The sequence below is a fragment of the Bacillus sp. EE-W1 genome, from assembly GCF_009760835.1.
In the GTDB taxonomy this organism is placed as follows: domain Bacteria; phylum Bacillota; class Bacilli; order Bacillales; family Bacillaceae_G; genus Bacillus_A; species Bacillus_A wiedmannii.
Map to the genome: position 1 here is coordinate 58812 of NZ_WIPE01000073.1, position 57671 is coordinate 116482.

At 35.1% G+C, this 57671-nt stretch carries 59 protein-coding genes; 15 read left to right on the top strand and 44 right to left on the bottom strand.

Annotation, left to right across the window (positions count from 1 at the left end; translation table 11 throughout):
* From GFJ36_RS29835 to GFJ36_RS18750, 8 genes are all read right to left on the bottom strand, one after another.
* A partial coding sequence (locus GFJ36_RS29835; protein ID WP_242016023.1) for a peptide ABC transporter substrate-binding protein occupies positions 1-780 on the bottom strand: 780 nt, incomplete at its 3' end.
* A gap of 348 nt (positions 781-1128) precedes the next feature.
* On the bottom strand, positions 1129-2391 hold the full coding sequence (locus GFJ36_RS18720) for a dicarboxylate/amino acid:cation symporter (protein WP_088608903.1): 1263 nt from the start codon (positions 2389-2391) through the stop codon (positions 1129-1131).
* 205 nt (positions 2392-2596) lie between these two features.
* Positions 2597-3634 carry an LCP family protein gene (locus tag GFJ36_RS18725; RefSeq protein WP_097889906.1) on the bottom strand — a complete coding sequence of 346 codons (1038 nt, stop codon included), beginning with the start codon at positions 3632-3634 and terminating at the stop codon, positions 2597-2599.
* Between the two features lie 17 nt (positions 3635-3651).
* Complete coding sequence (locus GFJ36_RS18730) at positions 3652-4650, bottom strand: anti-sigma factor (RefSeq protein ID WP_157349710.1); 999 nt, start codon at positions 4648-4650, stop codon at positions 3652-3654.
* A 12-nt stretch (positions 4651-4662) separates the two neighbouring features.
* On the bottom strand, positions 4663-5196 hold the full coding sequence (locus GFJ36_RS18735) for a sigma-70 family RNA polymerase sigma factor (RefSeq protein ID WP_000864733.1): 534 nt from the start codon (positions 5194-5196) through the stop codon (positions 4663-4665).
* A 127-nt stretch (positions 5197-5323) separates the two neighbouring features.
* A complete protein-coding gene (locus GFJ36_RS18740; RefSeq protein ID WP_048544029.1) occupies positions 5324-5695 on the bottom strand; it encodes a VOC family protein in 372 nt (123 codons plus the stop codon).
* Between the two features lie 50 nt (positions 5696-5745).
* Complete coding sequence (locus tag GFJ36_RS18745) at positions 5746-6552, bottom strand: ABC transporter permease subunit (protein WP_087982135.1); 807 nt, start codon at positions 6550-6552, stop codon at positions 5746-5748.
* On the bottom strand, positions 6545-7438 hold the full coding sequence (locus GFJ36_RS18750) for an ABC transporter ATP-binding protein (protein WP_087982133.1): 894 nt from the start codon (positions 7436-7438) through the stop codon (positions 6545-6547). The genes GFJ36_RS18745 and GFJ36_RS18750 overlap by 8 nt, the downstream gene beginning before the upstream one ends.
* A 137-nt stretch (positions 7439-7575) precedes the next feature.
* Between GFJ36_RS18750 and GFJ36_RS18755 the strand changes: the two genes are divergently transcribed.
* Positions 7576-8196 carry a TetR/AcrR family transcriptional regulator gene (locus GFJ36_RS18755; protein ID WP_116300162.1) on the top strand — a complete coding sequence of 207 codons (621 nt, stop codon included), beginning with the start codon at positions 7576-7578 and terminating at the stop codon, positions 8194-8196.
* 93 nt (positions 8197-8289) lie between these two features.
* On the opposite strand, the gene GFJ36_RS18760 is transcribed toward GFJ36_RS18755, so the two are convergent.
* The gene (locus GFJ36_RS18760) at positions 8290-9258 is read right to left on the bottom strand and encodes a helix-turn-helix transcriptional regulator (RefSeq protein ID WP_087982131.1); all 969 of its coding nucleotides are present in this window, start codon (positions 9256-9258) and stop codon (positions 8290-8292) included.
* A 59-nt stretch (positions 9259-9317) separates the two neighbouring features.
* Between GFJ36_RS18760 and GFJ36_RS18765 the strand changes: the two genes are divergently transcribed.
* Positions 9318-9761 (top strand): VOC family protein, encoded by a 444-nt coding sequence (locus GFJ36_RS18765; RefSeq protein WP_087982129.1) that lies wholly within the window; start codon positions 9318-9320, stop codon positions 9759-9761.
* Positions 9762-9817: 56 nt separating this feature from the next.
* Here the strand turns inward: GFJ36_RS18765 and GFJ36_RS18770 are convergent, their stop codons facing one another.
* From GFJ36_RS18770 to GFJ36_RS18805, 8 genes are all read right to left on the bottom strand, one after another.
* A complete protein-coding gene (locus GFJ36_RS18770) occupies positions 9818-10849 on the bottom strand; it encodes an oxidoreductase (protein ID WP_087982127.1) in 1032 nt (343 codons plus the stop codon).
* Positions 10850-11077: 228 nt separating this feature from the next.
* Positions 11078-13501 (bottom strand): DNA topoisomerase IV subunit A, encoded by a 2424-nt coding sequence (gene parC, locus GFJ36_RS18775; RefSeq protein ID WP_060487386.1) that lies wholly within the window; start codon positions 13499-13501, stop codon positions 11078-11080.
* A gap of 1 nt (position 13502) precedes the next feature.
* The gene (gene parE / locus GFJ36_RS18780) at positions 13503-15467 is read right to left on the bottom strand and encodes a DNA topoisomerase IV subunit B (protein WP_001062189.1); all 1965 of its coding nucleotides are present in this window, start codon (positions 15465-15467) and stop codon (positions 13503-13505) included.
* 374 nt (positions 15468-15841) lie between these two features.
* The gene (locus GFJ36_RS18785; RefSeq protein ID WP_048565897.1) at positions 15842-16255 is read right to left on the bottom strand and encodes a CoA-binding protein; all 414 of its coding nucleotides are present in this window, start codon (positions 16253-16255) and stop codon (positions 15842-15844) included.
* A 79-nt stretch (positions 16256-16334) separates the two neighbouring features.
* The gene (locus tag GFJ36_RS18790; RefSeq protein ID WP_046957742.1) at positions 16335-17576 is read right to left on the bottom strand and encodes a S1C family serine protease; all 1242 of its coding nucleotides are present in this window, start codon (positions 17574-17576) and stop codon (positions 16335-16337) included.
* Between the two features lie 201 nt (positions 17577-17777).
* Positions 17778-18455 carry a response regulator transcription factor gene (locus GFJ36_RS18795; RefSeq protein WP_001044675.1) on the bottom strand — a complete coding sequence of 226 codons (678 nt, stop codon included), beginning with the start codon at positions 18453-18455 and terminating at the stop codon, positions 17778-17780.
* A gap of 18 nt (positions 18456-18473) precedes the next feature.
* A complete protein-coding gene (nrdG, locus tag GFJ36_RS18800; protein ID WP_000867068.1) occupies positions 18474-18926 on the bottom strand; it encodes an anaerobic ribonucleoside-triphosphate reductase activating protein in 453 nt (150 codons plus the stop codon).
* Positions 18923-20779 carry an anaerobic ribonucleoside triphosphate reductase gene (locus GFJ36_RS18805; RefSeq protein ID WP_087982126.1) on the bottom strand — a complete coding sequence of 619 codons (1857 nt, stop codon included), beginning with the start codon at positions 20777-20779 and terminating at the stop codon, positions 18923-18925. The genes nrdG and GFJ36_RS18805 overlap by 4 nt, the downstream gene beginning before the upstream one ends.
* A 225-nt stretch (positions 20780-21004) precedes the next feature.
* Between GFJ36_RS18805 and plsY the strand changes: the two genes are divergently transcribed.
* On the top strand, positions 21005-21601 hold the full coding sequence (plsY, locus tag GFJ36_RS18810; RefSeq protein WP_000237189.1) for a glycerol-3-phosphate 1-O-acyltransferase PlsY: 597 nt from the start codon (positions 21005-21007) through the stop codon (positions 21599-21601).
* Between the two features lie 108 nt (positions 21602-21709).
* The gene (locus GFJ36_RS18815; RefSeq protein WP_001054448.1) at positions 21710-22000 is read left to right on the top strand and encodes a HesB/YadR/YfhF family protein; all 291 of its coding nucleotides are present in this window, start codon (positions 21710-21712) and stop codon (positions 21998-22000) included.
* 26 nt (positions 22001-22026) lie between these two features.
* On the opposite strand, the gene GFJ36_RS18820 is transcribed toward GFJ36_RS18815, so the two are convergent.
* Positions 22027-22446 carry an acyl-CoA thioesterase gene (locus GFJ36_RS18820; RefSeq protein WP_157349711.1) on the bottom strand — a complete coding sequence of 140 codons (420 nt, stop codon included), beginning with the start codon at positions 22444-22446 and terminating at the stop codon, positions 22027-22029.
* A 109-nt stretch (positions 22447-22555) separates the two neighbouring features.
* On the opposite strand from GFJ36_RS18820, the gene GFJ36_RS18825 reads away from it, so the two are divergent.
* A complete protein-coding gene (locus tag GFJ36_RS18825; protein WP_046957740.1) occupies positions 22556-23848 on the top strand; it encodes a glycoside hydrolase family 18 protein in 1293 nt (430 codons plus the stop codon).
* A 68-nt stretch (positions 23849-23916) separates the two neighbouring features.
* Here the strand turns inward: GFJ36_RS18825 and sspN are convergent, their stop codons facing one another.
* The 4 genes from sspN to GFJ36_RS18845 all read right to left on the bottom strand — a co-directional run bounded on the left by sspN (position 23917) and on the right by GFJ36_RS18845 (position 26018).
* Complete coding sequence (gene sspN, locus GFJ36_RS18830) at positions 23917-24051, bottom strand: acid-soluble spore protein SspN (RefSeq protein WP_000527987.1); 135 nt, start codon at positions 24049-24051, stop codon at positions 23917-23919.
* A 43-nt stretch (positions 24052-24094) separates the two neighbouring features.
* Positions 24095-24238 carry an FbpB family small basic protein gene (locus tag GFJ36_RS18835; protein WP_001254698.1) on the bottom strand — a complete coding sequence of 48 codons (144 nt, stop codon included), beginning with the start codon at positions 24236-24238 and terminating at the stop codon, positions 24095-24097.
* 141 nt (positions 24239-24379) lie between these two features.
* Positions 24380-25327 (bottom strand): 3'-5' exonuclease, encoded by a 948-nt coding sequence (locus GFJ36_RS18840; protein WP_087982124.1) that lies wholly within the window; start codon positions 25325-25327, stop codon positions 24380-24382.
* A 115-nt stretch (positions 25328-25442) separates the two neighbouring features.
* On the bottom strand, positions 25443-26018 hold the full coding sequence (locus GFJ36_RS18845; protein ID WP_000269060.1) for a TlpA family protein disulfide reductase: 576 nt from the start codon (positions 26016-26018) through the stop codon (positions 25443-25445).
* Between the two features lie 251 nt (positions 26019-26269).
* On the opposite strand from GFJ36_RS18845, the gene GFJ36_RS18850 reads away from it, so the two are divergent.
* Positions 26270-26527, top strand: coding sequence for a hypothetical protein (locus tag GFJ36_RS18850; RefSeq protein ID WP_098146498.1), 258 nt, complete (start codon positions 26270-26272; stop codon positions 26525-26527).
* 23 nt (positions 26528-26550) lie between these two features.
* Here the strand turns inward: GFJ36_RS18850 and GFJ36_RS18855 are convergent, their stop codons facing one another.
* Both GFJ36_RS18855 and acnA read right to left on the bottom strand, forming a co-directional pair.
* Entirely contained in the window at positions 26551-28200 is a 1650-nt protein-coding gene (locus GFJ36_RS18855) for an ABC transporter ATP-binding protein (RefSeq protein ID WP_157349712.1), read from the bottom strand.
* A gap of 116 nt (positions 28201-28316) precedes the next feature.
* Positions 28317-31040, bottom strand: a complete 2724-nt coding sequence (acnA, locus tag GFJ36_RS18860) for an aconitate hydratase AcnA (RefSeq protein WP_048544062.1) — start codon at positions 31038-31040, stop codon at positions 28317-28319.
* A 291-nt stretch (positions 31041-31331) separates the two neighbouring features.
* Between acnA and sspO the strand changes: the two genes are divergently transcribed.
* Positions 31332-31481: an acid-soluble spore protein SspO gene (gene sspO / locus GFJ36_RS18865; RefSeq protein ID WP_000518053.1), complete on the top strand. Its 150-nt coding sequence runs from the start codon at positions 31332-31334 to the stop codon at positions 31479-31481.
* A gap of 40 nt (positions 31482-31521) precedes the next feature.
* Here the strand turns inward: sspO and pdaB are convergent, their stop codons facing one another.
* Positions 31522-32247 (bottom strand): polysaccharide deacetylase family sporulation protein PdaB, encoded by a 726-nt coding sequence (pdaB, locus tag GFJ36_RS18870; protein WP_142287562.1) that lies wholly within the window; start codon positions 32245-32247, stop codon positions 31522-31524.
* Between the two features lie 46 nt (positions 32248-32293).
* The gene (locus GFJ36_RS18875) at positions 32294-32557 is read right to left on the bottom strand and encodes a hypothetical protein (protein ID WP_001146295.1); all 264 of its coding nucleotides are present in this window, start codon (positions 32555-32557) and stop codon (positions 32294-32296) included.
* Positions 32558-32678: 121 nt separating this feature from the next.
* On the opposite strand from GFJ36_RS18875, the gene GFJ36_RS18880 reads away from it, so the two are divergent.
* Positions 32679-32801 carry a small acid-soluble spore protein P gene (locus GFJ36_RS18880; RefSeq protein ID WP_000517651.1) on the top strand — a complete coding sequence of 41 codons (123 nt, stop codon included), beginning with the start codon at positions 32679-32681 and terminating at the stop codon, positions 32799-32801.
* Positions 32802-32925: 124 nt separating this feature from the next.
* A complete protein-coding gene (locus GFJ36_RS18885) occupies positions 32926-33312 on the top strand; it encodes an Hsp20/alpha crystallin family protein (RefSeq protein WP_048544065.1) in 387 nt (128 codons plus the stop codon).
* Between the two features lie 92 nt (positions 33313-33404).
* Here the strand turns inward: GFJ36_RS18885 and GFJ36_RS18890 are convergent, their stop codons facing one another.
* Positions 33405-34643, bottom strand: coding sequence for an MDR family MFS transporter (locus GFJ36_RS18890; RefSeq protein WP_060487392.1), 1239 nt, complete (start codon positions 34641-34643; stop codon positions 33405-33407).
* 67 nt (positions 34644-34710) lie between these two features.
* Entirely contained in the window at positions 34711-35118 is a 408-nt protein-coding gene (locus GFJ36_RS18895) for a hypothetical protein (protein ID WP_137035270.1), read from the bottom strand.
* A gap of 134 nt (positions 35119-35252) precedes the next feature.
* Here GFJ36_RS18895 and GFJ36_RS18900 point away from each other — a divergent pair, with 134 nt between their 5' ends.
* Entirely contained in the window at positions 35253-36455 is a 1203-nt protein-coding gene (locus GFJ36_RS18900) for an alanyl-tRNA editing protein (protein ID WP_157349713.1), read from the top strand.
* 44 nt (positions 36456-36499) lie between these two features.
* On the opposite strand, the gene GFJ36_RS18905 is transcribed toward GFJ36_RS18900, so the two are convergent.
* Complete coding sequence (locus tag GFJ36_RS18905; RefSeq protein WP_157349714.1) at positions 36500-36943, bottom strand: NUDIX hydrolase; 444 nt, start codon at positions 36941-36943, stop codon at positions 36500-36502.
* 104 nt (positions 36944-37047) lie between these two features.
* Between GFJ36_RS18905 and GFJ36_RS18910 the strand changes: the two genes are divergently transcribed.
* Positions 37048-37614, top strand: a complete 567-nt coding sequence (locus tag GFJ36_RS18910) for a DUF6434 domain-containing protein (protein WP_098146496.1) — start codon at positions 37048-37050, stop codon at positions 37612-37614.
* A 23-nt stretch (positions 37615-37637) separates the two neighbouring features.
* Here GFJ36_RS18910 and GFJ36_RS18915 read toward each other — a convergent pair whose 3' ends face one another.
* From GFJ36_RS18915 to GFJ36_RS18940, 6 genes are all read right to left on the bottom strand, one after another.
* The gene (locus tag GFJ36_RS18915; protein ID WP_098146495.1) at positions 37638-38729 is read right to left on the bottom strand and encodes an acetyl-CoA C-acyltransferase; all 1092 of its coding nucleotides are present in this window, start codon (positions 38727-38729) and stop codon (positions 37638-37640) included.
* Positions 38722-40185 (bottom strand): acyl-CoA synthetase, encoded by a 1464-nt coding sequence (locus tag GFJ36_RS18920; protein WP_157349715.1) that lies wholly within the window; start codon positions 40183-40185, stop codon positions 38722-38724. Before GFJ36_RS18920 ends, GFJ36_RS18915 begins: the two co-directional genes overlap by 8 nt.
* A gap of 65 nt (positions 40186-40250) precedes the next feature.
* A complete protein-coding gene (locus tag GFJ36_RS18925) occupies positions 40251-40826 on the bottom strand; it encodes a biotin transporter BioY (RefSeq protein ID WP_001093321.1) in 576 nt (191 codons plus the stop codon).
* Positions 40827-40949: 123 nt separating this feature from the next.
* A complete protein-coding gene (locus tag GFJ36_RS18930) occupies positions 40950-42563 on the bottom strand; it encodes a long-chain fatty acid--CoA ligase (RefSeq protein WP_088064196.1) in 1614 nt (537 codons plus the stop codon).
* A gap of 166 nt (positions 42564-42729) precedes the next feature.
* On the bottom strand, positions 42730-43518 hold the full coding sequence (locus GFJ36_RS18935) for a helix-turn-helix domain-containing protein (protein ID WP_157349716.1): 789 nt from the start codon (positions 43516-43518) through the stop codon (positions 42730-42732).
* 452 nt (positions 43519-43970) lie between these two features.
* Entirely contained in the window at positions 43971-44174 is a 204-nt protein-coding gene (locus tag GFJ36_RS18940) for a hypothetical protein (RefSeq protein ID WP_048544090.1), read from the bottom strand.
* Between the two features lie 152 nt (positions 44175-44326).
* On the opposite strand from GFJ36_RS18940, the gene GFJ36_RS18945 reads away from it, so the two are divergent.
* Both GFJ36_RS18945 and GFJ36_RS18950 read left to right on the top strand, forming a co-directional pair.
* Complete coding sequence (locus GFJ36_RS18945) at positions 44327-45139, top strand: GNAT family N-acetyltransferase (protein ID WP_087982102.1); 813 nt, start codon at positions 44327-44329, stop codon at positions 45137-45139.
* 171 nt (positions 45140-45310) lie between these two features.
* Entirely contained in the window at positions 45311-45523 is a 213-nt protein-coding gene (locus GFJ36_RS18950) for a CsbD family protein (RefSeq protein WP_016077378.1), read from the top strand.
* Positions 45524-45738: 215 nt separating this feature from the next.
* Here GFJ36_RS18950 and GFJ36_RS18955 read toward each other — a convergent pair whose 3' ends face one another.
* The 4 genes from GFJ36_RS18955 to GFJ36_RS18970 form a co-directional block, all read right to left on the bottom strand.
* Positions 45739-47217 (bottom strand): DUF4822 domain-containing protein, encoded by a 1479-nt coding sequence (locus GFJ36_RS18955; RefSeq protein ID WP_157349717.1) that lies wholly within the window; start codon positions 47215-47217, stop codon positions 45739-45741.
* Between the two features lie 453 nt (positions 47218-47670).
* Positions 47671-47922, bottom strand: a complete 252-nt coding sequence (locus tag GFJ36_RS18960) for a DUF2164 domain-containing protein (protein WP_001994665.1) — start codon at positions 47920-47922, stop codon at positions 47671-47673.
* A gap of 17 nt (positions 47923-47939) precedes the next feature.
* On the bottom strand, positions 47940-48392 hold the full coding sequence (locus tag GFJ36_RS18965; RefSeq protein WP_098857919.1) for a peptidoglycan recognition protein family protein: 453 nt from the start codon (positions 48390-48392) through the stop codon (positions 47940-47942).
* Between the two features lie 15 nt (positions 48393-48407).
* A complete protein-coding gene (locus GFJ36_RS18970; RefSeq protein WP_088064202.1) occupies positions 48408-49211 on the bottom strand; it encodes a protein phosphatase 2C domain-containing protein in 804 nt (267 codons plus the stop codon).
* Positions 49212-49355: 144 nt separating this feature from the next.
* Between GFJ36_RS18970 and GFJ36_RS18975 the strand changes: the two genes are divergently transcribed.
* Positions 49356-50165, top strand: a complete 810-nt coding sequence (locus GFJ36_RS18975; RefSeq protein WP_000251342.1) for a YitT family protein — start codon at positions 49356-49358, stop codon at positions 50163-50165.
* A gap of 20 nt (positions 50166-50185) precedes the next feature.
* On the opposite strand, the gene GFJ36_RS18980 is transcribed toward GFJ36_RS18975, so the two are convergent.
* Positions 50186-50557, bottom strand: a complete 372-nt coding sequence (locus tag GFJ36_RS18980; RefSeq protein WP_157349718.1) for a VOC family protein — start codon at positions 50555-50557, stop codon at positions 50186-50188.
* A gap of 237 nt (positions 50558-50794) precedes the next feature.
* Between GFJ36_RS18980 and GFJ36_RS18985 the strand changes: the two genes are divergently transcribed.
* Positions 50795-52327 carry a BA3702 family sensor histidine kinase gene (locus GFJ36_RS18985; protein ID WP_106383391.1) on the top strand — a complete coding sequence of 511 codons (1533 nt, stop codon included), beginning with the start codon at positions 50795-50797 and terminating at the stop codon, positions 52325-52327.
* A 44-nt stretch (positions 52328-52371) separates the two neighbouring features.
* Here the strand turns inward: GFJ36_RS18985 and GFJ36_RS18990 are convergent, their stop codons facing one another.
* From GFJ36_RS18990 to GFJ36_RS19005, 4 genes are all read right to left on the bottom strand, one after another.
* Positions 52372-52980 (bottom strand): alpha/beta hydrolase, encoded by a 609-nt coding sequence (locus GFJ36_RS18990; protein ID WP_088064204.1) that lies wholly within the window; start codon positions 52978-52980, stop codon positions 52372-52374.
* Positions 52981-52999: 19 nt separating this feature from the next.
* Entirely contained in the window at positions 53000-53944 is a 945-nt protein-coding gene (locus GFJ36_RS18995; protein ID WP_098082511.1) for a ring-cleaving dioxygenase, read from the bottom strand.
* 341 nt (positions 53945-54285) lie between these two features.
* Positions 54286-55764, bottom strand: a complete 1479-nt coding sequence (putP, locus tag GFJ36_RS19000; protein WP_048544125.1) for a sodium/proline symporter PutP — start codon at positions 55762-55764, stop codon at positions 54286-54288.
* Between the two features lie 313 nt (positions 55765-56077).
* Complete coding sequence (locus GFJ36_RS19005) at positions 56078-57646, bottom strand: FMN-binding glutamate synthase family protein (protein ID WP_098082512.1); 1569 nt, start codon at positions 57644-57646, stop codon at positions 56078-56080.
* Between the last annotated feature and the right edge of the window lie 25 nt (positions 57647-57671).

A 57671-nucleotide genomic window follows, 5' to 3' on the forward strand; every position in this document is an offset into this window, starting at 1 on the left:
TAGTTTTACAGTCTTTTTATCCCAATATTGATCATTTTTCTTTAGTTTCCATCCTTGCTCATGCTTCCAATCAGTAAGAACGAACGGTCCATTATAGACTGTTGTATCAGACTCTAAACCGTATTTATCTCCTTTTTCCTTCACGAACTTCTCATTTAATGGATAGTACGATGGAAATGCTACTAAGTTTAAGAAGTATGGTACTGCTTGTTCTAATTCAACTTCTAAAGTAAGGTCATCTACTGCTTTTACTCCTAGTTCCGTTACAGGTTTTTCACCTTTATTAACCGCTTCTGCATTTTTGACTGGGAATGCAATAAATGCATACTCAGCAGCTGTTTTTGGATCTAATAAACGTTGCCATGCAAATACGAAATCTTTTGCTGTTACTGGATCACCATTTGACCATTTTGCATCTTTACGTAATTTGAATGTATATTTTTTACCATCCTCACTCTTCGTGCTTGATTCTGCCGCAGCTGGGATTGGTTTATTATCTTTATCTAAACGGTATAAACCTTCCATTGTGTTCCCCAAAATTTGAGAACCTAATGTATCTGTATTTTTAGAAGTATCCATCGTTGGAATTTCATTTGTTTCAGTACGATTTAATACTTGTTTCGCTGCTAATTTTTCTTCTGATTTGCTATCTCCGCCAGAGCTAGAGTTTGTGCTTGTCTTCTTATCTCCACCTGATGTAGAACATGCTGTTAATGCCATACTCATTGCTAAAACTGGTGCTACAACCGCTGTTAGTTTTTTCATTTTTTTCTTTTTCACTTTCTGTACCCTCCCTAATTCTTAACGCTCTCATTTAAGAATTTTCCGATAATTCTGTTTTTCTTTATATATTTATCAGAAGATTCTTATTAACTATTATTCTACTAATTTTTTGAGTTTTGTAAAGTGTTATTATTGAAAATTTTTAAAAAATTATTTTTTTACAGTAATATTCATAAAAATTCCATAATCTTTTAAAACACTATACCTCATTGAATTCTATGTATTGATTTAATAGTCTTTATATCCCTTCGCTATAAAACACTTGTAAATTATTGTTAATAAATAATGTATATCGTAACAAACCTCTTTTCTACAAAAATAAAAAAGTCAGCTTTGCTGACTTTTTTATCCGGCCATTTTCTTTTTTTTCATTTCCTCTATTACTCTCGTATACTTCTCTTCATCAAATTCATTTTCACTTTTTGCAACAACTACAGTCGCAATACCGTTACCAATTAAATTGACGATAGCACGTGCCTCTGACATGAAACGATCTACACCAAGTAATAGTGCTAACCCTTCTAATGGAATAACATTCATTGCTGACAAAGTAGAGGCTAATACAATAAATCCCCCGCCTGTTACTGCCGCTGCTCCTTTAGATGTAACTAATAAAATAGCTATTATAGTTAATTGTTGACCTAGTGAAAGATCGACGTGAAAGACTTGAGCTAAAAATATAGTAGCCATAGATAAGTAAATTGTCGTTCCATCTAAATTAAAAGAGTACCCAGTCGGAATGACTAAACCTACTACCGGCTTCGAACATCCGAAGTCTTCCATCTTTGTCATCATTCGCGGCAATACTGATTCTGATGATGATGTCCCGAGAACAATGAGTAATTCTTCTTTAATGTGAGCTAAATATTTCCACAAACTAAATTTGTACAGTTTACAAATAAAATTTAAAACAATAAAAACAAATAATGCCATTGTTGCATATACACAAATCATTAATTTACCAAGTGGTATGAGCGTGCTTAAACCATATTTACCAATTGTAAACGCCATCCCGCCGAATGCTCCAACCGGCGCTAACTTCATAACAATAGATAAAATATTAAAAAATACTTTTGATAATCTTTCAAAAAAGTCAATAACCGGTTGTCCATTTTTCCCGAGCATTGTTAACCCTGCACCGAATAAAATGGAGAAAAACAGAACTTGTAAAATATCACCTTTTGCAAATGCTTCAAACATGTTAGACGGTACAATATGTAAAAAGAAATCCATCCACTTCATTTCTTGCCCGCTTTGTACATATTGTGAAACATCTCCGCCCTTTAGTTTCGAAGGATCTAATCCATCTCCGGGACGTACAACATTCGCTATGATGATACCAATAATTAAAGCCGCTGTTGTAACAATTTCAAAATATAATAGTGCCTTACCACCAACACGACCTACCTTTTTCATACTTCCCATACTTGCAATACCAAGCACAATCGTTAAAAAGATTATCGGTGCAATAACCATTTTAATCATATTGATGAATGTTTCACCAATTGGCTTCATCTCTTGTCCAACACTAGGCCAAATTGCCCCTACTGCAATACCACAAATAATTGCCACAATAACTTGGAATGTTAAATTCTTTACAATTCTCATTTTTAATACTCCCCTGTTTCGTTCATTTCTCCCATACGATTTCAATAATTGCTAATGATGTATTTTATGTAATAGCCCCCCTGCTATTTAACTTAAACCACATAATTATGTTACACTATTATCAATAATTTGAAAATAGTATATAATATTTGAATTTAAATGCCATACTATTAAACGTAATAAAAAAGCAGACATTATGCCTGCTTTAATTCTCCTCAATCTGCTTTTCACTTAATCCTAGATGTGTTCTAAGCGTATTACTCAAACTCTGTAGATCTTTTTTATTAGGGTTATAATAATATACACGTTGCCCATTTGGACCGTTAGGTAAATATAAATCATCTCCGCCTAATTGAATCTTTTCAACTGAACCATTTAAACCGTATTTATAAAAAGATAAAATATCATCCAGTACTAAATTTGTTTTAAAATCGCCGTCAATCGCCTCAACTATTTTTTCTAGCTTCGTAATCGAGCCTACACTTTTTAATTTACTTAACATCGCTTCAATAACAAGTTGTTGGCGCTGACCTCTCATTGCATCACTATCAATATGACGCGTTCTTGCCAGTGCAAGTGCTTCTTCCCCTGTTAATTTTTGTAGTCCTTTTTTCAAATGGATTGCGTCAGGTTCATCTTTACTATTTTGCTCCGTAAATTCAACTGGGACATTTACTTCAATTCCATCTAATCCATCAACAATTTTAGTAAATGAATTAAAATTAAACTTCACAAAATAATCAACAGGCACTTGTAACAACTTTTCTACTGCTTCCACTGAAGCTTGCGGTCCTCCATCTTTACCATTTTTAACGAAACCACTTCCATATGCATGCGTTATTTTATCTTTTTTCTTTTCAACTGGAACATATGTATATGTATCACGTGGTATGCTCGTTAATTTCACTGTCTTATCATCTTTATTAAAAGTAGCTAACAGTAGTGCATCTGTATGGAAAGCACCATTATACTCCTTTTGTCGTTCTTGATTTTCATCAATTCCCATAATTAAAAGTGAAACATTGTTTGCAATTGGCTTTACAGTTTCCTCACGTAAATGTGATTTTTCACCACGCGCTAAATTTAAACTAGACTTTTGTACGAGATTAGAAGTTTTCATATATACATAAGTACCATATCCAACTCCGCCAAATAGTAATACTGCTAACAAGACACTTATTATCGTTGTCTTTTTATATTTTCTTTTATTTTTCTTTTCTCTTGAAGAAGAGGTATTCTCCATATCGTTCCCTCCGTTTTCTATTCATCTAATATATTTTTCAATTTTTCATAATTAGTACTATCCTTTTGAAATACATTCTCTTTCAACACTTTGTTTATTTGTATCCATTCAGTTGTAATCGAATATTGAATCATACCTTCGTGGAAACTAAGGAACTTTAGCATAATCCCCGTATTTTTCTCTACAACCATTTCAAATTTCCCTCTTAAATCTTCAGATGTACTTACAGGCATTTCTATGTTTATTGTCCCTTCTATTTTGTAGCAATCAAGTCCAAGATACTTCGTTTCTTTATAATTCCAATCTTTATATCGGATTAATAGCTCAGCAAATTCTGATTGCATACTATACTTCGCAAATCCCACATATTCGTCATCATATCGTTTCTTTTCACCTGATTTTCTCAATAATCTTTCCGTAGGATTTAATTTTAATAGTTCATAGTTTCTTTCCTTCGGGCTCCATTTTGTCTCTCTATATGTATACTTCTCATCATCAAATTCTTTTTTCTTGCCCTCGTTATATATAATTGTTCGTTTTTTCGTTAGCTTATCTTCTTTCGAAGAGATACCTCTTTGTCGCTCCGTATCAATCGCATATTTGTATGTTGTAGCGATTCTTGATGAACTAGAATATTCCTCAAATTGTCCTGAAATATTTTTAAAATGATCAATGGAATCCAGCATCTTTTCATGAATCTTTTCTTTATCTGGATAGTTTACGTTCGATTTTATTTCTTCTTCATTTTCATAATCAGAAAACGCCTTTTTCTTTACATATTCAAATACCCCACCATTTTGAGCAAAAATTTGATCAGAAAACTCCGACATAGACACAATGGACAGTGTTAGAACCGCAGCACTTATAGCCATCATATAAACTTTGTAACCTTTCTTTTTTACCGGAAGATTATGTAGTGTACGATTAATCTTTTCATTTAACTCTGGTGGTACTATAACATTCTCTTCTTTTATTCTCTTTTTTATTTTCTCATCAAATAATTTTTCATTATCCATCCTATACACCTCCTATTCCATCTTTAATCGCTTTTGCAATTGTTCCCTCGCGCGTGACAATCTCGATTTCACTGTTCCTTTTGGCACTTCTAAAAGCTTCGCTATACTTTCTTGATTCATATCTTCATAATAAAAAAGCACCGTAACCGCTCTTAACTCTTCATGTAATGATTGAATCGCATTACACAAATCTATATCTTCATACTGATCACAAGCACTCATATTGTAATCATTTTCTTCTATTACCATTATCTTTTTGTAGGATCTAATAATATTGTTACACTCATTTATCAAAATTCGAATTAACCACGTTTGAAAAAACTCTTCTTTCTTTAATTTTTTTATATTTTCATAGGCTTTTAAAATTGTTGCCTGTATCGCATCCTCTATATTTGTCTCATCACGTAACATAGCCTTTGCAATACGATACATCTTCATTTTTTCTGTATGTATAAGCGCCATAAACGCTTCATGATCACCTTTTTTCGCTAAGGAAACATCGGTTTCTTCTTTTACAATCATTTTATATAAAGGGATTACTTTCACAATTGCTCCTCCTGTTTCATCCTCACTTCAAATTTAACTTTACATGTATTAGACGGATGAGCCTAGAAAAAGGTTCATTTTTTTGAATATTTCCATAAAAAAAGATAAACATTCTTCATGTTTACCTTTACTCAGATGTAATCCTAAGGAAATATCCATCTGGATCGACAACTTTAAATCCCCGCATCTCCCACGGATAAGTTTGAATTTCTTCTTGTATTGTGCATCGCTTCTCTTTACAACGTTCATATACTTCTTCAATCCGATTGACAACAATAATTAGTTCAAAGCCATTCCCCTTCATGTCTTTTCGATTGTAAAAATAGTGATTTTCACTCAATGTTGAATCAGTAGCTAGTAACAGAGAAAACTGATCGTGATTAAAACGTGCTGCATGCATACTTCTTTTATACAACTGTAAACCAATTACTTCTTCATAAAACAATAATGACTTCTCAATATCATTTACATATAGCTTAACCCGGAACAAATGATTCATTCGTTTCCTCCTCATCAAAAAAAGCCCACTCTATCAGTGGACTTTCTACTTTATAACGGTAAATCCCTTTTCCTAAACACTACAATTGCTACTATGAAAATACAAAGTGCTCCAGCAGTTAAACCTATACTCACTGGCCATATATTATATGTTCCCTCAGCAATTTCTTTCGGACGAAATAGCGTAAATAATGATATATTTCTCATCCACTCTAACTTATCGCTTAATTTACCTACCATGTCCGTTACGAAAAATAAAATAGTTAAACTTGCTGAGTAGCTAAGTGCCTTTCTTTCGTCATTACATATACAAGAAAAGAAAAATGAATACGCACTAACGACTAAAAATATTAACCCACCGACTATATTTATCTTCAGGAATAATTCTTTATTTAAGTTATTATCTTGCAGAAACCACTCTGCACCTACTATACCCGCTATATACGTAACAGTTACTATGATTAGTAACCCTAATACGAGAATAGCCGCTTGCGTGATTGCAATTTGCACTCTAGATACAGGTGTTGTTAGCAAGTATGCCATCGCTCCTTTATCTACATGACGAGCAATTAAATGCGTTGCAACTGTTACACAAAAAATTGTTAATATGATAATAAACAATAGACTATAATATTCGCCAGCTAAAAAATCCATTACGTTTTGAATCGGACTTTCCATTCCAACAATTTTTTTCACACTATCAGGCATAGCACTTATTAATTCATTTAACCCTTTCGCTGATACCATTGAAGGGAAGATCCAAATTAATAACCATAAATATAGAGCTGCACCAGTTGCATAACTCAAAATACTTTTTTGTGTTTCTTTCAAACTAGCTAAAAACAATTGCTTATTCATGCTTTACCCCTTCTTTCTTATCGTAATAATGCATAAATAAATGTTCTAAATCCATTGCTCTCGTTTGAAGCGCCGTTACATTATAGTTTGAAAGTGTTTGTAAAACAGCTTGATAGTTTCCTTGCACAATAATCGATGCTTCTCTACCTTTCACCGCTTCAAATTGCAAATTACATTGTGTAAGAGATTCAATCTCTTCTTGCGATGATACGGTTACATCTATTACCTGTCGTCTCAAGCTTTGTAAATCATGAATATTTTCAACCGTTACAAGGCGACCATCTTTAATTATAGCCACTCTGTCACAAGTTCTCTCAATCTCAGTAAAAATGTGCGATGACATAAGGATTGTTTTCCCTCTTTGCTTTTCTTCTAATATTAAATCGATAAACACTTGCTGCATAAGTGGATCGAGTCCTGATGTTGGTTCATCTAAAATTAACACTTCCGGATCATGCATAAAAGCAGCAACAATTCCTACTTTTTGCTTCATTCCTTTAGACATTTTTCGAATCGGTGTTTTCACATCAAATTGTAGACGTTCTATTAATTCATCTCGTCTTTTCGTATCCTTTAACCCGCGCATTCCTTGCATTAACTTTAAAAAATCTAATCCGTTCATTCCTTCAATAAAAGAAATTTCACCTGGCAGATACCCAACTTTCCTTTGGATTTTCGCCGCTTCATTCCAACAATCTAATCCAAAAATTGTCGCTTTACCAGCTGTCGGTTTTATAAATCCCATTAAATTACGAATTGTTGTGGATTTCCCAGCACCATTTGGTCCTAAGTAACCAAATACTTCCCCTTCTTTTACATCAAATGTAATATGAAACAAACCTTTTCCATTTGAAAACTGTTTTGTGACATTTTGAACTGAAATCATAATTCCACCTCATTTTTTGAAATATTTAATATGTGATATTTCAAAATCATTGTACTCCTCATCTTTCATATTCGCAACAACTTTTTGAAATATTTGTATGTCCATATTTCAAAATTATTGTTTTCCATTATTTTTTCTTGTATATTTTAATTGAGGTGATTGCATTGAACGGCTTTGAAAAAGTGAAAGAAAAGAAAAAACGTGCCATTAAAGAGGCAGCCTTCTTATTATTTTCAGAACGTGGATTTAATGAAGTGAAAATAGAACATATTGCAAAAGAAGCAAATGTTTCTCAAGTTACCATTTATAATCATTTCGGAAGTAAAGATGCATTATTTAGAGAGCTTATACAAGAATTTATCATATCTGAATTTCAATATTATAAAGATCTTGCAGAGGAAAAATTACCTTTTCATGAGATGATGCAAAAAATGATTGTAAGAAAAATGAATACTGGTGGGTTATTTCAGCCGGATATGTTACTACAAATGATGCAAAGAGATGAAGAGCTCCGAGAGTTTATTTATAGTTATCAAAACGAAAAAATCCTGCCTTGGTATTTAGAAATACTAGAACAAGCACAGCAAAAAAATGAAATTAACCCTCACCTTACTAAAGAAATGATGTTACTATACATTCAAATGTTCACTAAACTAGGTGATGATTTCGGGGCTCAGCTTCTTGAAGGAGATCGCGAAAAACATATACAAGATATCGTTACGATGTTCTTTTATGGACTGTCCGTCCCAGAAAAATAATGTTTCTAAAGAACAAATACCATCACAAAAAAGCCCTTTGGATATTTAAATCTCAAGGGCTTTTTCATGTCAATAAAATGATTAAAACTAACTTTATCTTAAAGCAGTTAAATGCTGCTTTATAGATAATACCTTATTATAGATTAACTCTTTTAGCATAACTGGCTGAATTGAGATAATTGTTTCACCGAAATTCAGAAAGTAACTTGAAATAAACTCAACTTCTTGTTTGTTAAAATAGCCTGTTATACTATAATTTTCATTTTCTTTTTGTATCCTCATGGAAGGATAATTCTCTTTATCAAAAATATCTTTTCCTTTTTGATTAACAATGACACGAAAATCAATTGCATCCGGCTTTCTGTGAAAAGTTGTAAGATAACTTAACAACTCTTCAAGATTTTTTGGATTCGTATTGCTTGTTTCCTCAATAGAAAGAATTTTATCACATCTAATTATTTGAACATTATTTGTCTCAAAATTAAAGATTTTAGCATACCACTGGCCAAATTTAGATTTTATTCGAATAAATTGGGCGACCAATACTTTTTCCTCATCTTTTTTTAAATATGTTAAATGATAAACTCGCTCAGCAAAAATCCCCTGTAAAATTTCTTTTAAGAACGGACTAAAATTACTATGATTTGTTACTTCAAAAGAAAGCGTTCTTTCCATGATTGAAATATTTTCACTCACATTATCAGGTAATACATGTTTAAATTTATTTTCAAGCGCAATACTTTCTACATTAAATGGTTTTGTCTTGTATCCATTTAGCGTAAGAATCGAAAAGTATAACGCATACATTTCATCCACACTAAAATAAATTGGCGATAATACACTATTTTCTATAATTTTATAACTTCCATTTCTACCCAGTTCAGAATATATTGGTACACCTATTTCTTCCAATGATTGAATATCTCGCAACGCGGTACTTTTAGAAATATCATATCTAGCCATTAAATCTTTTAAATTAAAATATCTTTTATTATTTAAGAAAATAAGCATATCATTTATTCGTTCCGTTTTTTTCATATTTCCCTCCCAAAAAGGTGTCATGTATTGGAACCTTTTTAGTCTATATTATAATTATTAACTAATAAAGGAGTTATATATTTATGACATTAGAAATAGCTATTTTTCTTTCAATGAATGGGCAAGCAAAGGAGGCAATTAATTTTTACACACGTAATTTAGAAGCTACGCAGTTAATGATTGTTACGTATGGAGAACTGGCCAAAAGAGATAGTTCTTTTAAAATTACAAGTGAAAATAAAGATCATATTGCTCACTCTGTTTTACAAATTGGGAATACAAAGCTAATGATAGCAGAAGATACAATGAAGCCTAATGAACGTTATAACGTTGGAAATAACATGTCACTTTGCATTCAAAGCGCTAATTTAGAAGAAATACAAAGGTTTTATAATAATTTAATTTCCGATAAGCATGTGAAGATAATCTCTCCGCTAGAAAAAAATATATTTAGTGAAGCATATGGGATTATTGAAGATCCTTACGGTATACAAATCCAGTTAATGTATGACAAACGATTAAACTAAATAATTATCCATATTCACATATTCCTAATAAAAAAGACACGAAATTCGTGTCTTTTTTACTTTACAGTGATGACTCTACCGGTTTCACTACTTTCAATCGCTAATTGAATAAGTCGAATAACTTCTAAGCCTTCTTGTGCTGTTACAGGTGGTTTCTCACCATTTACTATACTATCTCTTACACCTTTATAATACATGTCATAACAGCCAACTTCTGTTGGAATACGCTCTAGCTTTTCTTCCGTATGTAAAGTAGCAAAATTCTCTTCAGCATCTAATCCATAACCGTTATCGCCTGGCTTCATTCCATTTTTTAATTGTTCTTCCTGTGAATCCATACCGTATTTCACGATAGAACCTTTATCTCCATGCAATGTAAAGTGTGGACCTTCTTGCTTTACGTAACTGCTACTATGTAAAGTGACACGTTTAACACCGTAGTGAAGTATAACATGGAAGTAATCATCAATTTCTGCACCTGGTCGTTGTTTGATTACATCTGCACTTATCGCATCTGGTTTCCCAAATAATGATAATGCTTGGTCAATTAAATGCGATCCTAAATCATACAGTATACCTGATCCTGGTAAATTCTTTTCTCTCCAGCGATCACGTACATTCGGGCGAAAACGATCGAAATGCGCTTCATATGCGTATAGATTCCCTACTCTATTTTCTTCTAACAATTTCTTTATCGTTAAGAAATCATTATCAAAACGGCGATTATGATACACGCTTAACACCACATTATGCTGTTTTGCTAATGAAATTAGTTCTTCGCCTTCTTCAATTGAAACAACGAATGGCTTCTCCACAACTACATGCTTACCATGTAAAATTGCTTCTTTTACATATGGAAAATGAGTTGTATTCGGTGAAGTAATGACCACTAAGTCAATATCAGCACGATTTACTAATTCCTCAATTGTGCCAACAACTTCAGCATTTGGTAATGCTTGCTTCACTAGTTCTTCTTTTGAAGATAAAATAGCACGAATATCATATTCTTCTATCGTTTGTAATAATGGGATGTGAAATGTTGTACTAGAAAATCCAAATCCTACAATGCCTACACCTATTTTTTCCATGTTGCCCCTCCATCTGTCCCGCTTTAACGGACAGTAAGATTCCTACCTCAAAATTCAGCGAAAGCAAAGAAATTAGTTGAGGAATCAACTGCTCGTAAAAGTCCGATTGATTAAAGTTCCACTTTATGAGAACGATTTCATTCAGTTATTATAACAAGATTATTATTATTTACATAATAATTTGCCTAGAAAAAAGCATCTTGCCATTATTCATAGCAAGATGCTTTTTTACTCCGGTCGTTTTTTTGTCCACGTTTCAATAACTTCACCAGTATCATTAACATCTAGTACTAAACTACCGTTACTATACCGGTCTTTATTTCGATACGCTTTCGGATCAATTTCTTCTACAATATGTTTCTCAGTCTTCATATATACTAGTTCATCATCTCGAACAATTTCAATACCGACAATACGGTATGGATTACGTTTTAACTCTTTAAAAATAACAAGACCTCGCTTCGCTCTCGTTGATTTCTCAATTTCTGATGCTTTTAGACGTTTTACAGCACCTCGCTGCGTAACAAGAATAAGTTGATCTTTGTCACCATGTAACGGTTTACCCGAAGCGACATAATCATCTTCTTTTAAGTTAATTGCTTTTACACCAGCGGCCCTTACACCGACTGGACTTACTTCATCTTCATGGAAAATAAGTGCATATGCACCATAGGTTGCAAGAACAATATCACTCGTTCCATCTGTTGCAAATATATCTACAACATAATCATCTTTTTTCAAATTCACAGCGACGAACGCTCTTGAATAACGCTGAACTTTATATTGGTTTAATTCTGTTTTCTTAATCATACCATTTCGTGTAACAAATACGATAAATCGTTTTTCTTCTTCAAAATTCGGTACGACGGTCGCCCAAATAATCATTTCATCCCGCTCGAGTGAAACGAGATTCGCAACGTGTTGACCTAAATCTTTCCAACGAATTTCTGGCATTTCATATACTGGCAGATATATATAGTTTCCTTTATTCGTAAATAAGAGGACTGTCTCTGTCGTATTCGTATCGAATCGCTCCAGTAAGATGTCACCCTCTTTCATACCGAAGTCTTTTCCGTTCGATGCATTATGTGAACGCCAACCTGTTCGTTTCACATATCCTTCTTTCGTTACAGTAACGATGACATCTTCCTGCGGAATCATAACTTCCACATCGATTTTAATTTCCTCAATTTGTTCTTCAATAATAGCACGGCGATCATCACTATATGTTTTCTTGACTCTCTTCAAATCTGTTTTAATAACTTGAAGAAGTCTTTTTTCACTTTGTAAAATTGACTGTAACTCTATAATCTTCTTATTAAGCTCGTCTGCTTCTTGTTCTAGCGCCGTAATATCTGTATTCGTTAAACGATATAGTTGCAGCGAAACAATTGCTTCTGATTGCGCTTCTGTAAATCCAAATTTCGTACTTAAATTATCTTTTGCATTACGTTTATCTTTAGAAGCACGGATTGTTTCAATCACTTCATCTAAAATCGATAATGCTTTCTTTAAACCTTCTACAATATGTTGACGGTTTTCTGCTTTTCTTAATTCATATTGTGAGCGTCTCGTAACAACTTCTTTTTGATGCCCAATATACGCATCCAAAATCTTAGGTAATGTCATAAGTGTCGGACGACGATTATTTATCGCTACCATATTAAAGTTATATGGAATTTGTAAATCTGTGTTCTTATATAAATAATTTAAAATACCTTCAGCATTTACTTCTTTTTTTAACTCTACAACGATGCGAAGACCTGTACGATCTGTCTCATCACGTACTTCAGCAATTCCATCTAGTTTTTTATCTAGACGTAATTCATCCATTTTTTTAACAAGGTTCGCTTTATTTACTTCATACGGAATTTCTGTAATAACGATTTGTTGCTTCCCACCACGGATCGTTTCAACTTCAGCTTTTCCGCGAATAATAATTTTACCTTTTCCTGTTTCATACGCTTTTTTGATACCATCAATCCCCTGAATAATACCACCTGTCGGGAAATCTGGTCCTTTCATAACTGTTAATAAATCATCAACAGTACTATTCGGCTTATCAATACGCATCATCGTCGCATCAATTACTTCCCCAAGGTGATGCGGAGGAATTTCTGTTGCATAACCAGCTGAAATTCCTGTCGATCCGTTCACTAATAAGTTCGGGAACATCGCTGGAAGTACAACAGGTTCTTCACTCGTATCATCGAAATTTGACACGAATTCTACTGTTTCTTTATCGAGATCACGCAATAACTCAGATGCGATTGGTGATAATCGTGCTTCCGTATAACGCATTGCCGCTGCTGGATCGCCATCCACACTACCATTATTACCATGCATTTCAACTAAAACATTACGTACTTTCCAAGTTTGACTTAAACGTACCATCGCCTCATATACAGAGGAATCACCGTGTGGATGGTAGTTACCGATAACATTACCAACTGTTTTAGCTGATTTACGAAATGCTTTATCATGTACATTTCCTTCTACATACATAGAATATAAAATACGTCTTTGTACCGGTTTTAAACCGTCACGCGCATCTGGAAGCGCGCGATCTTGAATAATATATTTACTATAACGTGCAAAGCGGTCACCTAACACGTCTTCAAGCGGGAGGTCATGAAACTTCTCTGCCTGCATGTTATTCCACCTCCGTCTCCATAATCATTTCATTTTCTAAAATGTTTCCTTCTTCTTGCATACCAAATTGTACATTTCGTTCGATCCATTTACGGCGAGGTTCTACTTTATCACCCATCAATGTCGTAACTCGGCGCTCCGCTCTTGATGCATCGTCAATTTTCACACGAATCAACGTACGTGTTTCAGGATTCATCGTCGTTTCCCATAATTGATCGGCATTCATTTCGCCAAGTCCTTTATAGCGCTGCAGCATGTAGCCTTTACCGACCTTTTTTGTTACACCATCTAATTCTTCATCAGACCATGCATACTCAATCACTTCACTCTTACCTTTTCCTTTACTTACTTTGTATAAAGGAGGAAGTGCAATAAATACTTTGCCAGCTTCGATAAGTGGTTTCATATATCTGTAGAAGAACGTTAGTAACAATACTTGAATGTGCGCACCATCTGTATCAGCATCGGTCATAATTACAATTTTATCGTAGTTAATATCTTCAACAGCGAATTCATTCCCTACACCACCGCCAATAGCGTAAATGATTGTATTAATTTCTTCATTTTTAAAGATATCAGCAAGTTTTGCTTTTTCTGTATTGATTACTTTACCACGTAACGGTAATACCGCTTGGAAACGTCGGTCTCGACCTTGTTTCGCGGAACCACCCGCAGAGTCACCCTCTACTAGGTACAGTTCATTTTTTTGCGGGTTACGTGATTGTGCTGGTGTTAACTTACCACTTAATGTACCTTCTGATTTCTTTTTCTTTTTACCAGTACGCGCTTCTTCTCTCGCTTTACGAGCAGCCTCACGTGCCTGCGCTGCTTTAACTGCCTTTCTCACAAGAAGTGTAGCAACATCCGGGTTTTCTTCTAAAAAGTAAGCTAAATGCTCAGATACAATTGCATCAATTGAAGAACGAGCTTCACTTGTACCAAGTTTCCCTTTCGTTTGCCCTTCAAACTGAAGTACTTCTTCTGGTACACGTACAGAAACGATAGCCGCTACACCTTCACGAATATCTGTACCTTCTAAGTTTTTATCTTTTTCTTTTAATAACGATACTTTACGAGCATACTCATTGAACACACGAGTCATTGCTGTCTTAAACCCAGCTTCGTGTGTTCCACCATCTTTTGTACGTACATTATTTACAAACGAAAGAATATTTTCTGAGTAGCCATCGTTAAATTGAAAAGCTAGCTCTGCCTCAATTCCATTTTGTTCACCAGTAAAATATACAACCGGATGGATTGAATCTTTTTCTTCATTTAAGTATGAAACGAAAGCTTCGATTCCTGTTTCATAATGAAAGACATCTTCTAAATCATTTCGCTCATCTTTTATTGAGATTTTCATCCCTTTTAATAAGAATGCAGATTCACGTAATCTTTCACATAATGTTTCGTAATTGTAATTTGTTGTGCTGAAAATCGTTGTATCTGGTTTAAAATGTATTGTCGTACCAGACTCTTTCGTCTTCCCGATCTTTTCCAGTGTCGTTGCAGGAATACCACCATTTTCAAAGCGTTGTTCATAAATATTTCCGTCACGTTTAATCGTCACTACTAACCATTCTGACAAGGCATTTACAACTGATGCCCCAACACCGTGTAAACCACCACTTGTTTTATAGCCACCTTGACCAAACTTACCACCGGCATGAAGTACAGTTAAAATAACTTCAGGTGTAGGTTTCCCAAGTTTATGCATTCCCGTAGGCATTCCTCGCCCTTTATCAATAACGCTAATACTATTATCTTTATGTATTACGACAGAAATTTCGTCGCCAAATCCCGCTAACGCTTCATCAACGGAGTTATCTACTATTTCATATACTAAATGATGCAATCCACGGCTATCCGTACTCCCGATATACATACCCGGGCGTTTTCGAACGGCTTCAAGTCCTTCTAGCACTTGAATTGCATCTTCATTATATTGGAACTGATGCTTTGCCAAACTCCTTGCCCCTTTCCTAATCAAATCAGAACATATGTTTCTATTATAGAATAACGCCTCGACTATAGTTTTGGCAAGTTATCTTATCTCTTTTATATACCATTTTCAATAGAAAAATCCTTGTTTTTTCACAAGGATTCCTCTAGGCTACTATTTCAGAAAAATAATCGTTTGTCAACGAGAAATGGATATGTATGCCAAGATTATACATTCCAAACCTTTATCATGATCCAAATGATCAATATCCAAAATGGGATAACAAGTAACAATCCCCAAAAACAGCCTTTAAAAAATCTCATGATGAACACCTCGTTCATCGGCCCTACTTATTTATAAAGAGGGCTGAATCAATCTTTCTCTCTTTAAAACCTATACTATTTTGTCATCGCATGTTCTACTTTAATGCAACGATCCATTATTACAGTATAGCCTTTTTCTTGCAAAAGTTTATATGTATCTTCATCTTGTACTCCTAATTGTGCCCAAAAAACATCTGCATCAATCTCTACAAACTCTTTCGCAACATCCATTAAAAATTCTGAACGACGGAATACATTTACAATATCAACATGTTCCTTAATATCCTTTAGTGAAGAAACTGCTTTTTCTCCAAGCACCTCATCTACTGTTGGGTTTACTGGAATAATGCGATACCCAGCATCTTGCATTGCTTTTGAAACCATATACGATGTACGTTCTGGCTTATCCGATAATCCAACAACTGCAATCGTTTTGCTTTTCTTTAATACTTCACCAATTTCCGTACGAGTTGGGTTTTCAATTGTCATAATTTATCCCTCCTATTCCTTTAGTATAGCCGATAAAGAAAGTCTCTTTCAATATGAAAGAGACTTTCTTTTATTTCAATTATTGATTCTTTGTAGCTGAATTATCTGCTAAAGTAGCTGTTTTCGTCATTTTTTGACCGTTACGATAGAATGTAACTTCTACTTTCTCGCCTACTTTTTTCTTTTCATATAAATATTTACGGAATTGAAGTGAATTTTCTACTTTTTGATCATCTAATGATACTACAATATCATATTGCTCTAAACCAGCTTTTTCTGCAGGTGATATTGGGTAAATTTTACCTAATACAACGCCGTTTGTTACTTCTTTCGGTACTTTCAATTGATTTACTGCATAAGCTTGCACATCTTCTAATGAAACGACACCTACTCCAAGAGCTGGACGTTTCACTACTCCGTCTTTTTCAAGTGATTCAATAACTGGCTTTGCAATATTAATTGGAATAGCAAATCCAATTCCTTCAACTTCTTGTTGTGCAATTTTACTTGAATTAATCCCAATTATTTCACCATTTTGGTTAAATAACGCACCACCACTATTACCTGGGTTAATTGCTGCATCTGTTTGAATAACTTGAGCATTCCAATCTGCACGCTTATCGCCATCGATATCTACTGGAATTTCACGTTCTTTGCTACTAATAATACCTTCCGTTACACTTCCATCAAACCCTAGTGGGTTACCAATTGCAATCGCTTTTTCACCCGCACGAAGTTTACTTGAATCACCTAAAGTGGCAACTTTATTTACATTAGATCCATCAATTTCTACAACCGCTAAATCTAACCAAGGGTCTTTCCCTACAAGTTTTGCATCTACCTTTTTACCATCACTTAGTTTTACAGCAAGTTTATTCGCTCCATCTACTACATGGTTGTTCGTTACAATATACGCTTTATTTCCTGCTTTTTTATAAATAACACCTGATCCTGAGCCAGCTTGTTGCTCTTGGCCTGTCGGTTGCATTGCAAATGGATCAACACTTTGTTGCATATTAATAACACCTACAACAACATCTTTCGCGCCTTCAATCATACCAGGTAAATCAGTTTCATTTTTTGCTTTATTGACAACAGGAACTACAGTACCTTCAACTTTTGAATCCGAACTGAATGATGATACAGCCGCTCCATTATTTTGAGCCCATGGCATATATGGTGCCGCAAAACTAATTGTGACAGCCCCAACTACAGCTCCAACTAAACCTGTGAAAAAATAACCTTTTTTACTACCTGATTTTCTCACTTCTCTCGTTTCACTATGCTCTTCATTTAAATTTGGTCCGTCGTAATATCCCATGTTTACTTCCCCTCTCTGGTGAATTCGTATTTTCAGTATAGTCACGTTTTGTGTCCTTCTTGTGAACTCATCGTGAAATCCAATTAAAAAAATACTCTTATCTAACATTGTAGACAAGAAAAGTATTTTTTGTACATTCTACCTGCCAAAGAGGACATAAAATCGACATTTTCCTAGGCTAAAGTACACAATCCGTTACAATTATTCTTCAAACTTATAACCCACTCGAATAACAGTACCGATATGCTTCGCTTTATCTCCTAGCTTATTTCTTAGCTTTTTAATATGAGTATCAACCGTTCGGTCATCACCGTAGTAATCATATCCCCATAACTGATCTAATAAATGTTGACGTGACAACACAATTCCTTTGTTCTCCATTAAATAAACAAGAAGTTCAAATTCCTTATGTGTCAATATAATTTCTTCTCCATCTACTAAAACGGTTCTAGATAGACGATTCACTTCTATTCCAGCTAAAGACATAGCATTTTCTTCCGCTACTCCTACCACACCATCCGCGCGTTTCAATAACGTCTTCGCACGAGCTACTAACACTTTCGGGCTGAAAGGTTTCGTTACATACTCATCTGCACCTAATTCGAACCCTAGTAGTGTATCATCCTCATCTGAACGTGCTGTCAACATAATGATCGGTACTGCTGATTCTTTTCTAATTCGTCTACAAACAGACCATCCATCTATTTCTGGTAACATAATATCTAACATAATTAAATCAATTTCATGCTCTGCAAATAATTCTAACGCTATTTTTCCGTCTTCTGCTTCGATTACTTCAAAACCTTCATTACGAAAATAATCACTAACGATTTCACGTAATCTTCTTTCATCTTCAACAAGTAATACTGTTTTATTCATATAATCTATCCCGCCTTTTTACTCTTTCAATCGAATAATACGTTGATTGGAGCTTCCGCGAAATGGAAGTGTTAAATCTTTTTTCTCGATTTCAAACCTTCCATCGACTAAAACATCCCCATAATGTAACAACTCTATCATATCATTATTTTGAGAACTCTGTATCTCTTCTAACGTATAACCTGTATACATCCATAGATTTTTTTTCAAGTCTTTCACAGCTTTTGCTACTTTTTTCACTTCAGCAGCTTGGAAGAATGGATCTCCACCTGAAAATGTTACATCAGTTAATGAATTACTTGCAATCTCGTTCACAATTTCTTCTACTGTCATTTCAGTTCCATTACAAATATTCCACGATTTTGGATTATGGCAACCGAAACAACGATGCGGACAGCCCGCAAAAAACACGACTGTCCGCAACCCTTCCCCATCTACTACACTATCATGAATGATGTTCATCACTTTCATTTATGCTTCACCCGATCCATCTCTTCACTACGTTTCGCACTATTCCACTTCGACATATCTCCTACAAGATAACCTGTTATACGGCGAATTCTTTCTATATTAGCTTCGTCTTCATTTCCGCAACTTGGGCATTCATTTCCAATAACTCCGTGATAACTGCAGCACTTACAACGGTCAACAGGATGATTAATTGAACCGTATCCAACGCCATGATTTGCCATCGCTCGTACAATTTGTTTTAACGCCTGTTTGTTATGCATAGCTGCTCCGTCTAGCTCAATATACGTAATATGTCCCCCGTTACATAGAGCATGGAAAGGTCCTTCTAAACGAATTTTATTTATCGCTTGAATGCTATAGTAAACTGGGATATGGAATGAATTCGTATAATAATTATGGTTCGTTATACCGCTAATCACACCAAATTCTTCTCTATCTTTTTTCACAAACTTCCCTGATAACCCTTCTGCAGGAGTTGCAATTACTGAGAAATTCAGTTCATGTTCTTCCGTTGCTTTATCCATTCTATCTCTCATAAAGGAAATGATTTCATATCCGAGTTTCCATGATTCTTCATCTTCTCCATGATGCTTTCCTGTTAAAGCTACTAAACACTCCGCAAGACCGATAAAACCAAGACTTAACGTCCCTTGCTTTAAAATGGATGCTACAGAATCTTCAGGCTGTAACTTCTCTCCACCGCGCCATACACCTTGTGAATATAAAAATCGAAAATCTCTTGCTCGCTTCGTACATTGATACTCAAATCTCTCTAATAATTGCTTAATCCCTAAATCTAAGTAATAATTTAACGCTTCAAAAAATGCTTCTTTTGAACCACTAATTAACGCTAATTTCACTAAGTTGATAGACGTAAATGATAAATTGCCTCTTCCAATCGCTGTTTCTTCTCCATGTATGTTAGACATGACACGGGTACGACATCCCATATAACATACTTCACTTTCCGGTCGTCCGTCATAATGCACTGCATTAAATGGCGCATCTAAAAATGAAAAGTTAGGGAATAATCGTTCAGCCGTTGTCTCTAACGCTAATTCAAATAAATCATAGTTCGGATCACATTCTTCAAAGTTCACACCTTTTTTCATTTTAAAAATTTGAATCGGAAAAATTGGTGTTTCTCCTTTACCAAGACCAGCTTGTGTCGCTTTTAAAAGTTGTCTAACTAATAACCGTCCCTCTTTTGATGTGTCTGTTCCATAATTAATAGAAATAAACGGTACTTGTCCCCCGCCCCTACTGTGCATACTATTTGAATTATGAACGAAAGCTTCACACGCCTGATACGTATCATTTTCTGTTTCTTTCCATGCAAATTCTTCTATTTGTTCTTTCGTAAGCGGATATGACTGTAATCGTTTCTTATGCCTCGCTACTGTTTTTCTCACATATGGAGCTAAATCAATATCAAAGAGTGCAAATGATTGACCACCGTGCTGCATATTTTGATTCGCCTGAAAAATAATAGACGAAAGAGCCAATGCACTTTTAATATCCTGCGGTTGTCTCATATGCCCATGTCCGGTATGAAAACCGTCCGCAAGCATTTGCGCTAACGGAATTTGCGAACAAGTCGTCGTTCCTGTCGCATAAAAATCTAAGTCATGTGGATATAATATATTTTGATTTATTGCTTTTTTCACTTGATCTGACAATAAATTTTCAACTGCATAATATTTCGCACTCTCTGATGCGAACGTTCCCATTACTCCCATTGGAGAGCGACCATCTACATTTGCATTTTCTTGCATTAAATCTTGCTCACTACCGTGGACAATCGTCTCAAACACTCTCATTAATTCTTCTCCACGTACATTTCGTTGTAACATTTATAACCCTCCACCAATATGTTGTTGTCTTTTGATTAAAATGTTACTACATATAGTCTTGGTGTTTCTGTGAGAAATGTAACATTCCTGTGAAATTTTTTTCACGAAATAATGAATTTTTCATTTACAAAAAAGAAATGTGCTCTTTACAAATGTATGGTACAATATACGGGAAAAACTCTTTTTACCCTTTATCAACACATTTGAATAAAGGAGACTGAACTTATGGTTATTACATATCTTTTATTTATCGTTGCCTACTTACTTGGCTCGATTCCATTCGCACTAGTCGTTGGAAAAATCGGCTACGGAATCGATATTCGTGAGCACGGAAGCGGTAATCTAGGCGGAACAAATACATTCCGCACACTAGGGAAAAAAGCAGGTTTTATCGTTACAATTGCTGACATTTTAAAAGGTACATTAGCAACAAGTCTACCGATTATTTTCGGTTTAGATGTTCACCCACTATGGTTCGGATTAGCAGCTGTTCTTGGACATGTGTATCCGATTTTCGCGAAATTCCGTGGTGGTAAAGCTGTTGCAACTTCTGCTGGCGTGCTATTATGCTACTCTCCAGTTGTTTTTGCAATATTAGCTGTTGTCTTTTTCAGCCTTTTATTTACAACAAGATACGTATCACTTTCTTCTATGGTAACAGCCGTCGTTGCTGTTATTGCATCCATTGTTAGCGGGGATAAAATCTTCATTATTGCGATGTGTTTATTAGCAGGTATGGTTATTTATAAACACCGTGCAAATATCGGACGAATTATAAATAAAACTGAACCGAAAGCAAACTTTTCAAAAAAGCAAAAATAAGATCGTAACCCACATAACGCAAAAAGAAAACGTGAAGCATATTAATAGCGTCTTTTTGCGTTATTTTTTATACTAAAGAAAAAGCAACATAATTTGGAGGAACTATACATGAATCTTTCCGTAACAAAAGAAGCAGCACAATGGTATAAAAACGAATTAAACTTACAATCGGGTGAAACACTACGCCTTTTCGTACAATACGGCGGTTGCAGTACTGTGCAAAAAGGACTTTCTTTAGGTATTCGTAAAGATGATCCTGCACATCCTGCTGTTCAAACTCAAGAAGAAGGTATTAACTTCTTTATTGAAGGCGATGATGAGTGGTTCTTCGATGGACATAATTTAGCTGTTACATTTAACGACGGTGATGATTTCCCGCAATTTAATTATGAAAAATAAAAAAGCGTGGCTTCTGCCACGCTTTTTTATTTTTTCTTAATTTCCTCATATTTCGCATACCACTCTGGATATAACTTTTTAAATGATACAGGCCTGAACCCTTCTTTTTTCGCGCAAATATTCGTCGTACTTGCAGTAATGCAAAGTTCACCTTCACCGTTATATATTTCATAACCATATACAACGCGAAGCGGACTAACAGTATCAATCCACGTTTTCACAATTGCTTTTTCTCCGTAACGCATCGCTTTACGATATGAAATTTGCAAATCTAACACAGGAGAAATAATTCCCTCTTTCTCCATTTCAACATATGAAAATCCTAAATCTTGTATAAGTTTCGTGCGACCTAGTTCAAGCCACACCAAATAGTTTGAATGGTAAACAACACCCATTTGATCTGTTTCCGCATAACGGATTTCAACTTTATGTTCTGCTACAAACATATGTATTCGCCTTCTTTCACTTCTGCTACCTTGCATACATTTAATCATAATACAGTGACATCAAAAATAAAATAAAAACAGTGAATCTTTTACTGAAAGGAGCAAGCATATGATTCAAATTGTAACTGTTCGTAGCGGTGATAGCGTATATAGCTTGGCATCAAAGTACGGATCAACACCTGACGAAATAGTAAAGGACAATGGACTAAATCCAGCTGAAACACTCGTTGTAGGTCAGGCACTGATCGTTAATACGAAAGGGAATAATTATTATGTACAGCCTGGCGATAGCCTATATCGCATCTCTCAAACATATAACGTACCTCTCGCTAGTTTAGCTAAGGTTAATAACTTATCTTTAAAATCCATTCTCCATGTTGGACAGCAATTATATATACCAAAAGGGACAAAACGCGCAGTAGAATCCATCGCTTATTTACAACCTTCAACAATACCAATAAAAGAAAGTTTAGTTAACGCTACGCGTGCCATTAATCCATTTTTAACATATTTGGCTTACTTCAGTTTCGAGGCAAAAAGAGATGGTACGTTAAAAGAACCAACTGAAACAGCTAAAATCGCTAATATTGCAACGCAAGGCAAAACCATCCCGATGCTCGTTATTACAAATATTGAAAATGGAAATTTCAGTGCCGATCTGACATCGGTTATTTTACGCGATGCATCGATTCAAAACAAATTTATTACTAACATTTTACAAACAGCTGAGAAGTACGGTATGCGAGACATTCATTTTGATTTCGAGAGTATAGCACCTGAAGATCGCGAAGCGTATAATCGTTTTTTACGAAATGTAAAAACACGCTTACCTAACGGATACACATTGAGTACAACGCTTGTACCGAAAACAAGTTCAAATCAAAAGGGAAAATTTTTCGAAGCTCACGATTATAAAGCACAAGGGCAAATTGTTGATTTCGTCGTCATTATGACATATGACTGGGGTTGGCAAGGCGGGCCACCGATGGCTATTTCTCCTATCGGTCCTGTAAAAGAAGTACTTCAATATGCAAAATCTCAAATGCCTCCCCAAAAAATTATGATGGGGCAAAACTTATACGGATTCGATTGGAAACTTCCGTTCAAACAAGGCAATCCGCCTGCAAAAGCAATTAGCTCTGTCGCAGCTGTCGCACTAGCTCGTAAATACAATGTCCCCATCCGCTATGATTTCACAGCTCAAGCTCCTCATTTTAATTATTTTGATGAAAATGGTGTTCAACACGAAGTTTGGTTTGAAGATTCACGGTCTGTTCAAAGCAAATTCAATTTAATGAAAGAACAAGGTATAGGCGGTATTAGTTACTGGAAGATTGGCTTACCATTCCCGCAAAATTGGCGTTTACTCGTTGAAAATTTTACGATTACGAAAAAGGGCTGACATAAGTCAGCCCTTTTTGACTATTAAAAATCCGTCACAAAAAGAAGAATGACAACATTCTCCCTTTTTTAACCGTTATCAACAATCGGTTGTTTGCCTGTTTGGTCTTGCATTTGCTTTCCTTTATTGCCACCAGCTTTTTTTGATTGTGTTCCAATATGATTCGGTGCAAAGTCTTTTGAATTCTTTTTCGGATTACCCATTACTATCGCCTCCTTAACACTAGTATCGTACTAGTGTTAAGAATTATTCAGCTTGCTTAAAAAGTTGCATTTCATAACGTTTTTCAATACGCTCTTCAATGCGATCGATTGCATCACGATCACTTAATAATTGTTGTTTATTTTCTTTCACAAGTTCGTCAAATGATTTACGGCGACTTCTTCTCATGCTGTTCACCCTCTCTCCTTCGCATTCTTACTATACATAGTATGAGCAAATGAAAAACTCTTTAATCAGATTTGCAAGAAAATTTTATGTTTTAGTACTCCTAAAAAAACTCCGTGCACAACTTCTTGTACACGGAGTTTTTTATACCATTATATTTAAATATTCTTTTAGCTTTTCATCTGCATTCATTTCACTTTGTTTATACTCACTTAGCGCTTGCAGTACGAAATCATACTGTCCTAAAATATAACTTTCTAATTTCAGGACATCCTCTAAGCTATTAAGCATAATTCTCGTATTACCAACTTCACTTTTTAACGCGGGTTCACAATTTAAACTCGTACATATTTCTTTCACATCATCTTCTAATATCTCCGTTAATACGTATTTCTTTCGCCCTTTTACTTTTACTCTCATAACTGGATAAAAAGCTTTTATATCTAAATAGCTTCCTACACTCATACAACGAATCCATTCGATATCACGTTTATTTCGTACAAGTATCTTTTTTACTGCTTCATATACTACTGTTTCATCAAGTACTTCTGTATTCGATTTCCTGTTTGTTTCTTCTTCAATAGATGCACATTTTTGATAAACAGCTGCACAAGTAATACAATCATCAAATGCATTATGAGAACTTAAACGAATGCCAAGCATTCGCTTTAACGTTTCAAGTTTATGATTAGGTGCGTGCTTCATATATTTCTTCGCTAAAAACACAGTATCAATCACTTTATTTTGAGGTTCAGGCAGCCCAAGCATATTTACATTACTTTTTAAAAAACGCATATCAAAAGATGCATTATGAGCGACAATAACATTTGTATGTAAAAATGCTAAAAATAAAGGTAATACTTCTTCAATCGTCGGTGCATCTGAAACACGATAGTTTGTAATACCTGTTAAACTCGTTATTCGGTCCGGAATTGAACGCTCTGGATTCACATAGGAAACAAATTGATCTACTAGTTCATGATTACGATATTTCACTGCTGCTACTTGAATAATTTTATCATTATAAGGGTTAAATCCTGTTGTTTCAAAATCAATTACAACATAATCTAACGGTAAGGATATATTCCCCACTACAAACACTCCTTTACCTCTAAACGTTTATATTTCTTTTATCATAACATGCTGCTATCACTACGTGAAAAAGAAAAGGCAGAAATGGTAACTTTCCACCTCTACCTTTTCACCATTATTTTAATTTAGCAATCCGTTTCTCCATCTCTTTTTGCGTCATCGGTCCAATAAACTTATCTTGAATGACACCTTTCGTATCTATAAAATACGAAGTTGGAATCGTAATTACTTTATACGCTGTTGTCACATCAATATTCTTGTCCAATAAAATAGGAAAAGTAATTCCTTTTTCTTTTGCAAAATTGCTTACCTTTTCTACTCCCCCGCCCTTTTCTGAAGGCGTATAATTTATTGCTAAAATTTCTACATTTTCTTTATGTTCTTTATAGAAAGCCTCCATATCCGGCATTTCTTGCTGGCAAGGTCCACACCACGTTGCCCAAAAGTTTAAAATCACTTTCTTTCCTTTCAAATCTGATAACTTTACATTCGTTCCATCTAACTTCGTTAATTCAAAGTTTGGCGCACTCTTCCCTATTTCGATACCATTACTTGCAATCATCTCTTTCATAGCAGCTTCACTTTTTTCTTGCTCCCCTTGTACCGCCTGGTCTTTTTTACCAAACTGTTCATAAGCTGCATATCCCGCTAAACAAAGTAACACTACAATAATCGTAAGCTTCCGCCACATTTTATATCACCCTAACGTATTTATCTTCTTATTAACCTAATTACCCAAATACTATATACCTTATTTTAGCTTATACGGACAAGCTTGGAAATATTCACAGTCAAAATAATTAGAATATTCTTATTTAAAGTGAAGTTTTTTCCTTTTTATCATATAATTAGAAAAACAGATGAGGTGTTTTATCTTCTTATTGACCCACTTACCTATTTACTCTCGTAGTTAAATAACCTTCAACAAAAGGGGGATTGTTTATGAATTCATTCGAAAAAAAAACATTATATATTCTTAGTTTTCTTTTATACCCAATCGGCATTATTACATGGATCATTTCACTCTTTAGTAAAGATTTTGAAAAAAAGAAAGTGGGGCGTATTTGTCTCTACGTCTCTCTAGTCTCATTCGTCCTTTTCTTAATTCTCGGAATTGTAACTTTCCTTATGACTGCTACTTTTAACGTTGATCTGAATCACTCCGAATCTATCGAGTATCAAATAAATGATGCTGAATAAAGATAAGAGCAGTTCTCTTATCTTTATTCATATCTCTGTAAAAACGAATGACTATTTATTAATTTTTCAGGACTTCCACATGCAATAATACTTCCTTCTCTCATTATAACAACACAATCTGCTAGTATCGCTTTCTCTACATCATGTGTTGCCACAATTCTCGTGACCCCTCTTCCTAATCCTTCTATCATATTCCAAACAGTTTCTTGATTGCCCGGATCTAATCCCGCAGTCGGTTCATCTAAAATAATAAGATTCGGATTTGAACCAATAGCGCGTAATAATGCAAGACGTTTTCTTTCCCCTCCAGAAAACTCTTCCCCGCTTTTATGTAGTACAGTTTCAATCCCCCTAGGTAAATCACTAATAATCGGTTTCACATTTACAAGTTCAATATTTTTTTCTAACTGATTTTCTAGATACTTTCCCCCGAAATACATATTCTCTTTTACTGTCGTCCGAAAGAAACGAGGTTCTTGCCACACTGTCGTCATACGAGCCTCATTACCATAATAAACAATGTTACCGTTAGATGGTTTATACAACCCTATCATTAATTTTAAAAGTGTCGTCTTTCCTGCACCACTTTCTCCTACAATCATAACGAGTTCACCACGATTAATTTGCAAATCAATATTATGAATTCTGCATTTCTCTTCATTACTCTCCTGAAATGAAACATTTGTTACCGTCATCCCCATCGCTCTTTCTACCTTACTATTTGCCACTCGTTTATCTAAAAAGGAAAAAACTCTATTTGCCGAAGCAACTGCAACTTGTGTCATCATTAATAAATCGCCAACGTAGCGGACTGGAAAAAAGAGCATTTCAATTGTGGCTAACACGGCAACAATTGAACCAACTTCCATTTCCCCCTTCATTATTTTCTGCGCGCCTATAATGAGAACAACGATATATGCCCCTGTTTCAATCACGGTTCCAACTACTCCAATGCAATGTTGCATCATCGTCTTCTTTACTTCTGTTTTATAAGATTGTGCCGTTACTCCCTTAAATAAGCGAATGGCCCATTTTTCTTTTTGCAAACTACGTAAATCTTGTGCTCCTTTTACAAACTGTGACACCATCTCTACAACACTTGATTGATTTCTTTGAGCAATGCTGGCGATATTTCTTATCTTTTTCCCCATCAACATCGGAACCGTTGCACTTAAAAATAAAAACGGAGCTACCCACAATATGAACTTTATATCTATATGTTGTAGTGCTATGATTGCGCCAATAAATTGGGCAATAGCATGTATATATTCTATTAATATAGATCCATATAATCTGACCCAGTTCGGAATATCAGACACAACTAATGTCTCTAACTCTCCTCCCTTAATCTTCTCACTCTCTTCAAACGGTAATGAGAAGAAATGACGCAATACATCTATACGCTTCTCTCGTAATATTCGCTGACTCGCTTTTGAACTTACATAATCAAATGAAAGATTGTTCACCCACATCAACAAGCGGCTAGCTGCAAACAAAGTAATGTAAAGATACACCTCCTTTAACTCTCGTTGAATAAGGTTATCTACAATTAATCCCATGAATAGTGGACGAGATAAATTTAAAATAGCAGCAAAGCATCCACTACATACAGCTGCTATTACTAATAATTTTTCTTTCTGTAACGGTAACAATATTCTTTTATATTCTTTCATGATGTTCCCTCCATTTTTATAGTAAAAAGAAAGGGATGAAACCAAATGGTTTCATCCCTTTCCATAAAATAAGGAAGCTAACAGTTGTTAGCTTCCTTATCGTTCATTTCAATTATTTAGTTCGACACTTTAGACTCTTCAATTTTCTCACGAAGAACCATTTGCAGAATACCACCGTGACGGTAGTAGTCAATTTCTACTTCACTATCGAAACGAGCTACTACTTCAAATTGTTTTTCGTTGCCATCTGCATCAGTTGCAACTACTTTTACAAGATCGCGTGGTCTAACTGTTTTGTCAATTTGAATTTCAAATGACTCGTTACCAACAAGACCTAACGTTTCAGCGCTTTCGCCATCTTTAAATTGAAGTGGTAATACACCCATTAATACTAAGTTACTACGGTGAATACGTTCGAAGCTTTCTGCGATTACCGCTTTAATACCTAATAAGTTTGTACCTTTCGCAGCCCAGTCACGAGAACTTCCCATACCGTAATCTTTACCAGCAATAACTAGAAGGCCTGTGCCATCTTCTTTATATTTCATAGCAGCATCATAGATTGATGTTACTTCACCAGTTGGCCAATATGTTGTGTATCCGCCTTCTGTTCCTGGTGCGATTTGGTTTTTAATACGGATGTTCGCGAATGTACCACGCATCATAACTTCGTGGTTACCACGACGAGAACCGTAAGAGTTAAAGTCAACAGGTTGTACGCCGTTTTCTAATAAGTAGCGTCCTGCTGGTGTATGCTTACCAATTGAACCTGCTGGTGAAATATGGTCTGTCGTTACAGAGTCTCCAAATTTACCAACTATGCGTAAATCTGATAACGTTTCAACTTCACCTGGCTCTTTAGATAATCCTTCAAAGAACGGTGGGTTTTGAATATAAGTTGAATCATTATCCCAAGTATATAAAGCTTCATTTGAAGTTTGGATTTCATTCCAGCGCTCATTGCTGTTAAATACTTGTGCATATTCTTTCTTGAACAGTTCAGATGTAACAACGTTTTGAACTACATCTTCAATTTCTTTAGCTGATGGCCAAATGTCGTTGAAGTAAACAGCATTGCCATTTGCATCTTTACCGATTGCATCATTTTTCAGGTCAATATCAACAGTACCTGCAAGTGCATATGCCACAACAAGTGGTGGTGATGCTAAGTAGTTTGCTTTTACAAGTGGATGAATACGACCTTCAAAGTTACGGTTACCAGATAAAACAGATGTTACTAATAAATCGTTTGCTGCGATTGCTTCTTCTAATTCCTCTGCTAACGGACCAGAGTTACCGATACAAGTCGTACAACCGTAACCAACTGTTTGGAAACCTAATTGATCTAAATATGTTGTTAAACCTGATTTATCTAAGTATTCAGTAACAACTTTAGATCCTGGTGCTAATGATGTTTTTACGTACTCAGGTACTACAAGCCCTTTTTCAATTGCTTTCTTCGCAACTAGACCTGCCCCAATTAATACGTATGGGTTTGATGTATTTGTACAGCTTGTAATTGCAGCGATTGCAATTGCACCTGTTTTCATCGTTACTTCTTTATCTTCTAATGTAACCTTCACTTCTTTATCGAACTCTTGCTCATTAAATCCAAGTCCTTGTGTTCCAACTGGTGCTACAACAGCTTTATGGAACGCATCTTTCATATCTGAAAGTGGAATTAAATCTTGTGGGCGTTTCGGTCCAGAAAGGTTAGATTCGATTGTATTTAAATCAATTTCAACAAGATCAGTGTAAATTGGATCTTTGCTGTCTGCTGTATAGAATAAACCATTTGCTTTACAGTATTCTTCAACAATGCGAATTTGCTCTTCATCTCTACCTGTTAAACGTAAGTATTCTAATGAAATATCGTCAATTGGGAAGAATCCACAAGTTGCACCGTATTCTGGTGCCATGTTTGAAATTGTTGCACGGTCAGCTAAAGGCATGCTCTTTAGTCCATTACCGAAGAACTCAACGAATTTACCAACTACACCTTTTTGACGTAATACTTGTGTTACTTTTAATGCAACGTCAGTTGCTGTAGTACCACTTGGAAGTGTACCAGTTAATTTCACACCGATTACTTCAGGTACTGGGAAGTATGAAGGCTGTCCAAGCATTCCTGCTTCCGCTTCTATACCACCAACGCCCCATCCAAGAACGCCGATACCGTTAATCATTGTTGTATGTGAGTCTGTTCCAACTAATGAATCTGGGTATGCAACTAAGTCACCTTCAGCATTTTTCACAGCATGAACAACTGGTGCTAAATATTCAAGGTTTACTTGGTGTACAATACCTGTAGCTGGTGGCACTGCGCGATAGTTATCAAATGATTTTTGTGCCCAGCTTAAAAATTTATAACGTTCTTCATTACGTTTAAACTCTAAGTCCATGTTGAATGCAAGCGCGTCTGCCGTACCCGCTCTATCAACCTGTACAGAGTGGTCAATTACAAGGTCTACAGTAATTTCTGGATTAATTTTATCAGGATCCCCGCCCATATCTGCCATTGCTTTACGAAGCGAAGCCAAATCTACAACAGCTGGTACACCAGTGAAATCTTGTAAAATTACACGAGATGGTTTAAATGGAACATCGATATCTTGCACATCTTTCGTTCCCCATTTCGCTAAATTTGTAACATGCTCTTCTGTAATTACACGTCCGTCTACTTGACGAAGTACTGATTCAAGTAAAACTTTCACGGAATATGGTAATTGAGATACGTTGCCAACCCCTGCGTTTTCAAGCGCTTTCAAATCATAATAATGATACGTTTTTCCATCTAATTCAAAAGTTGCACGTGATTGAAATGGATTATGTTTGACCATTATGTTTCCCCCCTGTTAAACGTGACTAAGTTGTCTGAATATAAAATGTAGACAAACTTTTCAATACCTTACGATAATATCTTATTACAACTTTCTAAATAAGTAAATAATAAGAAACTTATAGATTATCATAAGTTTTCTTTATGTTTCTAAATTTGAATAGTGTTCACGCTCCTTATGAATACTATTACCATAAAGTAAAGTGCTCTATTAGTGCTTTACTTACAGTTCATACATACTATGAACTGCTCATCATTCAACATACAAAAAAAGTTATAGAGGTGAAATAAAATGGGTAAAAGAAAAGCAAATCATACTATTTCAGGAATGAATGCGGCATCTGCACAAGGACAAGGTGCTGGTTATAATGAAGAATTTGCAAACGAGCCTTTAACTCCAGCAGAGCGACAAAATAATAAAAAACGTAAAAAGAACCAGTAACGAAAAATCCCAAAAGGTCCATTTCCTTTTGGGATTTTTTCTAATGTTTATAACGTAGTAATTCTGAAACCGTTACAAATCGATATCCTTGTTTTTTCAGCTCAGGTAAAATTTTTGCTAATGCTGCTACTGTTTGACTACGATCATTTCCTCCATCATGTAACAATACGATATCTCCACTTTTAGCATTTTTTACTACATGATTTACAATGGATTCAACCCCTGGATTTGCCCAATCACGCGGGTCTTGATGCCACGACCATAGAACAGTTTGATAACCTGCTTCTTTCGCTGTTTTAAATACAGCATCGTTAATATATCCGCCAGGTGGACGGAATAGTAAAGGTTCTTCCACCCATTTTTCGAAAAATTTCTTTCCATCTAAAATATCATTTTCTAATTTTTCATCCGATGAATTACTCGCATATAAATGATTCATCGTATGATTTCCAATTTCATGTCCCTCTTTTAACACTTGTTTCACTAAATATGGATTACGCTGAACTCGAAATCCAATCATAAAAAATGTTGCTTCTGCTTTATATTGACGTAATAAATGTAAAACTTGCGGTGTATAAGTTGGATCTGGGCCATCATCAAATGTAATGGCAATAATCTTTTCATTATTAGGTACTTCCCACGTTACATAGCCAGTTGGTTCTAGCTCTTTTCTGAGCAACATTTTCGCTTCCACTTTTTCAACTTGAAATATATGTAATGCGCATAATAAACAAAAAACGAATAGAAAAATCTTCTGTTTTAGCATAACGTTCGTCAAAGTAATAAGGTTGTCGAATACACAACAATCTCATTTACTTTTCTAATTGATCTACATTTCGCATAATGTTTTGGAGATTATTTTCGTATTGCTCAAGTTGTGGGCGTTGTGTTTCTGAAGCTACCTCTAACGCATTTTGAATTTGTTCATACGCTTCCTGAACCTCTTGGCGTAACTCTTTTAAATCATGACCGTAGTTTGGATCATTTTTTACAATGTTATTAAATGCGTTTTCTGCTTGTGTAACTCCTTGCTGCGCTGCTTGAAAAGCTTGTTGTTTATCTTTATGATATGGCATTATATAATCCCCTTTCCATAATAGTTAGTCCCATTTATCTTTACCTTTTTTTCTAAAAACATTCTCGTATAAATTTGCAAACTTCTCTCATTCTAAAGAGAAAGAGGAGGTGTCACATACAATGGGAAAAAACAATCGTGAATCGAAAGAAAAAAAGGGACAACCTGAACCATTAAGCGGATCTCATAAAGTAAAAAACCGTAACCATTCACGCCAAAAAAATCATGCACATCATGATATGTAAAACAAAAGGCTCACACTAGCTACCTTTGCCACATACAATGTTTATATTTTTCCATTTATTCTTCACCCCTACTTCATTCATGCATAACATAGTATGAATTGAGATTTTACGGAGGGTGTCTTACATGGGCAAGAAAAAGAAGGATTGTCTTTTTCATGTTGATGGTTTCGAAGAATGGATGGATCAATTTTGTTCTGATTCTTGTAGTAACTTTAGTTTCCCAAATCAAATTCATATTGACCTTTGTGAAACTGAACAAGAATACATTTTGGAAACAGATGTACCAAATGTATCCGAACAAAATGTAGTTATTAAAAAGATGGAGACAGGCCTAAATATTTGCATACTTCATAAAAATATTTCTTTGCAGCGGATCATCCCTTTACCCGCTACTATTATTTATAAAAAGATGCTAGCCTGCTTAGAGAATGGATATTTAGCCATTCATATTTCCAAAAATGAAGTTGCTAATAAACATGAAGAAAAAGTTCTTTTTCAAATTGAGAATTAAAATAAAGTAAAGCTTTAATCAATGGGTTCTTACTGCCCGCAAATAGCGGGATAAATACAAAAATAAGCCCCAGTCATCTGCTGGGGCTTATTTTATTTCGCATCTAATTCTAAATTACAATTTCTATCATATCTTTTTTTCAATAAACCTTTTGTAACTACAAGTACAGGAAATGCTACAGTTGAAAATATAGCTAGTGCTGAAAATACTACAAACCCATTTTGATACCCGTAGTAATCGAGAAGCACTCCTCCAAACCATGGACCAATTACTGCTCCAATCCCTGAAAATCCCATTGCTCCAAAATATGTTCCTTTTAAATGTGAAACAGCTATATCATCAATAAATACATCCGTCATGGAAAACATTAAAACTTCTCCAACTGTAAAAATAATTGTACAAATAGCAGCACCTAGCATAGATTCTGCTATTCCAAATCCAAACAACCCCCCGCTCACAAATAAAGTTCCAACCATAATTGATGTTAACGGTGTATACTTTTTACATATTTGAATAACAGGGTATTGAATTACGACTACAACAATCGCATTTAAAGCTAACATATACGAAAACAATGTCACTCCATCCTGAAATATATGTGAATTCGCAAAATATTGAGATACTGTTGTCGTTAAGTGTGAAAAGCCACAATTACTCAAAATAATACCGACTAAAGCAACTAAAAATACGACATCCTTTCGCAATATACGAACTGCATTTAACATTGTGACAGGCTTTTCTGTATTTACTTTCTTTTTTTCAATTGGATACTTCTTAAATTGGAATGCTAATATAGCTGTATATAGAATATATACTCCAGCTGCTACTAAAAAAGGAATTGTAGATTTTGCACTTCCAATCTGTAATCCGACAAGTGGGCCAATCGCTACTCCAACATTGATTGCACCGTAACGCAAATTATATACGAGTAAACGATACTCTGGTTTCGTTAAATCTGATAATAATGCTCTTGACGTCGGTTCAAAAAAAGACCGACATAATCCATTCAAAGCATTTAATAAAAAGAAACTTAGAACATGATTTGCAAATGAAAAACCTATAAATACAAACACCCAAACGATCATGGACCATATTATAATCATGTTTCGGCCGAATCGATCCGATAAATTCCCTCCGATAAAACTAGCAAACACTCCAACAAGTGCACTCGTTCCGATAATAGCACCCGTCATTCCAGCTGATACACCTTTAACAGTCGTTAAATAAATTGCTAAAAAAGGAATACTCATTGACGTGGCGAACCTCGCAAATAAAGTCCCTATTATAATTGTCATTCCTAACGGATGAATATTTTGTAACTTCCCTTTCATCATTAAACCTACTCTCCCTGTTCTTACAAAAAAAAAGAAAGCAAAGGATCTGCTTTCTTTTCCCTTTTTATACTTGAGCTGTTGATACCCGAGCTGTTCTCGTTATTTCCATATCTATGCCATATGTAAACTGTAATTCTTTACAAACATCTTTAATTAAAATTACGACATTATACTTCTCATTAAATTGTAAAACGATATTTTCTACTTCTTCATATGTATACTTATACTCCCCTGTAATGACACTTTTTAAATCAAAGCATTCATTTATACAAAGTTGCACAAGCAGCTGATCATATTTCTCTATTACATCTTCTTTCTTCCACAGTACCTCTTTTACATATAACCGATCAAACTTCACACTTTCTCGATTACAATCCGTTAAAATCCGGGTCATTTCATTTAATTCTCGATACAATTCAGAAATATTTTTGCTTAAACTAAGCAGTTTATCTACGCCGTTTTCATATAACATATTCATTCCACCCCCGCATTTTCTTCTTATTATAGCAAGAAAATTCTAAAAATAGTTTCTTTCTTCTGAAATATTAGGAAACTAATTTCGATTGCTTTACAATGAAACTAGTGAACAGGAAAGGGGAAAGAAAATTGGAGCAAAAATTATATTACACTGACGCTTATAAAAAAGACTTTACTACGAAAGTCATAAAGCAAGATTATGATAAAGACGGTAACTTATACGTTGTTTTAAATGAAACAGCATTTTATCCGACAGGTGGCGGGCAGCCCCATGATACTGGAACTTTAAATGGAATTGCTGTACTCGATGTTAAAGAAGTCAATGACGAAATCCGCCACTTCATTACCGAACAATTACATACAGAAGAAGTAGAAGGTAAAATTAATTGGGAGCGCCGTTTTGATCATATGCAGCAACATGCGGCTCAACACATTTTATCTGCTGCTTTTTGGGACCATTTTAACATACCTACGATTGGATTCCACCTTGGTAAAGAAACGGTAACAATTGATTTAGAAACAGAAAATCTTCATGCAGAAATAGTTGAAAAGGCAATACAAATTGCAAACAAAATTGTTTTTGAAAACCATCCAATCCGTACCCTGTGGATGAATTTAGAAGAAGCGAAAACGTTACCTCTTCGTAAAGAACCGACTATAACAGAAAATATACGTGTTGTTATAATTGAGAACTTCGACTACAACGGCTGTGGCGGAACGCATCCGAAACGTACAGGTGAAGTAGGTCCTATTCAAGTACTAGGGTGGGAGCGCAATAAAGGTGGCATACGATTAACGTTTATCGCTGGTTGGCGCACACTAAATTTAATGGGCCAACAACTACAAATTATGAAAGATGTTTCTAAACAATTAAACAGTAGCGAGAGTGATATCCCAGCAAAAGTAGCACAACTTCTTACTTCTCAAAAAGAAAATGAAAAAGCAATACAAACAATGAATGAAAAATTATTATTTGCAGAGGCAAATGAACTAGTTCAACAGCCTACGGAAATACATGCCGGCATACTTATTTCTAAAGTATTTACAAATCGTTCTATGCAAGAAATCGCAAAGCTTTCTGCCATTATTACAGAACAACAAGAGCATGCCATTACATATTTCGTTATTGAAAATGAGGACAAACTACAATGCATCCTCGCTTGTGGAAAAACAGTCACGCTCGATATGAATGCTCTTTTAAAAGAGGCACTTCCTACAATTGAAGGAAAAGGTGGCGGAAATAAAAAGAGTGCTCGCGGCGGCGGAAAAGCGGTTATGACCGGGGACGGATTTTTAAAGCAACTTGTTTCTTCTTTACAGTCAGAAGTGTAAAACATGTTTATGAAGGATAGCTAACTGCTATCCTTCAACTATATTTACAAGCCTATATTTTGTTTCAAGCCTTGATAACTCCCTGCACTTGCAAAACCTTCACTTATAAGAGTTATAAAAGTTTCCGAAAAACCATATTGACTTAAATCTTTAATCGGTACCATTTGCACATCTTGAATTGGATTATGATCAAACTCATTAGAAGGTAGCGTAATTTCACCTTCAATCCTTTCAAGCAGAAACGTAATATGTAATAAAGATGGACTAGCATCTGGTTTATCACAAACATAGAGTAGCTTCTTAATTTTAACTTCTAATCCCGTTTCTTCTCTCATTTCTCTAATCATCGCCTCTTCTAACATTTCACCATTCTCCACTCTTCCTCCAGGTAAAGACCAATTCCTATTAGCAACTTTTTGCTTTACTAGCAATACTTTTTCACCTTCAATTAAAATTCCCGTAACACGAACTTGCATTACATTTTCCATATGTAATCTCCTCTTCCCATTATATTTACAAATTAACCCTTCCATAAAAAGAACATACGTTTTATAATTGAAGAAAATTATGGAAGAAAGTAGTTGTTACATTCATGCGTCCACCTTTAACAAAGTCTATATCACTTGAAGATTTCCAAAACTTTTATTGGTTAAAAGCAGAACTCCAAACATTTTGTCGTGAGCATGGTTTGCCAGCTAGTGGCTCTAAGATTGAAATAACCGAGCGTATCTCACATTATTTACATACTGGTAAAATATTAAAAAACAACTCTCGTCAAAAGGTGAGTAAAGCTTCCCTCTCTTATAAAGAACTTTCTCTTCAAACGATTATTACTAACAATCACCGCTGTAGCGAAGATGTTCGTGCTTTTTTCAAAGAAAAAATCGGAACAAACTTCCGCTTTACAGTAGCTCTTCAAAAATTTTTCAAAGAGAATGTTGGAAAAACATATGAAGACGCGGTAGCTTTTTGGCATGAAGAAAACGAACGAAAAAAAGACCCTACATACAAAACAACTATCGGTGCACAATTTGAATACAATCGCTTTACTCGTGACTTTTTCGAAGATCCAAATAATAAAGGGAAAGCAAAAGCTGATGCGATTGCTGCTTGGAACGAAATGAAAGCGAAGCCTGGTAGCAATATTTATGTTCCTTAAAAAGTAGAAACCTAGTTACCTCGCTAGTCTTCTACTTTCTCAAATAATAGCGCAATCCCTATCCCGCCTCCAATTCCTAATGTAGCAATTCCATATTTCATAGACTCTCTTTGTGCCTGATAAAACAAACGTGTCACAAGCATAGCTCCAGATGCACCGTACGGATGACCGAGCGCAATTGCACCACCATTTACATTTAACTTTTCGAAAGGAATTTGTAACTCCTTTGCACAAGCAACAACCTTTGAAGCAAATGCTTCATTTATTTCAAAATAATCAATGTCCTCTACTTTCATATTCATTTCGTTTAATAATTTGTTCACCGCAAATATCGGACCAGTCCCCGGAAGATTTGGATCCACTCCAACTACAGCACTGCGGACGAAACGAAGAACAGGCTTGTATCCTAGTTTTCGGGCTTGCCCCTCTTCCATTACAAGAACAGCACATGCTCCGTCATTTACACCGCACGAATTACCTGCCGTTACTGTACCATTTTGTAAAAATGCGGGCTTAGTTCTTTTAATCATTCTTTCATAATTCATTTCTCGTTTTATAGCCTCATCTAAAGGTCCATTAAAAGAAAGTATTTCATCTTGTAAGTATCCATTTTCTAATGCTTGCAGTGTCCGTTTATAACTAAGGCAAGCATACTCGTCTTGCATTTCTCTCGTTACATTATAACGCTCTGCAACATATTCAGCCGCCACTCCCATATTAGGATCACCAATTGTTTCTGGTGAAAATCGTGCTCTATTTTGAAAAGTTGATGTACTTGTACTCTCTACTCCTCCTGCAATATAACAATTACCTGCGCCGCCTTGAATGAAATGACATGCGGTGCGAATCGCTTCCAATCCGGCACCACATTGCCGATCAATCGTTACACCAGGAATATGATAACCAAGTCCTGCCGCTAAAGCAGATAATCTTGCAACATTCCCTCCCGGCCCCACAATATTCCCTAATATGACATCGGCTATTTCTCTCTCAATCCCTTTACTTAAAAACGTAAGAAGCGGCGTTACTAATTGCTGAACTTCATAATCTTTCAACATCCCATTTTTCTTACCAATAGGTGTCCTTTTCGCTTCTACAATAACCGCTCTATTCATATATCTTCTCCCGGTTTTCAATCATATTTTTTGCTGCAATACGAGCGATTTTCCCACTATCTGTATACGGTATTTCATCTACAAAATGCCATTCTTTCGGTATTTTAAACGAGGATAATCGTTGTAAGCAAAAACTTTTTAATTGTTGCCTCGTAGCACTTCCTTTTACAATGGCGACAGGTTTTTCACCCCAGTAACTATCTTTCACACCAATTACAACTATTTCATCAACAGCTGGGTGTTCATGTAATACACTTTCTATTTCTTCTGGAAAAATATTAATTCCTCCAAATAAAATCATGTTCTTCTCTCTACCCACTATGTATATAAAGCCTTCTTCATCTTCATAACCTACATCTCGCACTGTCATCCAGCCATCCGTAGTCAACTCTGGAACTAAAACCTTATCCAATATGTAGCCCATAAAAAACTGATCACTTTTCACATAAACAGTTCCTATCTCGCCTTTCTGTACTCCTTCTCCTGCTTCGTTACATATTCGAACTTGAACATTGTGACAAGGTTTTCCTACTGAATTCGGCCTTCTATCGCTCTCTTCATCAACAAGTGCTGTTACAAAACTTAGTTCCGATGCACCGTAAAATTCATATTTTTGTGCATAAGGAAATATACTCTTTATTTTTTCTTTCGCTTCAGCTTCCCATTTCGCTCCTGACGAAATAATTTTCATCCCATTTTCTATTACTCTATTTTCTTTATATAAAGATTCTAGCATTGTCGGAACTGTATACATGACCGAAATATTTTCTGTTTCTAACTTTTCCAGTACTTGATCTGGAATAAACTTTCTCATAATATGCACCGTTTGCCCTACATATAATGCACTTATTGCGCCGTATAAAAAAAGAGAATGAACGAGCGTCCCAGCTATTAAAATAGAATCTTCTTTTTTCATATGAAAGTCATGTATATTGCAATCAAAACTATGAACCCACGATTGTTGTGCACGTAAAAATGCTTTTGCCTTCCCAGTCGATCCTGATGTAAATCCCATATAAAACGGAGCATGTTGTACATCTTTTACAGGGGCATATGCAGGCAGAGAGTTCTCTATCATTCTTTTCCACTCATCAATTTCAATTACTCTTCCTTCTTCATCCGGTAAATCCTTTACCTTATATCGCTCTGTCACAATCATAGCCGGATTACTGATCGCAATTCTTTCTTTGAGCTCATCCTGTTTCCACTTTATATCTAACGGCACACAAACCCATCCGGCCATAGCAGCACCAGCAAATAGTTGTAAAAACTCCATACTATTTTCTAATACAATTGCTATTGTTTTATTCTGCGATTCTTTTTCATTCAACCAGTTTGCTACTTTACACACTGACTCAAACCATTCTTTAAATGTTAATACTCGATCATTTTCCTTTATTGCTATTTTATTTGTTTGTAAAGAGGCATACTTTTTATATTCTTTTGTAATCCCCATTTGAGACGTCCTTTCTTTACAAAATAATAAAAAGAAACACGCAATGAACGTGTTTCTTCTCTTTCTTATCCCGCATTTGTATATTTCCCACTCTTGAGAGCAGGCGTAATAATATGTTTCAATGAACGATGTAATTTCGTTACAAGAATTGCTGCTATAATCGCTTTTATGCAATCACCTGGTAAAAATACGGCACTTACTTTCATCGTCTGCCATATAGAAACATCCATAAAGAAAGCTTGTACAATGATACCAAATACATAAACTACGAAAATACCACCAATTATATTAATACATAATACCTTTATTATAGAAACTTCACGTAAACGCTCAATTAAATAACCAATGACAAACGCTCCAACGATATAACCAAGTAAATATCCTGCACTTGGCCCAACAAATACGCCTGGACCACCGCGTCCACCAGCAAGTAATGGTGCTCCAACTCCAACTATAAGTAAGAAAATAAGCTGACTTAATGCACCAAGACGTGATCCTAACAATCCACCAGCAAGCATAACACCGAGTGATTGTAATGTAATCGGAACTGGTGTAATAGCAAGAGCAATTGGAGGTATTAACCCTAACACTCCCATAATAGAACTAAATAAAGCGACGAAAACTAAGTTTTTTGTATTCATATTTGCTTCTCCTATTTGTAAACTTAAAATGATTTTCAGATAACATATTATAGGAGTTATATTATCTTTCTATTTAGTCTTTGTCAACTTGTTTTAAATATAGGTTTACAAATATTTTTTCAATTATTTCTCTTTATGCAAATGCTCAAGTTCTTTCCGAAGCGCCTGTTTTAAAAACTTCCCAACAGATGTTTTCGGTATTTCTTCCATAAATACAATATCATCTGGTAACCACCACTTCGCAAACTGTGATTTTAAAAACTCATATATTTCTTCTTTTGTTACTGTACTATTTTTCTTTTGAACGACGCAGGCAATTGGTCGCTCTTGCCACTGCGGATGAGGAACGGCAACGACAGCTGCTTCAAATATAGCATCATGTGCCATTAATGCATTTTCAAGGTCAACTGAAGAAATCCACTCACCTCCGCTTTTAATAACATCTTTCGTACGGTCAACAATTTTCACGCAGCCTTCCTCGTCAACCGTAACGACATCTCCTGTATATAACCAACCATCACGAAAACCTTCGACAGTACGTTCATCGTTATAATAACTTTCAGCGATCCATGGTGCTCGTAAACATAGTTCTCCCATTTCCGTACCATCCCACTTCACTTCACCGTTTGTACCGACTACTTTCATCTCTACACCAGGGACAAGATACCCTTGTTTTGAGCGGATTTCTAATTGCTCTTCATATGATAATTCTGTTTCATAACTTTTTAAACGTGCAAGTGTTACGAGTGGGCTTGTTTCAGTCATACCATATGCATGTACGAAAGGAACATTATATTTTTGCTCAAATGCTTTAATAACGCTTTTCGGTGCAGCAGCACCACCGCATAATATTCTCGTTATACTAGATAAATCGTAACTATTATTTTCTAACTCTTGTAATACACCGAGCCAAATTGTCGGCACACCTGCTGCTATCGTTACTTTTTCAGCTTGAATCATCTCTAATAAAATTTTTGGAGTAAACATTGGTCCTGGCAGTACTTGTTTAGTTCCAAACCAAGTAGCTGCAAAAGGAAGCCCCCAAGCGTTCACATGGAACATCGGTACAATTGCCATCGCCGCATCACTTTCCGATAAAGCAGCTGTATCCGCTAAACCGAGTGCCATACAATGCAATACAGTACTACGATGCGTATATACAACACCTTTTGGGTTTCCTGTAGTCGCTGACGTATAACACATACCAGCAGGTGTATTTTCATCAATATCTTTTACAAATTGGAAAGTTGGATTGCCTTCTTCTAATAGCTTTTCATAATGATATACAGGTTCTAGCGTAGTATTGGGAAGTTCATCTTTATCAGTCATAATAATGTAGGCTTGTACAGTTGATAATTGTGATTGAATATTTTCAACAAGTGGTACGAGATCTTCATCTATAAGTAGAATTCGATCTTCTGCGTGCTGAATAATGTATGAAATATGTTGAGGAGATAAACGAATATTAATTGTGTGTAAAACGGAAGCAATACCAGGAATAGCAAAATACGCTTCCACATGTCGATGATGATTCCACGCTAACGTTCCTATACGCTCGCCTTCTTTAATCCCAAGCTTTTGTAACGCACTAGAAAGCCTTCTCGTCCTTTCACCTAACTGCTTATACGTTAACGTCGTAACTGTATCATGTGTCCGTGAAACAATTTCTTTCTTTGAAAACAGTTTTTCTGCTCTTTCCATCATAGAACTAATTGTTAACGGTACATTCATCATCATATTGGTTATATCCCCCTTTAAAGCGTTTTCATTTCGTTCATTATAACAGACTTCTACAAGTGATTACGACATTTTTCCGTATTTTCTGAATTATTTCTTTGGAAATAATTCAGAACGATAAAAAACATGTTTTGAATACATTGATTCGAAACATGTTTTTTATTTTTTATAAACTATCTACCTTTTTTCTTACTTTCTTTTTCATTTTAAAAATAATACGATTGCTATATTCTTTATTCTCTACTAAAATTCGATATATCTCCCACACTCCTACAACACGAACAAAAAGATAGACTCCAATCGCAATAAGTACAACACAGTACGGATAATACTGCACTAATTCTCCTGAAATGATATGCTTTTTCTCAAATAAAAATGGTATCGCTCCTGCTGCTATAAAACAAAATCCAACGATCATTACTGCAGCATACTTCTTCTTAATTACTTCATATCTTTTTGTCAATTCTTTTAGAAAGTTTTGATCAAATAGTAGTTCTTCTTTTTTCAATACATTGTATCGACTCTCTTCTATCGTTGCCGGTACCATCATTGCTCCAATTCCAAGGACAGCAATGATAATGACAAGAAATGTCGACATTGTTGCATTTTCTTTAAATAATAAATACGGTATTGTCGATAAAATGAGCAAACTAAATCCTAACGCAATATATTTAGAAATTTTTTGCCCATACACTATATACCCTTCTGCCATTTCCTTACTTACGTAATAGCCCTCCACATTTTCATTACTTTGCTCAGCAGTTTCTTTTAATAAATAGTCGAGTGATACTTCAAATACATTTCCAATCATTATTAACTTTTCAGTTTCAGGAAAACCTTGACCGTTTTCCCATTTACTAACCGCTTGCCTTGTTGTGTTTAATTTTTCAGCTAATGCTTCTTGAGAAAGGCCCTTTTCCTTTCTTAATTTAAAAAGCTTTTCACCAAATCCCATATGTGTGTCCCCCTTTGTTTTCTTAACTAAATTGTATGTAAACATTACCCTTATCTCTATCTTCCTGCAGTTGCACTTTGTAAACTTATGGTTGCGATTGTGTTATATAGCCGTTTTCTATACGATTTAGCTAGTTTTCTTCTATGATTATGGCGTTAATAAAATACCCTCTCCCAATAACCAATTATAACAATTAAAGGTAATTACTGTCACAAAAAACAAAAACTCCCTTATTCATTTAAAGGAGTTTTCGATATGAAGTATTCCAATAAGGGTTAATTTGTCTTCCCCATATTGATTCACAATTTCTTCTATACATTTTTGTATGTCGTGCAACGATTAATAAGCATCCCACACAGTATATGTTGTCATCTCTTTATATAAGGACATACTCATATATATATGTAAAATATTACTCCTCTAACTTCCCTAATAAAAACACTTCTCCATAATCATAACGGCTTCTGCTTAAACTTTTCATAATGTCGTACTTTTAATAAAAGGATATTCCCACAATCTGTACAAATATAAGCATCTACTGGTGAAGATGTGAACATCGTCTCCTTTTTCCGTATTTGTGCATAACCGACAAACTCCCCTTCTCCTATGTTATGAGAACCACAATTAGAGCATGTCTGCACGTCTTCCTGTTTCATGAGAGCACCACCTTTAATCTGTTTCCACTCCCTTCGACAGTTAGCTTCCATTTCCCTTCCAAAAAACCTCTTATTCTCTTACATTTCAACAGGAATCTCCGAACAAACATCGTATATGTACTATGAAATATATTTATTGACGGAGGAATATTATGAGTACAATTATGACACTCAATGCAGCTCAAGAAATTGAAAACGCAGAAATACATATGCTCTCTTCTAGACTACAAGCACTACAAGCGTTAGCTGAAAATCCAATGCAAATACAAATGAAAAAGTTCGGGAATGCCACTGCCTTTTCATCAAAAATAATTTTTGGTCCTGCTTTTAACACAGTAAAAGGCGTTACCTTTACAAATACAGATGAGATAGATGAAATCATCTCTTATTATCAATCGCTACAAATCCCTTGTCGTTTTGAAATTACACCCGCTCAAGGTACAGCTGAATTATTTCAATACTTATCTCAAAAAGGATTTTACCAATCCAGCTTCCATACCGCTTTATATAGTATACCGAGAGAAGATCCATCCCTACTTACTTCTAACATTTCAGTACGCCAACTAAAAGAAAATGAATTTCATATTTTTGCAGACATATATGTACGTGGATTTAACATGCCACCCTTTACAAAAGATGGCGTACGCCAAAATAACGAAATTCTCTACAATAAACCTGGCTGGCATTTTTTCATAGCCGAAGTTCAAAATACTCCTGCAGGCATTGGTGTCCTGTATATAAATAATGGGATTGCTTCATTAGCTGCTTCTGCTACTTTGCCAGAATTTCAGCGTAAAGGCTGTCATACTGCCTTAATTCAAAAACGAATAGAAAAAGCCCTAGCGAAAAACTGTCATTTAATAGTCGGACAAGCAAGGTTCGGTACCGGAAGTCAAAATAATATGGAACGTGCCCATATGAAAATTGCTTATACAAAATCAATATGGACTGCAAAAGACATGTAATTTACATGCTTTCTCTTCTCATTACAATTTTATACATTTCATGACAATTCCTTTTCTATCCTATTAATCATTTGAATATTCAAACTAGATTTATTACGCTATTACTAGATACATCATTCAACTTGCAACATGAAAAGAGAATTCTAATCAAACTACAAGGAGGAGAAATGTATGACTAAGAATGATCATGGTTTAAAGGAAAAAGTAGAAGGTGCCATTGATAAAGTAAAAGGTGAAGTAAAAGAAGTTGTCGGGAAAGTAACTGACAATAAGAAATTACAAGCTGAAGGAAAATGGGATAAAGTGAAAGGCACTGCTAAAGATACGGTTGGTAATGTAAAAGAGAAAGTACATGAATATAAAGAGCATAAAGAGAATAAATAAAAAAGAACTAGGATATATGGTTGTGCAAGTAGGGAGTTACTAGATCCTAGAAAAAAGAATTTGTATTTTATATTTACCCATAAAATCATTTTAAAGACAAATAGATGCCTCAAGGCATCTATTTGTCTTTAAATAACTATTTTACTTCTACTGTATAATTACCTAATAGCTCAGGCTTTCTCTTACTAACATAGTGCATTTGCTAGAGTAAAAGATTACTTTGTGAAATTTGGTTTTAGGTCACCTGTATACGGTTCATGCTCAACAAAGATTTTTATATCTTTTCCATTCGCATCTTTCCCGATTCTTGTATACGTAAATTTCTCTTTATTTAGCTCAGTCAGTTCAAGGACCGCACCATATTTATTATTTCCTAACGAAACGTGAGCCCTTATTTTATTACCATGTACAACATCAAAGAAACCATAGTCTCCACGACTTTCTCCTGTATTCGCATTGAAAAATTCGTATTTATTTGTATTTTTATCGTATTTTGCTAGACTGATTAAGTTTGAGTTGTATTTTGTTACATCATTACCCTGTTCGTCTAATACCACCGTTCCATTCCATAGTGTACTAGATAAAATTTCATCTCCATCAACGTCTGTAACTATTTTCCCCGTCGAGCTTTCCAACTTTTTATCAGGTCGCGTGAAAGAAAGTTCTTTTCCATGGTAAGGAACATGTTCAACAAACACTTCTACATCGTTCCCTTTTGCATCTTTTCCCATTCTTTTATATGTAAATTTCTCCTTGTCTAATTGCGTTAATTCAACAACTGCTTGATAATTTTGCGTTTCAGAAATTAACACCCTTTTCTTTCCATCATTCGTTATAAAAAAGGTACCGCTATCATTACGACTCTCTCCTGTACTTGCATTAAAAAATTCATACCTTGCAGTTTTAGCATCATATTTTGCAAGCCCGATGAAATTTTGATTTTCTTTCGTTACATCATTATGATCTTTGTCATAGACTTTTGTCCCTTTCCAGTTTGTTTCACCAAGTATGCTAGCTAGTAGTTGCCCTTTCGTTTGTTGAATTTGCTCGGTTTCTTGTATTGCATTGTATAAAAATTGTGCGTACTGTTCACGCGTCACATCCATACTTGGAGCAAATTTCCCTCCTCCTACTCCTTTTGCAATATTATTTGTTTGAACAGCACTAATTGCATTTCTTGCCCATGAGTTCGTTGCAACGTCATTAAAAGTATGATTACTCTTTGCCTTTAAATGAAAAGCATTTGTAAGAACCTGTGCCATTTCTGCGCGTGTTAAGGATGCCTTCGGTCTAAAGTTTCCATGCTCATCCCCCTTAAAAACACCCATTTCTGTTAAAGATAAAATTTCCTTTATATAGCTTGTTGAATCTTCACTTACGTCACCGTATGGGTTTTGATAATTTTTGTTTTCTTCCATATTAAAATAACGATACATTAAAGCTGCAACTTGTTCACGTGTTACGTTATCTCCAAAACCAAATCTTCCATCATCATAGCCAAAAATGATTTTCTCACCTGCTAATTGCTGAATCGCCTCATATGCCCAGTGCCCCTTTGGAACATCTTTGAATACACCAGTATGATTCGTGTTTGGTGTAACCTCTTCTGCTTTCACCTCTCCACTCGTTTCACTTAATAAACTTCCACCTAAAACTGCTGATATGATACATGTTTTTAAAATTGTTTTATTCATAGCTTCCCAATCCCTTCCTTCATTTAACAAAGAATTACACCACTTATCTTCCAAAAGAAGATTCTATGTGAGCAATTCATGTTTTAAATTTTGATTACAGCTAATTGGATACAAAGGGTTACACATCCAAATTTCTTCTTTGTAGTATCCATAGCTGCTATATATAGGAATTATAAATAGCAACTATAAATTGCCTATAAATAAATTATTAAAAAAAGATAAAATTAAGATAATATATTTTTAATCTCAATCTAAAAAACGTTATTCTTTCTCATCTAGCTTGTTAAGAAAGAATAACGTTTTTAGTTCTAGGGTTCTTTTTGACAAAAGAAATGAAACTTTATTTTATATGCCCAAAAACAACTTCACGGCCTTTTCCAAACAGAACATCGGAAAAAGCCGTGGCATAATACTTATTTTATAATTGACGGAATACGGCCAAAATGGCTCTTTTTACTTCCCTTCATTCTTCTCTAACACATACAAATCTTCTTCAATATTAGATAGTTTCTCTGTTACAAGCTTTCTAGCATCTCCAATTGCTTGATTGTATGCAAACGGTCCTACTAATTTAATCATTTCTTCTATTAATCGCTCTGCTTGGAAACGTCCAATTTCATCTAAATCTTCTTCAACGAAAAATTGCTGAATTTGTGCCACAAGCTCTTCTTTTTTATCATTAGGTATTTTTATATTCATCATCATTTGTTACTCCTCTATATTTAAGTTAGTCCGTTTCTTAACTCTACCATAGAAAAATGCTTTCCAGGACAACTTTTTGTAACGCCTTCTAGCTCCCTATGACCAAGTATATTTTCTTTCTTTATAGCAAACTGCTTCATAAACATTTTACATAAAGAATATAATGCATTCATTTGTGCGGTAGTTGGATCATATTTATCAAAATTACCCGTCATACATATTCCAATTGTATCCCTATTATTATCTTTCGCATGTGCTCCAATATGTAAACCTCGCCCTTCGACTACAGTTCCATCTTCTTCAATAAAATAATTGTAACCAATCCCGCTCCACCCTCTTACTTTTTGATGAAATTCATGTGTTTTATACACATCCCATCCATCTTCGGATGTATGGTGGATAATCAGTTTATTAACTTTCTCTAAAGGAACTAATTCATCTTGAAATGTTAAATTAACACATTTAATTTCCATTTGAACATCCTCCCCTTAAAAATCAATGATCATAATTGTTTTATCATCTGGTCTTATTCTCTTTTCCCCTTCTAGCTCTTCAATGATTGCTACATATTCACTTATACTATTCTTTCTTATATATGCAACAGTTTGTTCAAGTGGCCAATCTGGGTGGAATAATCCGTCTGAACAAATAAAAATCCCACTCACTTCATCTATATGTAGTTCACCATGTTGTAAATAATGTATCGCTTCTTTCATTCCATTTGCAACAGAATACCCGTCCTGCATATTTGCAAGATAACGATTATATTTTAACTGTTCTCGCACATCTTGAAAAACATGTTCTTCTGGTACAGTTAACCCTTTATTACGGTCTTCTTCCCTCTTTTTTTTTGCTCGTTTACTAATTCCTTCAACCGTGTCTTGCGTTAATACTTGCATCGTTCCATTTTGAAGTATTGCGACAATCATACAGTCCCCTAACTGTGCGTATTCAATTTTCTCACCATCTATTTGAACTGCCGCAATACATGTACACCACAAATGCTCTTTCTTTCTCGTATCTACTTCATACTCTAACATTTTGCTTTGCAATGCTTCATTTGCTTTTGCAACGGCAACTTGCAAACTATGATTTTCACGTAATGAAGCAAAATAACTTGCAAATAAATGCGAAGCGATGTATGCTCCATTATGTCCCTTTTCATCACGAAACGGGACGAGCGGTGTTGCACCATCACATACACCATACATCTTTTTTTCTTCATTACAAAAATAAGAATCCTCACATTCTTGCTTCAACGGGCTTTTCTGTTGATACGTTTTTATCCTCATATCTGTATCCCCTTTCAAATGAGAAAATACTCGAATTCTTTTGATTAATCTAATTTTCCGAAATAAACTGTTTTTACCCAAAACTTTCAATATCATATATAATCTTGAAATAATATGAATTTTTTAGTGAAGGACGGGAAAGAAATGGTCAGATTTCTTGGTGTTATTATCGGTTCTATTATTATTGCGATTGCATTTAATCTTTTCCTTATCCCCCACAAAATTTTAAGTAGTGGAATTGGCGGAATTGCTATTATTTTAGGGATTGTAACTCCTGTAAACACGGGTATTATTAACTTTGTATTAAACTTACCTATCCTTATTTTAGGTTACATAGGTCTTGGAAAAAAAGTGATTTTTAACACTGTTATCTCTGTTATTGTATTATCTGTTGCATTATACTACGTTCCAGTAAAAGTCGTAGCAACAGACCCACTTTTATCATCTATCTTTGGTGGTGTCATTGCCGGAGCTGGTATCGGCCTTGTTTTTAACTGTAATGGATCAACTGGTGGATTTGATATTATCGGTATGCTATTGTCTCGAAAAAGAGACATTAAACTTGGTGGATTCCTTATTATTTTAAATGCAGTCGTTGTAATAATTGCAGGATTCTTCTTCACTTGGGATGTTGCTCTTACAAGCTTACTTTCAATTTATGTAACTGGTAAAGTGATCGATGCTATTCATACGAAACATCGAAAGGTTACACTTATGATTGTAACAAATGAAGCAGAAAAAATGAAAAAACAACTCCTTTCAACTGTTGTACGTGGAATTACATTACTTGATGGCGAAGGTGCTTATTCCAGCGAAAAAAAACGTGTACTTATGACCGTCGTTTCTCGTGAAGAATTAGCAAGTATGAAATTAACAATTTCCGAAATTGACCCTCATGCATTCGTTAACATTACCGAAACGGTTGAAGTATTAGGATTGTTTAGAAAAGGTTAAAAAACTAGGTGGATTTCCACCTAGTTTTTATTTTCCATAAATTCAATTCGATTTCCGAACGGATCTGACACATAAAATCTAATTACATCTGGCCGTGCATGATCATCTATTACTTCAATGCCTTGCTTTATTAACTCTTGTTTAAATTCATCAATTTTTAAAACATAAAAAGCTGGATGCGCCTTTTTAGCTGGGGTGAAGTTTTGCTCAACTCCGATATGAATCTCTTGATTTCCACACTTAAACCAGCACCCACCACGCTTCTTTAATTCCTCCGGCTTCGGTATTTCCTCCATACCTATTTTATTACCGTAAAACTCTCTTGCTTCTTCTTCACATCCTACAGGCGCAGCTACTTGCACATGATCGATACCTTGAATATAATTTCTCATTTTCTCTCCCCCCTCTTCTACCCTAATGTTATAAAGAAAACCTACTTTTGTAACTTACAAAAGAGTTATAAAACAATATAAGCTCCCCTTATTACCACCTTGTACTCACTTTGCAAAAAATAAAGAAAACAAAATTTATTATATAACTTCCATTTTTTATAGAAATACACATTACATCTATATTATAGTTATGAATAGACAAATCTTTTTAGATGCTATTTGTACGGAGGAACTATTATGAGTCGTAAAAAATATTCATCAACTCAAAGAAAACGTCATCCGAACATTTCTAGACGTTTGCGAAACCATATACAAAATCGTTCATTAACAGAAATGTACGCATCTCTGTTCGAACACAATCCTGATAGTATTATTTCATTAAATTTAGAGGGAGTTATACTACATATAAATCCTTCTGCCGAAAAAATATTAGGTTACACTTCTTTAGAATTAGAACAGAAAAATATTACCTCTATTTTAGAAGCTCGTATTTCTGAGCAAGTATTACAAAATATAAAGAATACTGGAGCGGATAATCAACAAGAGTATATCTTATCAATTTATCATAAAAACGGATTCTTATTAGACGTCGTGACAAAACTAGTTCCTATTTTTGTCCAAAATCGTCTAACTGGCGTATATGCCATTATGAAGCCTCTTGAAAAATCAGAAAGAATTGAGAATATGCTAAAAGAAAGTGAGAAGAGGTTACGTACATTAGTGAACTCCATGCCTGCGTTTGTTATATTTAAGGATCATGAGGGGCGCTGGCTTGAGGCAAATGACTACGCACTTTCTTGTTTCAATTTCCATCATGTACCTTACCACGGGAAAAAAGATAGTGAACTCATTCAATATAACGAAGCGTACCGAGAGGCTTTTTTACATTGTGAAGAAGTCGACGAACTAGCATGGCAACAAAGACAAATTCTTCATGGCGAGGAATTTATTATTCATAGAGATGATTTCGATCTAATCTTAAGTATATCGAAAGTTCCACTTTATCATTCTGACGGCTCCCGTAAAGGTCTTATCGTAATGGGAAGAGATGTTACCGAGCTAAAAGAAACGGAAAAGTTATTACGAAAATCAGAAAAGCTCGCAGTAGTCGGACAACTGACAGCTGGAATTGCACATGAAATTCGAAATCCACTCACTTCTCTAAAAGGTTTTCTAACATTGCTACTCCCTGAAATAAATGAGGAGCAGAAATGGTATATCGATGTTATGTTAAGTGAGATTTCACAGATGGAATCTATCACGAGTCAATTTATGGCGATGTCTAAACCACAAGTATTATCTATCCAAACTTGTAACATACAAGCTTTAATTGAAGAGGTAGTTACATTTATTTTACCAACTGCTATTATGCATAGTGTTCATATCATTATGGATCATTTTGATTACAAACATGATATTCAATGTGATGGTAACCAATTAAAACAAGTTTTTATAAATATATTAAAAAATGCGATAGAAGCAATGCCAAATGGCGGAAATATTTACATCCAAACAAAGCCATTAGAGGATACTTTCATCTTAATACGTATTATCGATGAAGGTTGCGGTATCCCAGAAGATCGTATCTCTCGTTTAGGTGAACCATTTTATAGTTTAAAAGAAAAGGGAACAGGACTAGGATTAATGATGTGTTACAAAATAATTGAAGAACATCATGGTAAATTACACATTTCAAGCGAATTAAATAAAGGTACGATCGTTGATATTCAGCTACCACTTTCTTCGTCTCATCTTGCAATTCAGTCGTAAATAAAAAAAGAAGCATCTACTAGTTGTTAGCAGATGCTTCTTTTTTAAAATGCTTTGTCATACCATTCTTTTGCTTTTTCTACTTCACTCATTGTTAATTGATGCCCTCTATTTTCCCAATGCATTGTTACATTAGCGTTTGCATTTTCTAATAGTACCTTTAATTCCTCTGACTCTCCTGATGAACAAATCGGGTCATTTGTCCCAGCAGCGATAAACACGGATTTCCCTGCTAAATTAGGCAATTGTGTTCCTCTTCTAGGCACCATTGGGTGATGAAGCACAGCACCTTTTAATGCATTTTCGTAATGGAATAATAAGCTTGCAGCAATGTTTGCTCCATTTGAATAACCGATAGCTACAATGTTATTTCTATCAAATTCATATGTTTTTGCAGCTTCATCTAAAAATTCATTTAATTCCTTCGTACGGAAAATTAAATCCTCTTCATCAAAAATGCCTTCTGCCAATCGGCGGAAGAAACGTGGCATGCCATTTTCTAATACATTCCCCCTAACACTTAATACAGATGCTTCCCGATCAATTATTTCTGCAAGTGGTAATAAATCTAATTCATTACCTCCTGTACCATGAAGTAATAACAACACTGGTTTTGACGTATCTTTTCCTTTTTGAAAAATATGTTTCATCATAATCCTTTTCCCCTTTCAATCACTTTTCGTCTAAATTTCTCACTTCAAATGGTAAAAGTGTTTGTTCAATTTGTTTTCTATGTGGGTCATATTGCTCCGGTAACTTTAATTCCTCACCCATCGTCTCTAACGATTCGTCATGAGCGAAACCAGGAGGGTCTGTTGCAATTTCGAATAAGATTTCCCCGTGTTCTCTAAAATAAATTGCGTTAAAATAATTTCGATCTTGTACAGGAGTTACGTGATATCCAAAACGAGACACATGCTCTTTCCAGTCTAGTTGATCATCATCGTTAGTCGCTCTCCAAGCAATATGGTGGACTGTACCAACACCCATTTGGCCACGCCCGATTGTCGATAGCCTCAAGTCAATAATATTCCCAATATCAGCAGAAGAACGGAATCGAACGAATTCACCTTCTTCTCCAATTTTCTCAAGACCCATAACATGCTCTAACAATTCAGCTGTTTTTTGAGGTTGTGCAGATAAAAGAACAGCACCGCCAAATCCTTTAATTGCTACTTCTGGCGTAACTTCTCCAAAAGTCCAATTATTTAATTCGCCTTCTTCTCTTTCTACTAATTCTATATGCAAACCATGTGGATCATCAAATTCTAAATACTGCTCTCCAAATCGAGTCATTTTTGTATACGAAATATCGAATTTTTCTAATCTATTTTCCCAAAACTCCATTGCGCCCTTTGGTACGACATAAGACGTAATGCCTACTTGACCGTCACCAATAATTCCTTGACGAGCACCTGCCCATGGGAAAAACGTAATAATTGTTCCAGGCTTTCCTCCTTCATTACCAAAATAAAGATGGTACGTGCCTGGATCATCAAAATTCACTGTTTGTTTCACTAAACGTAAACCTAACACACCAGCATAAAAATCTACATTTTCTTGTGGGTGTCCTACGATTGCTGTAATGTGATGAATTCCCATCATTTTCTTTTCCATTTTCTCCGCCCCTTTTTATTTCATTTTAAAAACTTGTATACATTAAAATTCATTATTCATTTTGTCCATACTGCAAAGTAAAATCCATCTTTATGATTTTATCTTTAATTCGAGATATAAGCTGTGAAATTACGCATTATCTTCTATATCACTGAATTCATCTCGAATTCGAGATAATTTCCAAAAAATATTTACTCCATCTGAAATCTTTATTCGGAAATAAATTATCTTGAACTTAATATTTATTATAAGTTACTTACTTTTAGTTGTCAACAAGTTACTTATTTTCATTTTAAATCAAAAGAGAGTAAATGCTAGTTATCATTTACTCTCTTCGCTAATTATTTCGTTTCCTCTTCCAACACTGCTTCCATCTCATTAAATTCACGATGAATTGCTTTCACTGGTTCTTTCGTTAATAAACTTACAACAATAACAGCTAATAAGCTACAGAAGAATCCAGGTACCATTTCATACATAGTGGCTTTTAAACTTGGAATTTGTACCCAAGTAATAACAACTACTGCACCTACAATCATCCCAGCAAGAACGCCCCATTTGTTCGTTCTCTTCCAATATAAACTTAATAAAATAGCGGGTCCGAATGCTGAACCAAATCCTGCCCAAGCATAACCGACAAGTGTTAAAATTGTATCACTTGGATGATATGCTAAAACAACTGCAATCATAGCTACTACTAATACTGACAGTCTACCGATAAATACAAGTTCTTTATCACTAGCGTCCCGACGGAAAAATGTTTTATAGAAATCTTCCGTTACTGCACTTGAAATAACAAGTAATTGCGAGGAAATACTACTCATAATCGAAGCCAAAATAGCTGATAGTAAAAACCCAGTAATGTACGGATGGAATAAAATATTTGAGAATGTTACAAAGACCATTTCCGGGTCTTGTAATGTCTCATTATTTTTAGCGTAATAAGCAATACCAATTAGACCAGTAAGCATTGCACCTATAATTGAAATCGTCATCCAACCGATACCGATTCTACGAGAAGTTTTTAAATCTTTAATAGAGGTAATTGCCATAAAGCGAACAATAATATGCGGTTGCCCAAAATACCCAAGACCCCATGCTAAAAATGAAATAATACCAAGAATTGTAGTCCCTTTAAACATATCTAAACGCGATGCATCAACTTGCTTAATTGTATTGAATGTTTCTGTTACACCGCCCACATCTGTAAAAGCAACAATTGGTACTAATACAAGCGCAATAAACATAATACATCCTTGCACAAAGTCGGTCCAACTTACTGCTAAAAAGCCACCGAATAGTGTATAAGCAACTACGACACCGACAGTTACAAATAAACCAATTTTGTAATCAAGGTTGAAAGAGTTTTCAAACAAACGCCCACCTGATACTAAACCAGCCGACGCATAAAATGTGAAAAATACTAAAATGACGATAGCGGAGACAAAACGAAGTATTTTCGTACGATCTTTAAATCGATTCTCTAAAAAGTCTGGAATCGTAATTGAATCATTTGCCACTTCTGTATACGTTCGCAAACGCGGGGCAAGAATTAAATAGTTTGCATAAGCACCTATTAATAACCCTATCGCAATCCATACACTAGATAATCCTGTTGCATACATCGCACCAGGTAATCCCATTAGCATCCAACCACTCATGTCAGAAGCACCAGCTGATAAAGCTGTAACTGCTGGACCGAGTCCCCTTCCGCCTAACATATAATCTGATAAATCGGATGTCTTCTTATAAGACCAATAACCGATATACAACATACCTGCCATATAAATAGCAAGCGAAACCATAATCTCAATCTTCACCAAATCTCTCCCTTAGTTACATAAGCCATTCAAAATTTCGAAAAATGACTTTTTCTATTTTCTTGTTTTCGCTTATGGTTCCCTACCTTAACAAACATTTTTTGTTCTTTCAAGTGAACAAGCCCTTTTCACTACATGTGAAAACCTTTATAAACGCCTTTATCCCAGTGGATTACCCCGGTTTTAAAATAAATTAAAGTAAAAATATTCAGAAAATATAATACCTTATTTTCATTCACTTATCAGACAAATTTCAAAAGAAAAAAAGCCATACGAATGTATGACTTTTAATCTATTAAACATAGCTTATCTTCTATTTACTAGTAGGAAACAATTCTGAAAGAGGGACTATCCGCCCCACCTCATCTTTAAACACAATATGCTCTCTCGTTAAATGACGCGGGCTCTTTACTCCCGCTGCGGCCGCAAGTGAGAACAAACTATATCTCATGCTAACAACATAATTCATTACTCGCCATTTCTTCTCATACGGATCTAGCGCTTTTTGATAGTGCGGATTCGTCGTGGCAACTCCAGATGGACATTGTCCGGAATTACATTGAAGTGCCATTATGCAGCCACTTGCCATCATAAATCCACGTGCTGAATTTACAGCATCTGCACCAATAGCTAAAGCAATTGCCACTTTATCTGGTGTAATTAATTTCCCCGAGGCAAACACTTTGAATTTGTCCCGAACATCATAATGATTCGCTGTATCAATACATGTCAGTAACGCTGGAATAAGCGGCATCCCCATACTATCTGCCATCGATTTATACGTTGCTCCTGATCCACCTTCTGAACCATCAATTGTAATGAAATCTGGATAGATGCTTAACTCTTTCATCCTTTTGAATAAATCTTCCAACGGCTCCTGCTGTCCAATTACAATCTTCATCCCAACTGGTTTACCGCCGTTTTCTTGCAAACGTTGAATAAAATAAAGTGTATCTGCTGCATTCTTTAAAAATGGAAATCGATTCGGTGAATTAATCGTTTCTCCTTTTCGCACATTCCGAACAGAAGCAATTTTCTCATTTACTTTTTGTCCCTCTAGATGACCACCACGTATTTTCGCACCTTGCCCAAATTTCAATTCAAATGCTTTAATATTGCTTTCTTTTGCTTTCTCCATAAATTTCTCCATTGAAAAATTACCACCCTCATCACGGTACCCAAATAAACCCGGACCAATTTGCGCAACGATATTCGCACCTGTATGTAAATGTTCTGGAATAACGCCACCTTCGCCAGTATTAATCCACGATCCGCCAGCCATCTTCGCACCAAATCCGCTCGCTAAAATATAATTTTCGCCAATCGCACCGTAAGAAGTCGCAGATGCCCCAAACATGCCATGTAGTTTCCACGGATATTTGCGGTTTTCACCGACGATAATTGCATCGTCTTCTTCATATAACCAAAGATTCGTTGTATCCGCTGTCAATTTTTCTCTTCGTGAAAATAACCCTTCTTTATGAATCACATACTTTTTCCCTTCACGTTCTTGCGTTACATTCACACTTAATTCATCTGTTAATATCGGAAATAATGTATTAGCAATATAATATCCAGATGCATCAAAATCTCGTTTTGATCCAAAACCGAGTATTTCTGAACGGTATTTTGCTAGAAACATTACACTTTGAAAATCATAACGTGAAAAGGGCTTTCCATCCGTATCATGATCAAACCAATATTGCCTAAATTCCGGTCCTATCTTTTCAAGTAAATAACGCATCCTTCCTAAGTATGGATGCAGCTTTAATATAGAATGATGCGTCCGTTTTTTAATAAAAAATGTAATAATAAAAAAAATGATTAATAGTAACATCAATAAGAGCAATATACTAATAATAACGAGTAGCGTTTCACTCATCCCGCTTCCTCCTATGAAAATCCAT

What these genes read in the sequence shown, in the direction of transcription:
- GFJ36_RS18925 (WP_001093321.1), bottom strand. Translation starts at nt 40,826, where the DNA reads ATGAATACAAAAAACTTAGTTTTCGTCGCTTTATTTAGTTCTATTATG.
- GFJ36_RS18980 (WP_157349718.1), bottom strand. Translation starts at nt 50,557, where the DNA reads ATGAGAAATTATATTCAAGGTATCGATCATGTGCAAGTAGCTGCGCCT.
- GFJ36_RS18770 (WP_087982127.1), bottom strand. Translation starts at nt 10,849, where the DNA reads ATGGAAAAAATAGGTGTAGGCATTGTAGGATTTGGATTTTCTAGTACA.
- GFJ36_RS18855 (WP_157349712.1), bottom strand. Translation starts at nt 28,200, where the DNA reads ATGAAAGAATATAAAAGAATATTGTTACCGTTACAGAAAGAAAAATTA.
- GFJ36_RS18825 (WP_046957740.1), top strand. Translation starts at nt 22,556, where the DNA reads ATGATTCAAATTGTAACTGTTCGTAGCGGTGATAGCGTATATAGCTTG.
- GFJ36_RS18930 (WP_088064196.1), bottom strand. Translation starts at nt 42,563, where the DNA reads ATGATGATGAATGTACCGTTAACAATTAGTTCTATGATGGAAAGAGCA.
- sspN (WP_000527987.1), bottom strand. Translation starts at nt 24,051, where the DNA reads ATGGGTAATCCGAAAAAGAATTCAAAAGACTTTGCACCGAATCATATT.
- GFJ36_RS18940 (WP_048544090.1), bottom strand. Translation starts at nt 44,174, where the DNA reads ATGAAACAGGAAGACGTGCAGACATGCTCTAATTGTGGTTCTCATAAC.
- GFJ36_RS18835 (WP_001254698.1), bottom strand. Translation starts at nt 24,238, where the DNA reads ATGAGAAGAAGTCGCCGTAAATCATTTGACGAACTTGTGAAAGAAAAT.
- GFJ36_RS18985 (WP_106383391.1), top strand. Translation starts at nt 50,795, where the DNA reads ATGAGTCGTAAAAAATATTCATCAACTCAAAGAAAACGTCATCCGAAC.
- pdaB (WP_142287562.1), bottom strand. Translation starts at nt 32,247, where the DNA reads ATGCTAAAACAGAAGATTTTTCTATTCGTTTTTTGTTTATTATGCGCA.
- GFJ36_RS18845 (WP_000269060.1), bottom strand. Translation starts at nt 26,018, where the DNA reads ATGTGGCGGAAGCTTACGATTATTGTAGTGTTACTTTGTTTAGCGGGA.
- GFJ36_RS18740 (WP_048544029.1), bottom strand. Translation starts at nt 5,695, where the DNA reads ATGAATCATTTGTTCCGGGTTAAGCTATATGTAAATGATATTGAGAAG.
- plsY (WP_000237189.1), top strand. Translation starts at nt 21,005, where the DNA reads ATGGTTATTACATATCTTTTATTTATCGTTGCCTACTTACTTGGCTCG.
- GFJ36_RS18850 (WP_098146498.1), top strand. Translation starts at nt 26,270, where the DNA reads ATGAATTCATTCGAAAAAAAAACATTATATATTCTTAGTTTTCTTTTA.
- GFJ36_RS18820 (WP_157349711.1), bottom strand. Translation starts at nt 22,446, where the DNA reads ATGTTTGTAGCAGAACATAAAGTTGAAATCCGTTATGCGGAAACAGAT.
- GFJ36_RS18965 (WP_098857919.1), bottom strand. Translation starts at nt 48,392, where the DNA reads ATGGAAATTAAATGTGTTAATTTAACATTTCAAGATGAATTAGTTCCT.
- nrdG (WP_000867068.1), bottom strand. Translation starts at nt 18,926, where the DNA reads ATGAAAGTGATGAACATCATTCATGATAGTGTAGTAGATGGGGAAGGG.
- GFJ36_RS18725 (WP_097889906.1), bottom strand. Translation starts at nt 3,634, where the DNA reads ATGGAGAATACCTCTTCTTCAAGAGAAAAGAAAAATAAAAGAAAATAT.
- GFJ36_RS18950 (WP_016077378.1), top strand. Translation starts at nt 45,311, where the DNA reads ATGACTAAGAATGATCATGGTTTAAAGGAAAAAGTAGAAGGTGCCATT.
- GFJ36_RS18970 (WP_088064202.1), bottom strand. Translation starts at nt 49,211, where the DNA reads ATGAGGATAAAAACGTATCAACAGAAAAGCCCGTTGAAGCAAGAATGT.
- GFJ36_RS18790 (WP_046957742.1), bottom strand. Translation starts at nt 17,576, where the DNA reads ATGGGATATTACGACGGACCAAATTTAAATGAAGAGCATAGTGAAACG.
- GFJ36_RS18730 (WP_157349710.1), bottom strand. Translation starts at nt 4,650, where the DNA reads ATGGATAATGAAAAATTATTTGATGAGAAAATAAAAAAGAGAATAAAA.
- GFJ36_RS18915 (WP_098146495.1), bottom strand. Translation starts at nt 38,729, where the DNA reads ATGAATAGAGCGGTTATTGTAGAAGCGAAAAGGACACCTATTGGTAAG.
- GFJ36_RS18875 (WP_001146295.1), bottom strand. Translation starts at nt 32,557, where the DNA reads ATGCCATATCATAAAGATAAACAACAAGCTTTTCAAGCAGCGCAGCAA.
- GFJ36_RS18945 (WP_087982102.1), top strand. Translation starts at nt 44,327, where the DNA reads ATGAGTACAATTATGACACTCAATGCAGCTCAAGAAATTGAAAACGCA.
- GFJ36_RS18745 (WP_087982135.1), bottom strand. Translation starts at nt 6,552, where the DNA reads ATGAATAAGCAATTGTTTTTAGCTAGTTTGAAAGAAACACAAAAAAGT.
- GFJ36_RS18905 (WP_157349714.1), bottom strand. Translation starts at nt 36,943, where the DNA reads ATGGAAAATGTAATGCAAGTTCGTGTTACGGGAATTTTAATTGAAGGT.
- GFJ36_RS18935 (WP_157349716.1), bottom strand. Translation starts at nt 43,518, where the DNA reads ATGGGATTTGGTGAAAAGCTTTTTAAATTAAGAAAGGAAAAGGGCCTT.
- GFJ36_RS18955 (WP_157349717.1), bottom strand. Translation starts at nt 47,217, where the DNA reads ATGAATAAAACAATTTTAAAAACATGTATCATATCAGCAGTTTTAGGT.
- GFJ36_RS18895 (WP_137035270.1), bottom strand. Translation starts at nt 35,118, where the DNA reads ATGTTATATGAAAACGGCGTAGATAAACTGCTTAGTTTAAGCAAAAAT.
- GFJ36_RS19005 (WP_098082512.1), bottom strand. Translation starts at nt 57,646, where the DNA reads ATGAGTGAAACGCTACTCGTTATTATTAGTATATTGCTCTTATTGATG.
- parC (WP_060487386.1), bottom strand. Translation starts at nt 13,501, where the DNA reads ATGCAGGCAGAGAAGTTTCATGACCTCCCGCTTGAAGACGTGTTAGGT.
- GFJ36_RS18880 (WP_000517651.1), top strand. Translation starts at nt 32,679, where the DNA reads ATGGGAAAAAACAATCGTGAATCGAAAGAAAAAAAGGGACAACCTGAA.
- GFJ36_RS18720 (WP_088608903.1), bottom strand. Translation starts at nt 2,391, where the DNA reads ATGAGAATTGTAAAGAATTTAACATTCCAAGTTATTGTGGCAATTATT.
- sspO (WP_000518053.1), top strand. Translation starts at nt 31,332, where the DNA reads ATGGGTAAAAGAAAAGCAAATCATACTATTTCAGGAATGAATGCGGCA.
- GFJ36_RS18975 (WP_000251342.1), top strand. Translation starts at nt 49,356, where the DNA reads ATGGTCAGATTTCTTGGTGTTATTATCGGTTCTATTATTATTGCGATT.
- GFJ36_RS18805 (WP_087982126.1), bottom strand. Translation starts at nt 20,779, where the DNA reads ATGTTACAACGAAATGTACGTGGAGAAGAATTAATGAGAGTGTTTGAG.
- GFJ36_RS18760 (WP_087982131.1), bottom strand. Translation starts at nt 9,258, where the DNA reads ATGACACCTTTTTGGGAGGGAAATATGAAAAAAACGGAACGAATAAAT.
- GFJ36_RS18920 (WP_157349715.1), bottom strand. Translation starts at nt 40,185, where the DNA reads ATGGGGATTACAAAAGAATATAAAAAGTATGCCTCTTTACAAACAAAT.
- GFJ36_RS18750 (WP_087982133.1), bottom strand. Translation starts at nt 7,438, where the DNA reads ATGATTTCAGTTCAAAATGTCACAAAACAGTTTTCAAATGGAAAAGGT.
- acnA (WP_048544062.1), bottom strand. Translation starts at nt 31,040, where the DNA reads ATGGTCAAACATAATCCATTTCAATCACGTGCAACTTTTGAATTAGAT.
- GFJ36_RS18795 (WP_001044675.1), bottom strand. Translation starts at nt 18,455, where the DNA reads ATGAATAAAACAGTATTACTTGTTGAAGATGAAAGAAGATTACGTGAA.
- GFJ36_RS18995 (WP_098082511.1), bottom strand. Translation starts at nt 53,944, where the DNA reads ATGGAAAAGAAAATGATGGGAATTCATCACATTACAGCAATCGTAGGA.
- GFJ36_RS18815 (WP_001054448.1), top strand. Translation starts at nt 21,710, where the DNA reads ATGAATCTTTCCGTAACAAAAGAAGCAGCACAATGGTATAAAAACGAA.
- GFJ36_RS18910 (WP_098146496.1), top strand. Translation starts at nt 37,048, where the DNA reads ATGCGTCCACCTTTAACAAAGTCTATATCACTTGAAGATTTCCAAAAC.
- GFJ36_RS18785 (WP_048565897.1), bottom strand. Translation starts at nt 16,255, where the DNA reads ATGACAATTGAAAACCCAACTCGTACGGAAATTGGTGAAGTATTAAAG.
- GFJ36_RS18990 (WP_088064204.1), bottom strand. Translation starts at nt 52,980, where the DNA reads ATGATGAAACATATTTTTCAAAAAGGAAAAGATACGTCAAAACCAGTG.
- GFJ36_RS18890 (WP_060487392.1), bottom strand. Translation starts at nt 34,643, where the DNA reads ATGAAAGGGAAGTTACAAAATATTCATCCGTTAGGAATGACAATTATA.
- GFJ36_RS18885 (WP_048544065.1), top strand. Translation starts at nt 32,926, where the DNA reads ATGGGCAAGAAAAAGAAGGATTGTCTTTTTCATGTTGATGGTTTCGAA.
- GFJ36_RS18960 (WP_001994665.1), bottom strand. Translation starts at nt 47,922, where the DNA reads ATGATGATGAATATAAAAATACCTAATGATAAAAAAGAAGAGCTTGTG.
- GFJ36_RS18765 (WP_087982129.1), top strand. Translation starts at nt 9,318, where the DNA reads ATGACATTAGAAATAGCTATTTTTCTTTCAATGAATGGGCAAGCAAAG.